Genomic DNA, 57,671 nt, shown 5'->3' on the forward strand with positions numbered 1-57,671 from the left:
TCACGCCCGAGATTTGGATGTCAAACGATTCAAAGACTTATGCTGGCGGCATTGTTTATTAGCGCTGGATGACTGGATTTTCTTGCCGATCGCCTACCTCTCGATCAAAGATGAGCCCCAGCGCTGTCAGCAGCTCGTGCTCTCGTTCATCGGCAAATTCATTTCGAAGGAACTGCCTTCCGAATGGTCCTGGTTGGAGGCAGAAGCGGTCCGCTTTGCTCGGCGCCTGCTTCGTCCGTTCGCCCCATCTGAGCTTGCAGGCCATTTGCGTATTACGGACCGCCATGCACGGAGGCTGCTGCACAAACTTGTTCATCTGGGCGTATTGATTGCGACGAGCGGGAAAACGAGGTATCGCCTTTACCGTTTGCGTCTGGATTAGCTGCAACGGCGCGTTTCGCGGGAAATAGAGCTCTGCGGTCCGTTAGAAATGCGACTACTGGCTTTCCCCAGTTGTCGGGCGGTATCTATTCAATCAATCCGAGCATGGACGGGGATTCTAACGGACCGAGGAGGCCTTATTCGGCTCAAATCGGGCACTTTTTTGCTGTAACGGACTCAGGAGACCTTATTGGGCCAAAATTGCCCCTTCGCAGCCCAGAATGTGCTAAATAAAGGCTGTGAGGTCCGTTACAGTTGCAATCGGCGCGTTTCGCGGGGGTTAGCGGCTCTGGAGTCCGTTAGAACGTTCTAATGTTAGAAAACCGCCTCCCCCGAAGGGAGAGGCGGTTCAAAGAGATCACACATGTGCGGTACTTTGCCACATTGTCCCACGATACGGTAGGGATGCCTTTCCGTATCATACTCTCGCATTACGTCGTACAACACTGCCATGCACAGCCGTACTCTGTCATGCAACCGTGCGTGCCAAGCGAGACATCCATACTACCCCGCCGCTGCTACTACATCAAATAAACGCGCGCCTCATATGGCCTTAGCGTACAATGCTCCAGCGCATTCGCACTCGCATTCGCATCCGCATCCGAGCCCTCGACCGGGTAGTTATGCAGCGCAAGCCGCACATTGCCGTCGACTACTCCAGCAGGAAGATGCAGCTCCGCGGCATGCGGCGAGAAGTTGCATATGACCAACGCCTTGCCGCCCTCGCCGGAGCGCGTATAAGCGAAAATCTGCTCATGCTCTGCCAGCAGCAGCTCATACGTGCCATAGACAAACAACGAATGCTCCTTGCGCAGGCGCGCCATCGCTTTATAGAAGTTCAGAACAGAATCCGGGTCCGCCAGCTCGCGCTCCACGTTAATGTTACTGTAGTTCGGGTTAACGCCCATCCAAGGCGTTCCTGTCGTAAACCCGGCGTTCGGCGCGTCGGACCATTGCATCGGCGTTCGCGAATTGTCGCGGCCGCGGTTCCAAATGATTTCCATCACTTCTTCATGCGGACGCCCATTCTCGGTTTCAATGCGATAGTAGTTTTTCATGCCGACATCGTCGTAATCGTCGATGGACTCGAATCGAACGTTCGTCATGCCCAGCTCTTGACCTTGATAAATGTACGGCGTGCCCTGCATGAAGAAGTAGCACACGCCCAGCATTTTGGCGCTCTGCACCCGATATTCGCGATCGTTGCCCCATGTGGATACCGAACGAGCCTGATCATGATTCTCGAAGAATAAAGCGTTCCAGCCGCGATTCTCAAGCCCCTTCTGCCATTTGGTAAGCGTATGCTTGAGTGCAGGCACATCTACCGAGCTGTCGGCACCTCTATCCCAAAGCCCCAGATGCTCAAACTGGAAAATCATATTAAACTTGCCGTTTTCCTCGCCTACCCAATCGTCAGCCTGCTCGATGCTAACGCCGTTCGCTTCGCCAACGGTCATGATGTTGTACTTGTCGAAGGTGCGTTCCTTCAGCTCCTTCAAATGCGTCTGAATGCCTTCGCGATTCATATGGCCATCGAACGATGACACATACTCCCGGCCATCCGGGTTCGGCATATCCGGCAAGCCCGGCAGCTTTTTGATATGACTGATCGCATCCACGCGGAAGCCGTCGATCCCTTTGTCCAGCCACCAATTGACCGTGTCGTACAACGCTTCGCGCACCTCAGCATTTTCCCAGTTCAAATCCGGCTGCTTCACCGAGAAAATATGCAAGTAATATTGCCCCGTCCGATCGTCAAATTCCCAAGCCGAGCCGCTGAATATGCTCTCCCAATTGTTCGGCTCTCTGCCATCTCGGCCATCCCGCCAAATGTACCAATCTCGCTTCGGACTATCGACAGAGGACCGGGATTCAATAAACCACGGATGCTCGTCGCTCGTATGGTTAATGACTAGATCGAGAATGAGCTTCATGCCTCGCGCATGGGTCTCCTTCAACAACTCGTCAAAGTCCGCCATCGTGCCGAACTCATCCATAATGTCTTGATAATCGGAAATATCATAGCCGTTATCGTCATTCGGCGATTTGAAAAACGGGCATATCCACAGCACGTCAACGCCAAGCTCCTTCAAATAATCCAGCTTCGCGATAATGCCCTGCAAATCCCCGATGCCGTCTCCGTTGCTATCCATGAAGCTTCGTGGATAAATCTGATAGACCACAGCTTCCTTCCACCACACCTGATTCATTATGCTTCCGCCTCCCATTGCTAATCCATGCCTACTTCAACAATTTCCCACAATTGTCCGCTCTCCATACCTTTTCTATATAAAAAAACCCTTGATGCTCAAGGGTTCCTCTCGTCTATTTCCACAATATTCGTTTAGCGGCCCGTTCGTTCCGCTACAGCCACAGAACCAGCGCCAAAGCAATCAATGCAGGAAGCCCCTGAACGAGAAGGATCGAACGTTTCGCGCTAAAGCCCCCATATAGAGCCGCAATGAGCACACACGTTAGGAAAAAGATTTCGACTTCCTTTCCCGTCGCCGCATTCGGATGAATGAGCCCCCACACGAGCCCTGCGGCAAGAAATCCATTATATAGCCCTTGATTCGCCGCCAACGGCTTCGTGATCTCGGCTTGCTCGATGCTCGTCCCGAAAGCCTTCCGAGCGCGCGGTGTCGTCCATAGAAACATCTCCAATATTAAAATATAAACATGCTCAACTGCCACTAGCCCTACGAAAAATTGTGCTAACATATCCGTTCTCCTTCTCTTGGCCTCTACCGCTTCATCCCATCACGATTTTGGCGAATTTTCTTTTTCCTGCCTGAACAATGTCACCGCTTTGAATGACGACGCTCTCGTTAGGGTCAAGAAGCTTAACCTCATTGATTTTTACCGCTCCTTGCGCAACACTGCGCCTCGCTTCGCTAGTGGAAGCTGCGAATCCGAGTGTTACCAAAAGCTTGCTGATCGAAATGCGCCCCTCCTCCAGCAGCTCTCCCCCCACATGCGCTTCGTCGATTTGATCAGGAAGCGCTCGCTTCTGGAATACAAGGTTAAAATGCTGCTCCGCTTGTTCAGCAGCCTGCTCCCCATGATACATGCGAACCAGATGCTTGGCGAGCTGAACCTTAACATCGCGCGGATGAACGTCTCCTGCTTGCAAGTCTTGCTTCAGCTGTTGAAGCTCCTCAATGGTAATGCTCGTGCTCAGCTCATAATATTTTAGCATCAGCTCGTCCGGAATCGACATCGTCTTCCCGAATATTTCATTCGGTTCTTCATTAATCCCGATGTAGTTGCCTAAGCTTTTGCTCATTTTCTGAACGCCGTCCAGCCCTTCCAGCAAAGGCATCAGAATAGCGACTTGACCGTCTTTGGAACCAAATGCGCCTTGCAGCGTTCTGCCCATCAAAATATTAAAGGTTTGATCCGTACCGCCAATCTCTATATCGCTCTCCAGCGAAACCGAATCATATGCCTGCATAAGCGGATAGAAAAACTCATGTATGTGGATAGGCTGACTGTTTCCATATCGCTTGGCAAAATCATCGCGTTCAAGCATGCGGGCAACCGTAAGCTTCGATGCTAGCTCCAATACATCTTGGAAATTCATTGTTTCGAGCCATGCCGAGTTAAAATGAAACTTGGTCTTCTGCGGGTCAAGAATCTTATACAGCTGCTGCTCGTAGGTTGCCGCATTTCGTCTGACATCCTAAGCTCAGCTGATCCAAAATCAAAAGGCGGCGCCGAGGATCAACCTCTGCACCGCCTATCTATTTCAGTCCACAATTAATCGTGGAAGTTCATGCCGTTCGTTACCGCTTGAACGTAGCCCGTGCGAACAACGAAGTCGCCAAAATGCTCGCCTTTGTTGCGCTCAGCAGCGTAACGGTTGATGATCGGCTGAAGCGTACCGATAATTTCATCTTCTCCAATGTTTTCACGGTACAGCTTGCTCAGGCGGTCGCCGGAGAAGCCTGCGCCCATGTACATGTTGTACTTGCCTGGCGATTTGCCGATGAACGCGATTTCGCCCAGTGCTGGACGCGCGCAGCCGTTCGGGCAGCCTGTCATGCGGATGTTGATTTCTTCATCGCGCAAGCCAGCTTGCTCTAGGATCGGCTCCAGCTTCTCGATCAGCGTCGGCAGGTAACGCTCAGCCTCAGCCATTGCAAGACCGCAAGTTGGCAGGGCTACGCAGGACAGCGCGCTGCGGCGCAGCGCCGAATATTGCGTGCCTTCCGCAATGCCGTACTCGTTCAGAAGCGCGACGATTTTCGTTTTCTTCTGTGCGGTTACGTTCGCAATGACCAAGTTTTGGTTAGCTGTCAGGCGGAAATCGCCTGTGTGGATTTTCGCGATTTCACGAAGCGCCGTTCTCAGCTTGTACCCTTCGATGTCTGCGATACGTCCGCTCTGGATGTACAAGGTAAGATTCCATTTGCCGTCTTTGCCTTTGATCCAGCCATAACGGTCGCCCGTATGCTCGAACTTGAATTCGCGAGCCGGCTGAAGCTCCCATCCCAAACGGTCTTGCAGCTCATCGACGAACCAATCCAAGCCGTGGCGGTCAACGGTATATTTGAAACGTGCGTATTTACGTACGGAACGATTGCCATAATCGCGTTGAATCATAACGGTTTTCTCTGCCACGTCCAGCACTTGGTCAGGCGTGATGAAGCCGATAACGCGAGCAAGCTGCGGATACGTTGCCGTATCGCCGTGCGTCATGCCCATGCCGCCGCCAACGCTAACGTTGAAACCGACAAGCTTGTCGTTTTCTACAACAGCGATGTAGCCAAGATCCTGCGAGTACACGTCAACGTCATTGGACGGCGGTACTGCGATACCGATCTTGAATTTACGCGGCAGGTAAACAGGGCCATAGATTGGCTCGACTTCTGCCGTCTCGCCATTTTGCTCCAGGCTGTCTACAACCTTCTCGCCGTCGAGCCAAATCTCATGGTAAGCAGGCGTTTTCGGCGCAAGATGCGACGTCAGCTGCTGCGACCAGTAGAATACTTCGCTATGCACTTCCGACTGGTATGGATTCGGATTACACATGACGTTACGGCTTACGTCGCCGCAAGCTGCCAGCGTCGTTAGCAGCGCATCGTTGATTTCTTGAATCGTGCTTTTCAGATTCCATTTCAATACGCCATGCAGCTGGAAAGCTTGACGCGTCGTCAGACGCAGCGTACCTGTACCGTATTTGTCAGCCAATTCGTCCATAACGAGCCATTGTGCAGGTGTCGATAAGCCGCCTGGCGTAACGACGCGAAGCATGAACTGGTAGTACGGCTCCAGCTTTTGCTTCTCCCGCTCGTTGCGGTAGTCGCGGTCATCCTGCATGTAGCTGCCGTGGAATTTCAGAAGGCGGTTGTCCAGCTCAGGCAGTCCGCCCGTTACGCGGTTATTCAGCGATTGCGTCATCGATCCGCGGAGATAATTACTCTCCAGCTTGAGAAGTTCTACGTCACTCGGCGGTCCGCCGATCGGCTCGACCTTATGGTTTTTTGCCATGATTGTTATTAGCTCCTTTGCCCGCATCCGTCGGATGGGTTCATGCTTATTGCATCTATGTCACGATACGCTTCCGAACAAGCGCTTAATATACGTCGCGTTGGTAACGTCCTTGATCCTGCAGCTCCGACACGTATGCCGCTGCCGCTTCAGGCGATTTGCCGCCATATTGGCCGATAATCGAGAGCAGCGCTGCATGGACGTCATGCGCCATATGCTTCTCGTCTCCGCAAACATATACATGCGCGCCGTTTTGCAGCCATTTGTACAGCTCTTCGCCATTTTCAAGCATCCGCTGCTGAACGTATACTTTCTCTTTCGAGTCGCGCGAGAATGCTACGTCCAGATTCGTCAGCACGCCGTCCTTCAGCATGCGCTGCCAGTCGGTTTGGTACAGGAAGTCCGTTACGAAATGGCGGTCGCCGTAGAACAGCCACGTTTGGCCGCCTGCGCCCAGCTCTTCGCGCTCTTCAAGGAATGCACGGAACGGCGCTACGCCTGTGCCCGGCCCAACCATGATCACCGGCGTATCCGGATTAACTGGCAGCTTGAAGTTCGGGTTCTGCTGGATGAAAATCGGCAGCTTGTCGCCCGCTTCAAGACGCTCGGATGCGAACACCGAGCAAACGCCTTTGCGCTCGCGGCCATGCGCTTCGTACTCCACTTTGCGGATCGTCAGATGCACTTCCTCCGGATGGGAGTTGATGCTGCTCGCGATCGAATACAGGCGCGGCGGGAGCTTGCGAAGCAGTGTCGCTACGTCAGCCGCTGCAAGCGTCCAAGGACCGTGGTCGCGAAGCAGATCAAGCAGATCGCGGCCAGTCGTGTAGGCTTTCAGCTCTTCTTTATTTTCTGGCTTCACCAGGTCTGCCAGCTTGCTGCTGCCCGAGAAGGCAACCGCTTTTTCCAGCAGGGGCTTAGTCAATACCGTAATTTCAAAGTGGTGCAAAAGCGCCGTGCGCAGCGAAGACGTCTCGCCTGCTTTGCCTGTTACTACTGCATCCTCCGAATTCCACTTCAGCTCCGCGATGATCGCATCAACCAAAGCCGGATCATTCGTCGGGTATACGCCAACTGCATCGCCAGGCGCATACGTCAGGCCGGAGCCTTCGAGCGAAAGCTCAACGTGGCGCGTCTCGCGGTCCGAGCCTCTGCCGTTCAGGTTCAAGTTGTCGAGCACTTCCGCCATGAACGGGTTGTTGCGGGAATATTCGGATTCCGTTGCTGCTGCAGACGCGGAAACAGCTGCGCCTGCCGTGCTTTGAACTGCTGCTGCAGGAGCCGCAGTTACGGCACTCGTTACAGCTGCGAGCCAGCCAGCTGCCGAATCTTCGAAGTCTACGTCGCAATCGACGCGGTCAACGATCCGCTGTGCGCCAAGCTCTGCGAGCTTCGCGTCGAAATCTTGGCCTGTTTTGCAGAAAAATTCATACGACGTGTCACCCAGTGCAAGCACGGAGAATTTCACTTCGTCCAGCTTCGGCGCACGCTTGCTGTGCAAGAACTCATGGAACGACATCGCGTTATCCGGCGGATCTCCCTCGCCGTGCGTGCTTGCCACGATGAAGAGATATCCCGCTTTTTTCAAATTGTTCGTTTTGTACTTATTCATCGCCGACAGCGTAACCTCGAAGCCCTCGCCCTTCAGCTTCTCTGCCAGACGTCCTGCCAATCGCTGCGAATTGCCCGTCTGCGATCCGAACAAAATCGTCGCTTCGCGTGGACCTTGCGGCACAGCCGGCGCTGCTGGCGCCTCCGCAATCGCGCTTGCCGCCGCTACCGATGCTGCTGCGCTTACGTCCCCTGCGCGATAAAAGGCTAAATAGCCGCCTAACCAATTAATTTGAGCTTCCGTCAACGTCGGGAGCAGCTTGTTGAGTACTTCTGCTTGCTCGCTCGTAAACGGACTATTCGTCACTTGAAGTTGCAACTCCATCCACCTCACATCATTCTCTGAAAATTCAAAATTCCGACCATGTTACTAAGTTTTAACCTGTGTTAATACTACCGCAGACTACGATTTGGTTCAATGATTTCGTCGACATTTGTCTATAAGATATTCTGTAGTATTTATTATTTTTAGTTATAAAGGCAGTGGCTAGTCAAATAATGGGGAAATGCGGTGTCGAAAACGTGAAAAAAGCCACTTTGGATGAAGTGGCTTGGGTTAGTTATGGTTGAAGGAGCCCAAGTAGTCCTGATCGACAACTAGTACACCTCTGTTGTGTAGCTTTGAAACGTAGTTAGCAGGAAGCGAGCTTTTCATTTTATTAAACAATTCCCGTCCCATCATACAAAAAGGCTCTATCGATGGTTGGGCTCCTTTGTTAAGCTTCCTTAGTCGGACCGGTTCCCCTAGTTCAAGATAGGTCTGAACAACACTTGCTGGTTGGGAAGTCCATAGATCAACGGAAAGATTAATAAAAGGCTGTAATTTAGACAAATCAAATCTTAATGGAGGATAAGCTAACAGCACATCATCCTCAGAGGTAATGAAATGTAATGTAATTTCATTAGCACCATACATCCAAAACAAGCGAAGTTCGTGATGCATAGCTGAATCTAACAATAATTGTTTATAATCATGTGTATAATGTTGGTCATAACCTAGTATGAATTTTTTAGACAGTAATCTATCATTCCACTTCACGATTTCCTCAAACGAATCATGCTCGGCATGCCAATATCCCGATTTAAAAGGAAAGTACTTAAAAATAATCGTATAAATATCTTCTACGAATGTAGGAGAATAAGAAGAATAAGGAAATGAGAAGTGAATGCTATAATAGGGGGGCATTCATTCAACTCCCGACGAATGATAATTACAAAGTTTATAACGTTGAGAGCCTAAAACTAATTCGCTATAGAGATACATGTATTGAAGTATGTAATCGGAATCAAACTTATTATTTTTATGATATTTCAACAGAAGTTCTACGTATTCCCTATAAAATGCTAACGTTTGAGCTGACTTCTTATTCAACTTTATTGATTTTAAATAGGCGTCTAGACGGGCTAGCTTATCAAAGGTAAATGTTGAAACTTTTTGAATCTCACATTCACTCATGATTTCAGAATGATTACCCGTTCTAATCGAATGCCATAAATCATCTAACCATTGCTGATCTTCGGCTAGCATTTCATAAACAGGCTTAATTAATGCTTGGTCTGACTTCAGTTTTCTAGATTTCACAAAATCCACTTTTGATCGCCTCCCTCACTGATGGGTTGCAAAATGCTATGAAATACCTTCGCACTGCTCCCTAAACTCACGTATTGACTCCAAATAACCTACTTGTGTCTCGTATTTAGATTTCATCTTCAATATCTCATTCTTTTCTTGAACGTACTCAACGATTAATCTCGGATCATTCAGCAATACCTCTATTCGATACCGTTCAAGCTCCTCGAAGTGTTCAATTTGCTCAGCAGAATACACCGATAATTGAGCAACAACTTGTTCCTCTTTTGCCACAATCACTTCCGATACGTCTGACCATTTCATTAAGCCACTGTCGAGCAATATACACGCAGCCTTCAAATCGTTCTCTTCATATGGATCTAACCGATTAAGAAGAATGATTAATTCAGCCTGTACTGCTTTAACTAAATGGAGAGGCCAATTTGGAATTAATCGCTCCAAAATCCAATAAACCCACATCGTATCATCAGACAACAAAATCCCCTTCACATGCGGCATTACTTCCTCAGGATGAGCACTCAGTATTTCAACAATTGAACAGGCGTTCGGCCAGTTCATATCCTGTATGCCCTCGAGCAATTCCGGAATGAATGGCTGTATATCTTTCGATTGAACGATAAATGCTAATCGAACATCATCTACCAATCGTGTGTTCCCCTCACCTAATGTCCCTCACTGTTACTATGCTCTGATCGCGTTAAGCCATATGTAATTTAACATTCAACATGTCCCCTATTGAATTGTTGTAGGAAACCTACACAATTGCAATAATTCAAGCAATGTCATTACTTCTAACGGACTCAGCGGGCGTTATTTGGCCGAAAAGCAAGCTTTTCTGATTCTAACGGACCCAGGAGACGTTATTTGCTCAAATTGACTCCTGCGAGCATGTAAATCCTCCAAATAACGGCACTGGGGTCCGTTGCAGAGGAAAACTAGGCATTTTACTCGAAATAAGGGCTGTGGAGTCCGTTAGCCGTGTGGCGTAGTGACGACACAATGACAACAGTGACGCTATAGTAGTAGTCGGGCAGCAGGGGGAGGGACAACAGCAGCCAGAAGCGTGAGAAAGATCTGACGGTTGAACAGCTGCTTGGCGAGTTTAAGCAAATTAGCGACCGACAATGTGCAATTACGGCGGTGCGACTGGTGCAGCAGTGCGACACTCGCGGCTTTAGCCGCAATAGCGTCCATGACGGCATTTGCAGTAATTCCACCGGCCGCACACTTGCAGCTTTAGCCGCAATAGCGCGTCCCGGCATGACCACAGCGATCTCTCGCAGCTCGCCAAATACACCAGCACCGGAGCACTCAAGGAGCAGCAGCAGCAGCAATAATCACCATCCACGGCGATTATACCATGCCCTGCCAACAACGATGCTGCCCAAAAACAAACCAAAAACCGGCACGCCCCATCGGGCGTACCGGTTGCTTCTAAACCACGCGATGCTTGGATTGGTATCGGTGTCGCTAGTCGCTGCGCTAAGCCGACTCGCTCCCAATCGCCGCGACGAAGCGCTCTGTAATCTCAAGCGGCCTCGTAATCGCTCCGCCGACGACGGCGGAAGCTGCGCCCAGCGTCAGGCAGCGCGCCAGCATGTCCGGCGTGCGCACATTTCCTTCCGCTATAACCGGAATCGAGACGGCTGACAGCACAGCCTTGAGAAACGCGAAGTCATTATCATACAGCTTGGAAGCCGATGTCCCAGCCGTATAGCCGTGAAGCGTAGTCGAGACGCAGTCAAACCCCAGCGCCGCGGCGGCTACCGCTTCCTCGACCGTGGAGATGTCGGCCATAAGCTCTACAGATGGGCTGCACCTCCTGCAATAGTCGACGAGCTCGGCGGTCGTTACTCCGCCCGGCCGCACCCGGCTCGTTGCGTCCATTGCGATCATTTCGCACCCGCTTTCCAGCAGCTCGTCTATTTCCTGCATGGTCGCGGTAATGAAGACATCGCTGCCTTCATAATCCCGCTTGACGATACCGATGACAGGCAAGGAAACTTCGGATTTAATCGCGCGAATATCTGCCAAGGTGTTCGCGCGAATGCCGACCGCCCCGCCCTGCATGGCGGCCAACGCCAGCTTGGCCATGATCGAGGGACTATGCAGCGGTTCATGCGGCAGCGCTTGGCAGGAAACGACGAGACCGCCGACGATTTCCTTAAGCATCGCGTCCATCTCCTTCGGCTCGCTCAGCCCCTTTAGCTCCCTCGGCTCCCTCGGCTCCCTCGGCTCCTTCAGCCCGTTCAGCTCCCTTAGCTCCCTCAGCCCCTCCCGCCGCCATTCCATAACGAGCAATCGCAGCGATGATTTCCTCATTCAGCACAGCAAGCGAAGCGTGGTCCTCCTCGCGCACCGGGAGCAGCGGGAGCCGCGGCTGTCCGGTCTGAATGCCGCGCAGGCCAAGCACATATTTGCATGCGCCATACAGCGAAGGGTAGCCGAGCAGCTTTTTGATCAAGCCGTTAATGGTCGTCTGCAGCGCTTGCGCCTCCTGAATATGACCGTCCTTGAACAGCTGGTTCAAGGCGCAGAACAACTCCGGCATTACGCCGTACGTACCGCCAATACCGCCATCGGCTCCCATAATTCGTCCAGCCAGAAACTGCTCGTCAGGTCCGTTGAAAACAAGGAAGTCGTCCCCGCCGGCAACCTTAAATTGCTGCAGATCGAAGGTGCTTTCACCGGACATTTTGACCCCGATCACCTTCTCCTGCGCAGCCATTCTCGACAGCAGGTTTAAGGAAAGGTTAAAGCCAGTCGTCTGCGGGATGTTATAAATGATGAACGGCAGCGACGTGCTGTCGATCATTTGCTGCCAGTGGTTCTCGACCGCAGCCTCTGACAGCCGATAATATATGGACGGCACCGCCGATATCGCATCCGCGCCCCATTGCTCGGCATGCCGCGACAGCTCCACGCTGTCACGGGTAGCGTTGGCGCCTACATGCACGATAACGGTCAATTCGCCTTTCACTTCTTCCATGACCGCCTCCAGCATCCGCTTGCGTTCTTCCACGCTTTGCAACATCCCCTCGCCCGAGCTGCCGCATACATACAAGCCCTTCACGCCTGTCGAAGCATAATAACGGGCAAGCTGTCGCGCACGCTCCCGATCGACCTCACCGTTCTCGTCGTAAGCCGAATACAGGGCGATATAAATCCCTTCAAATTGATTGATCAATGCGGTTGCCATAGCTGTCACGCTCCGTTTCTTCTGTATAAAAAAATGGATAGATTGCGCCATACAAGGCGGCCCGATTGCCCAGCTGGGCTGCCACCAGCGGTGCATGCCCGAACTGGGCGGGCACATAACGATTCAAATGTGCTCGGATAAAGTCCAGCAGGAATTCCTTCTGCTCCGAAACGGCCCCGCCGATTACGATCATGGCTGGATCGGCAACGAGCGTAATTTCGGCTAAGCCTCGCGCGACTTCTTCCGTCCAGCGAGCGATCAGAGCCGCGCACGCTGCATCGCCGCTGCGCGCGAGGTCGAACAGCTCGCGCCCGCCTCCGTGAAAGTCCGGCAGCTCGGCCGCTGCCATTTGCATTAAAGCCGTCATCGATGCCCGCTGCTCGTAGGTCGTTCCTGATCGTTTATCGTACAGCGCATGCCCGACTTCACCCGCCCGGAATCGCCGTCCGTGAACGAGCTGGCCGCCGCTGAAGAGCGCGCCGCCGATGCCTGTGCCGATCGTCACGCAGAAGAAATGCCCATAGCCGCGTGCCGCTCCCTTCCACCATTCGCCGCATGCTGCCGCATTCACATCGTTCGCGACAGCGACAGGCAAGCCGTACCGCTGCTGAAGAAGCGCCTTCAGCTTCGTGCCCGCATATCCCGGTAGCGTGTCTCCCGCGAACAAGATTGCTCCGCTCAACGGGTTCACCACGCCTGCCGTACTGATGCCAACTCCCTGCACGCCGTCATACACCGACATCAATTGATCGATAATGCCGTATAACGCCTTCGGTATCTGATCGCCTGCATTCCCGATAGGCGTCAACACTGCATGATGGAAGAGGATCGTCGCCTTCTCGTCGAAAACAGCATATTTGATCGAAGTGCCGCCGATATCAATCCCGATATAATGCTTCATGCTACATCCCCGCCATTTTCGTTATTCCTTCACGGCCCCAATGGATATTCCACGGGTAAAATACCCTTGGAACAAAATGAAAATGAGGAGCATTGGGACTGCCGCGACGGTTGCGCCAGCCATTTTATAAGCGAAGTTCGGGTTCAAATCCTGCATCAGCGTCGCGATGCCGACCATAAGCGTCTTGCTTTCCTTCTCTTGGCCAACCACGAGCTGCCATAGGTAGTCGTTCCAAACCTGCACGAAATTCAAAATAAACAATGCGCCAATACCCGGTTTGACGATCGGGAGCAAAATCTGGAGAAACGTTCGGACTTCGCCCGCTCCATCGATCCGCGCCGCCTCGCGCAGCGCATCCGGCGCGCTGTCGAAGAAGCCCTTCAGCAGAAACACGCCGAAAGCGATTGCGACATTGGGCCATATCATGCCGTATACGCTGTTCACCAGTCCCAAATCCTGCGTAATCCGGAACAATGGAACGATCATAACTTCCTTCGGCACCATCATGCTGGAGACAAACACGATGAAAATAACGTTTCTCCCCTTGAACCGCAGCTTCGAGAATGCATAAGCCGCCATAGCGCTTGCGATGACGACCAGCAAGGTTGTTAACCCCGCGACATACAAGCTGTTGAAGGTCCAGCGAAGCGCAGGCTGATTGCGAAACACTTCGGTATAATTGGCGAACGTGAATGTCCGTGGCCACCAGTCCGGCGGCATCTTGATCACATCCGAGCTGTTCTTGAGTGAGCTTGTAAACAGCCAATAGAGCGGAAACAGGTTAGCGACCGCGAATACGCAAACCAAAATGTTAGCGAAAACATCGTACAGCTCCCGCTTTTTCGGAAGATTAACTGGTTGCATGGATATCCCTCACCTCTCTTTGAACATCGCTCTTAGCTGAGGCACAGAGAGCAGCAGCGTAATGATAAACATGATGACCCCTACCGCGGATGCGACGCCAAGCTGGTTATACTTGAACGCATTATTGTAAAGGTAGTACATCATCGTGACGGTCGCATTGTTCGGTCCGCCGCCGGTCAGCATCTGAATGACCACGAAGATTTTCAAGACGGCGATAATGTTAATGATCGTAATGTAGATCGTTGTCGGCTTGACGAGCGGAATGAGGATTTGGAAAATGACCTGTACTCGGCTTGCGCCGTCCACCTCGGCCGCTTCGAACAAATCCTTGGGAACGCCGATCATGGAAGCAATATATAAGATGATCGCCTGACCGACATTCGTAGCGAAAGTGACGAAGATGACGACCGGCAATACCGTATTTTTGTTCCCTAGCAAATTAAAAGTAGAGAGGTTCATCTCCCGCGCGGCATACGAAATAAGCCCATTAGCGGGATTGAGCAAAAATCCCCATACCATACTCATGACGACCATCGAGACCATAACCGGAATGTAGTAGCTTCCTCTAATGAACGAGACATACTTCGCGTTCTTGTCAAAGACGGCTGAGGATACGAATAAAGCAAAGCCTACGGTCAAAATGACGATAAAGACGACGAAAATGATCGTGTTGACAATCGATTTGAAAAATACCGGATCATGGAACAGCGTGCTGTAATTTTGAAAGCCGACGAACGTTTCTTGCTGATATTGCACCTTGTACAGGCTCAAGCGAATCCCCTCAATAATGGGGTACACGATAAAGATCAAAAACAGTACGAGCTGTGGCATGATGAACAGATAGCCCGTTACGTTTTCCTTCCAAGTCTGATTGCGTAATAATTTCATGGACATCCGTTCCCTTTCTTATCCGGCGCTCCATCGCCACCAGCGGCGATGGAGCGCCGAGCATGAATTGATAACCTAATGCGATTACTTCAGAACGGAGCTTTCTCTCGCCTTTTGAATGACGCTGTTGCCCTTGGTTTGATAATCCTTCATGGCCTGCTCCGGCGTTTTCTCGCCGACATAGATCGCTTGCAGCTCTGGATAGAGCACTTGTCTGAGCTCGCTATAGCCAGGCACGTTGCCCGTGAAGCTGAACATGTGCGGAGCGTTGGCATCGTAAGCCGAGAACAATGGGTATTGCGACTTCAGCTCTGCAACGACGGAGCTTCTGACCGGAATGCTGTTTTTGGAAGCCTTGACGAGCTCCGGATCGCTGGAGAAGAACTTCACAAAGTCCTTGGCAACCTCGGTTTTCGTCGCGTCGCTCGATTTGAATACGCTGGCGCCTACAACGTATGTGAATGTAAGCGGATCGCCGCTTATCGATGGAATGTTAGCCAATCGGATATCGAACTTCGGCGATTTGCCAGCGTTCATATCCGCCTTCGCATTGTTGAATAGAATCGCGTTCGTGAAGCTGATCGCCAGCTGCTGGTTCTGGAACATCGCGTTCGCATCATTGGACGATACGGACTCCGCGCCCGGGTTCGTATAGCCTGCTTTATAAATATCCTTCAGCCATTGCGCAGCCTGAATGCCCTTCTCGTCAGCGATGGCGATGTTGCCTTGGTCGTCGAAGAATTTGCTGCCGAACATCCGGAGATAAGCAAGGTTCCAGGTATCGCCTTGATTGTTAAGCGCATAGAGCGCCATCGGGTAAGCGTTCGGATATTTGTCCTTCGGCAGGTTCTCCTTCAGCCCCTTCAAAATTTGGTTATACTCGTCCATTGTCCATGTTTTGATCTCGTTGTCGCCGCCGACGAACGATTCAAGGCCCGCCGCCTTCAGCATATCTGCGTTGTATGCGAACGTTCCCGGGTTATGCGAGAACGGGTAGAAGTAAATATCCTTACCGTACGTGACGTTGTCCCAATAGCCTTGGTCGATATCCTTCTTGGCTGCATCGTCCACGATATCGTTGAGCGGCACCAATGCGCCGCGATGCGCATAATCGCCCATTGCAAAAGCGCTTTCAAAGAACACGTCCGGAGGTGTTCCGCCGTTGAGATTGACGTTGAGCAGCTCATCGCGCTGGTCGCCTGCTACGACTTGAACGTTTACTTTTACATCGTACTTGTCATACTGCTTGGCAAACTTGTCCGCCGCATACTTGAAGAAACTGTCATAATCGGCATCCGCTTCCGTTGCGTCGAAGACGCCTTTCCACTGCGGCGTAAGCCATAACGCGATTTCGACCTTTTTCTTGCCGCTTGCTGCAGTATCGGCGCCCTTATCGGTACCGGAGCTTGCGGAATTGCTGGAGCAGCCCGCCAGAAGGGCAATGATAAGCAGGAATGAAGCCACTGTCGACAAACGTTTGTTGCGCATCGTTCTTTTTCCCCCTCGATTATCGTGTTGATTTCTGCTGCCAATCTTCGAGATTAAAACAATCCGACATGAACCTTCATCACGACTTTCCGCACCTTGGAGACGGCTGACTCCGTTAACCCCGGCCGATGAATGTCATCCGGGAACAGCACCATGTACATGCCCGGCTTCAGCGTCATCATCCTCTCGCCTTGCAGGTCGCCGTATAACGCAAAATCATTCACTGCATCATAAGGCTGCGTTGGCTCGTTTAACCCGTCATCCTGTTTCCAGCCGATGATCTCTTCGCCCTCAATCACATAATGAATGTCAAGATATCGTTCATGCTTCTCGGCTGGCTGCTCGCTCTTAAGCTTGGTCTCATAGCGCATCACCCTTGCAGACAGCTCCCCGCCCCAGACAGGGTACACACCTTCTTCCAGTGTGCCCATATCCTGCTGAGCCAAATAATCGATCGCCTTGCGAAGCACGGGATGCATTCGTTGCCGCTGGGTTTCCCACTGGCTGATGGAGCCTACAATCATCTGTGTCTGTCCCCCTCTTCTCATCGTCCGAGCCTTCCTGAACTTCGGTTGCGAAAGGTTCTACGCTCATTATAGGGCCCGCAAGACGGGTCCCAACAGGAACGGAATTATCGGGATTTGTTCACTATTATTCGAATTTCCGATACTATTCACTTTCTTGCGATCGACTGTTCACAAATTTATGAATACGCTTACACAAAAAGAGCCCCCCGATCATCGGGGAGCAGAATGCGCGCTATTTTTTCTGATGCAACGCTCGATATTTCTGGGGGCTGACGCCTTTTATTTTTTTGAAAATGCGGCCGAAATAATTGATGTTCTCATATCCGACCTGCTCTGCAATCCAATAGCTCGGGTGGTTCGTCTGTTCAAGATAAGCAGCCGCTTGCTCGATGCGCATGGCGTTAATCCAATCCGTGAACCCAAGGCCCGTCTCCTTCTTAAAAATCGTACTCAAGTAGCTTTCGCTCATATTAATCATGGCTGCCGCCTGCTTGAGCGATAGCTCCATCGTATAATTGGCGCCCATATAATCCAGCAATCGCTTGATATCCTCGCGCGACGGCTCGCGCCTGCCCTGACCGGCCACCGATGCGATTGCAGCCGCATAGAAATCGGCAATCTCCTCCCAGCCGGTTAACACGCCGCTCCATTCCGCCGATAGCGTTATGCCGAGCAGCTGCTGCGATGCGCTGACAAGATGGCTTACGGTCCGCTCCAGCTCTCCCTCGTCATAGGCTGGCAGAGCTAGCAGAGCAACCAGCCCTGCGCTTTCTATGGCGATAGGCGATGCGCCCAGCACCTCCCCCAGCTCCGCCAAGACCAAATGCTCCAGCAGCCGAATCGCCGATTGCGCCATTGCGCCGTCCCGGATCTGCTTCACCGACAATACAAGAAGAACGCTTGTCGCTGGCAGCTCCTCTTCGCCTGCAGCATCCGGCTTCTCGCCTGAAATCCAAGCCCCCAATCGCCGCGTTAAGCCCTCTTTATCGTTCTCCTTCAAGCTCGTCCCCTGTTGTTCGGGAGCACTTGTCTGCGTAACGCTATCGGCTAATTTGGCTGAGGCTTCAATCAGCAGCTCCAGCAGCTCCGAAGGCTTCATCGATGTCTTCAGCAAATAGTCCTCCACGCCGAGCTTCATCGCCTTGCGGACATAGTCGAATTCATTGTGGCTGCTCAGTACGATGGCTAACGTCTGTGGATATCGCTTCTTCACGATCTCGATCAGCTCCAAGCCATCCATGCGCGGCATGACGATATCGGTCAGCAAAATATCCGGGATTTGCCGCTCCATCAGCTCAAGCGCCTTCTCTCCGTCCGGCGCGTCACCGATAAACTCGAAGCCATGCTTCTCCCAGTCGATCAGCGATTTGATCCCCAACCGCACCAGCAGCTCATCGTCGACCAGCATCACCTTCATCTTCATCGTTTATCCCTCCCGTCTCTTTAGAGGCAAAATGCATTGCACCCGCGTACCGTTATCCTTCATGCTTTCGATTCGAATGCCAAAATCATCCCCATATTGCAGCCGAATCCGGTCATGCACATTTTTAATGCCGATCCGCTCCGGCGGAGCAGCGGTTGCATCAGCAGCCAGCCGCTCGCGAATAAGCTTCAACCGCTCCTCGTCCATGCCAACCCCGTTGTCCCGCACTTCCAGCATAAATTGCCCGCTATCGCCTTGCGCCTGCAGCATGATCCGTCCTGCTTCGTTCGAAGGCTCGATGCCATGCATCAGACTATTTTCGATAATAGGCTGCAGCATAATCTGGATCACCTCTTGCTCCATCCACTCCTCAGCGATATCGAATTCCAGCGTCAGATCAGGAAACTTCATCTTCATCAAGCCAACGTAATTCTCGATGTAGCTTAGCTCTTGGCGCAATGGAATAAGGCTGCTTCCCCTGCCGACGCTGCCTTCCAGAATGCCGCCCAGATTGGAAAGCATATCGCCGACCTCGCCGTCGTTGCGAATGTAAGCCATCCATTTGATATTGTTCAGCGTGTTCAGAATGAAATGAGGATTAATCTGCGCTTGCAGCGCACGGAAGCGCATGTCCTCCTTCTGCTCGTACTCCTCCTTCACCCGAATCAGCAGTCCCCGAATCTCCTTCACCATCTTGTTGTAGGTTTCGATAAGCGAAGCGATTTCCTGCGGACCCGATACCGATAAGGTCGAATGGAATCCCTTGTCCTCCAGCTCGCGCATCCGTTTCCTAAGCAGCTTAAGCGGCTTCGATATCCCGTAAGCAATCGACATCGTAATAAGCAGGAATACGATAAGAATAAGAATGAACAAAATAATATTCGTATGGCGGATGTCGTAAATTTCTTTGAAAACCGTATCGTACGGAACTACCTGGACAATCTTCCAGCCATTCATCTGTACCGTATCGTAATTGACGATCCACTTTCGCCCGTTTTTCTCGATAATTTCTTGCCCGTTCCGGCCCGCGCTTACGCTATGCATGTAGCTTTCCTTCGATAGGCTTTGGCCTACCATCGCCTTCGTCGGGCTCGACACGACCGTTCCCGCCTGATCGACGAGATACACTTCGCCCTTCAGGCCCTTCAAATAGCCGCGAATGTCTGTCTCGTTCACGCTAAAGGCGACCATGCCAATATTTTGGGAGCTCTGAAGCTCCGTTATCGTCTTCACAAGCGTGATGATCGGCTTACGATCCAAGTAGAGCCGCTCTTTATGATTGAAAAACCATTTTTGCTGATATGGCTTGCTCATCATTTGCCGATACCAGGTGGCGCCTATGTATTCTTGAAGCAGGTTTTCCGTCAGGTAGCTCGTGCTTAGCCAATTGCCCTTGCGGTCGAATAACGTCACATCCGTATTCGTAAAATAGGAGCTATGCAGCCGGTTAAGCACCGCATCGTTCAACCGCAGCTTTTCATAAGGACTGAATGCTTCCGGCTCCTTCAGCAGCTTCGTGATCGTCGGATTCGTCGCGATGCTGAGAGAGGATTGCAGCATGTCCTCCAGAAACAGCTCGATGTTGAAATTGACCAAATACAACGAGTCCTGCGCGGCACTGCCGATCTTCTGCTCAATCACGTTTTCCAGCTTTTTATTCATCCAATTGAAGGTTAGAATAAATGGAATTATAAGGAATACTAATGTTGAAAAGAAGATTTTGTAACGGATTGAGTTCATGATTTCCTCACTCCTTTCGGCCGATTACTCATCATTATCTAGATATTATACTTTATCGTTTCCAATCGCCAATTGATTTAATGATAGCAAAAACACCTTAATCAGCAAGGCAGCCGATTAAGGTGTTCGGAGAAGCGGAGGCGCCGGATGAGGCGATCCGCAGATGAAGTTTTTATGCGGCTCCTACGTCCGTCGCATATAAGCGCGTACTGTGAGCGGCGCGAATACCGCTACGATAACAATAGCGCCGATGAGCGCGATCACGAGATCTGAGCCGGCAGTGCCTGCGTTCGTCAGATCACGGACAGCCGTAACGAGATGCGAGATTGGATTGATGTTAACAAACCATTGCAGCCATTTCGGCATCGTTTCAACAGGCACGAATGCATTCGAGAGGAACGTGAGCGGGAATAATACCAGCATGGAAATGCCTTGCACGCTCGAAGCTGTACGTGCAATGACGCCGAAGAAAGCGAAGATCCAGCTAATAGCCCATGAGCAGAAAATGACGAGCAGTGCAGCGATCGCAACATAGCCGAACCCGCCGTCAGGACGGTAACCCATAATATAGCCCATGCCGAACGTAAGCACGGTAGCGATCGTGTACCGAATCGTATCCGCCAACAACGCCCCCGCTAATGGGGCTATGCGCGCAATAGGCAGCGATTTGAATCGATCGAATACGCCTTTATCCATGTCCTCGCGCAGCTGAACGCCGGTCACGATTGAGGTTGTAATAACCGTCTGGACGAGAATGCCGGGAATAATAACAGGCAAGTAGCTTTGCACATCACCGGAGATCGCACCGCCGAAAATGTACGTAAACATGAGCGTAAAAATGATCGGCTGAAGCGTTACGTCGAATAGCTGCTCTGGCGTGCGGCGGAGCTTCAGCAAGCCGCGATAAGCCATCGTTAACGAATGTCGGACCGACTGGCCAAAGCTCGTGTGGTTTTTCAGCTTGCGGCCTGCGCCTGGTTTAATCGTTGTCGTATTCATACTCTTGCCACCTCTTGTTTATTCGATTCATTGGACGCTTGCGATGCGCCTTCGCCTGTAATCGTTAAGAATACTTCATCGAGCGTAGGCTTTTGCACGCTCATCTCTGCCAATTGAATGCCCGCCGAGCGCAGCTCGATCAACAGGTCGGTCACGAGATCGACATTCGCCATCGGAGCCGTAATTCGGCCAGCTTCCGACGACACGCTGGATTGGACGCTCAGCACCTGCTCGATCTTCCTGCGTGCAATCTCGATATCCTGCGGATCTTGGACTCTCAGATGCAAAGACGAGTTGCCGACAGATGCTTTCAGCTCATCAACCGTGCCTTCCGCCACAACATGGCCGCGATCAATCACCGCGATCCGATCCGCCAACTGGTCTGCCTCATCGAGATACTGCGTTGTCAGCAAGACCGTCGAGCCTGTTTTCACCAATCGGCGAATCGTTTCCCACATCTGCGCTCTTGTGCGCGGGTCTAAGCCTGTCGTCGGTTCGTCGAGGAAAATAAGCGGCGGCTGTGCGATCAGGCTCGCTGCAAGATCCAGACGGCGACGCATGCCGCCGGAGAAATTTTTGAGCGGGCGCTTCGCGGCTTCGGTCAATCCGAACTCCTCCAGCAGCTCCTCTGATTTGCGGCGTGCTTCCTTGCCTCCGAGCCCAAGCAGCCGGGAAAAAATAATGAGGTTCTCCGTTGCGCTCAGCGACTCGTCGACCGATGCATACTGACCGGTCACGCCAATCAATTGACGGACGATTTGCGACTCCTTCACGACATCGTGACCGAAAATTTTAGCCGATCCCGCATCCGGTCTTAGCAAGGTTGCCAGCATACGAATCGTCGTTGTTTTGCCTGCGCCGTTCGGGCCAAGCACGCCGTAGATCGAACCGGTCTTAACCTTCAAATTTACGCCATCCACCGCGCGGTTATCGCCGAACGTTTTGACGAGTCCGTGCGCTTCGACTGCCCAATCGTTATGTTCTTGTTTCATTGTTAATTCCTCCAATTCAACTGTTGATAATGTGATCATACCGCTCGTTTATAAACTGAATTTAAACAGCGTTAAAATAACGGCCTGCATCATGAGATTTACTTATCCGACCCACGCAAAGCACAGCCTGATCAATTAGAAACGATTAATCGGCTGCCCGTTAAGGCGCAGGAATCGAAATGCGCCAGCGTAACCAATGGTACTATAACGGGGAAGCCCCTAACAGGCACTCCGGAATGAATGAAGCTCCGCCTCGCGAAGGAGAACAAATGCCAAATGCCCCGAAGGTCCATTAGAGGCCCTCGGGGCATTTCGTTCATTTTTTCAGTTCGCTAAACCAACGTTTCTCAGCAGCTTCATGACGAGCACTGTCGCTTGCGACTTCGTTACTTTCGCCTGCGGAGCGAGCTTGTCGGCCGAAACGCCGTTCAATATTCCCTGCTCCACGAGAATCGCGAGCGACGCTTGCGCATAGGTGGAGACGGCCGCTTTATCCGTGAACCGATCCAAAACTGCGGAATCTGCAACTGTCTTCTCGCCCGCATACGCCAGTGCTTTCGCGAGAATGACCGCGAAGTCCTCGCGCGTGACGGCGGCATTCGGATCGAAGAAGCCGTTCCCTCTGCCGTTCACGAGGCCCGCCTGCTTAGCTGCTGCGATGTCCGCTGCGAATGCTGAACCAGCGTCAACGTCCTTGAAAGCTGTTTCAGCTGCCGTTGCCGACTTCTCCGGCAAAATGCCGAGCGCTCTGACGATAAGCGACGCGACTTCCGCGCGCGTAAGCTCGCGTGAGCCCCCGAACAAGCCTACTGAATCAGCTTCGACGACTAGCCTTGAAGCAGCGGCTTCAACATCCTTTTTCGCCCATACCGGCAATGCATCCGTGTAGGAAACAGACGTTTTCACAATGCCGTAGACGCTATTGCCCTGCCGCTTCAGCTCTGCGGAAACCGTACCATCGCTGTTGTCGGCGAACAGAACGGGCACGGGACGCAGCTCATTCGACTCTGGCACATAAACGACTCCGGCCGCATGGCTCTGATCGAGGCCAGACGCCTTCAGCTTGAACAGGTGCGAGAGGAACCGATTGTTGAAGTTCTCGATTTCGGCGTACGAGCCGTCTGACTGCTTGCTTTCAATCTGGAAGGCAACTGGCGATGCGATGGATGAATACCCGCCTAGCTCCAACAGCTTCTTCCATGCTTCCAAGGTCTTCTGGTCCGGCTCCCCAATCGTGATGCGGATATCCTTATCCGTAGGAAGCGAAAGGATCGGAATGTCGAAGGATATATCATTCCAACGGATGACTAGCGCTGCATCGTTACCTTTGGCAGCGATTGCGGCTACAATCTCCTTCGATACGGCGATTTGAATTTGCTTCGCTTCACCGTCAATGATGACAGGAATCTCAGATGACGAGGAAGCTTGAATCGCCCTCAGGGCAGCGTCCGTCGGCAAGCTAATTGCCAGCCTTTCTCCTTCCTTCACGCTCCGCGTCTCCAGCCCTACCTTCACAGAAGACTGGAACGTTATCCCCGATGGCACGACCGGCGGCTGGATCGTCTTCACAGCCAAAACGCTGCTGAACATCGAAACATTGCGCAGGACGCCGCCAGCCTTTTCGACCGCAAGCACTTCAATGCTGTAATTCGTCTCCGGCGCAAGACCTGTCAATGTGAATGACGTACCGGAGGTCGTCCCCGCCAGCACTTTGCCGACATAGACCTCATAAGCGGTCGCTCTCGTCGATGCATGCCACTTCACTTCAATCGTATTGCTTCCAACCGTGGCAGCTTTCAGCTCCGTCGGAGCAGCTAGCGCATCGGCATTCGGCTGCCCATTGATCGGCAAATCCTTCGCCAATCGCGTCGTTAGCGTCCGATTGCGGTCGCCGCTAATTTCCCAGCTCATGACGCCTGGCAAATCAAGCGACTTCGCGAGCGAAGCGATGTACATCATCGACGCTTCGTCGTTATAGGTGAGGAAGACGCCGTTCGCCGGATTGAACAGCGAGGCCGCTTTAGACGCTTCGTTCCATTGCTTGGCATAGCCCTCATGATTCAAATAATTTTCCTCGATATCGGTGAAGTCGAACGCGCCGTTCTCCCAGGTGCCGAATGGCGCCGAGCTCTGGCAGGTTTGATACTCGCCGGCTGCCGGACATCCTATCCAACCTTTTCCATAAAACGGAATGCCGATTTGCACCTTGTAATGCGGTACGCCGCCGTTCAGCTCGCCCAACACACCGCCAAGCGTATTGTTGCGTGGCGCGTAATCTTTGGGATGCTTTGTGTCGTAATAAAGCGGTGAATTATGGTGAGCAAACGGCTCCCAGCTTCCGCTGTAGTCATACGTCATGATGTTTATAAAATCGAGATAACGCGACGAATCGGCCAGCTTCGCATTCGTGACGAAGTTGTCGCCTTGCGATGCAGCAATCGTCTGCAAATAATATTTGCCATCCTCCGAGCCGGCAGCGTCAAGCGCTTCACGCACGGTCTGGACCATCAGAGCAAAATTGTCCCGATCCTCCGGACCTCGCGCGTTGTCGTCCTCGCCGCCCTCCACCGGGTATTCCCAGTCGATATCTAACCCGTCCAGCATATAAGCTCGCAGGAAATCCACGACGGAATTCGCGAACGCGCGCCGCGTCTCCTCGGTCCGCGCCATGTTCGAGAAATTGTTCGACCAGGACCAGCCGCCGACGGAAATGAGCAGCTTCAGATGAGGATTCGCATCCCGAATCGCCGCCCACTCTGCGAAGAGCGGCAGATCTGTCGTCGGATCGCCGACGATCATTTCGCCGTCAAAGACGTAATCCTTCTGCAGCGGCACGTTATCGTTCTGGCAAGCGGCCGCGCCTGAGCCGAAGCCCTTCCAGCACAAATCCGCAAAAGCGAAATTCAAATGCGTAAGCTGCGAAACATCGACGTCCGCAGGCTTGAAGTTGCGCGCTGTTTCGCTTGCGGACCACAGGGTATAGTACGACACAAGGTTATAATCAGCGCCGGGGACGACTCTCGCCGTCTCGCTGTCAGGCGACCGCCAGAGCGCGTTTTTGGCGACAACCTTAAATGAGTAAGCATGCCCTTCCTGCAACCCCGATGCAACGTAACGATTCTCATTGCTTGAACCGATCAGCGCGCCGTCCGCAAAAATATCGTAGCCTGTCGCGCCCGGCGACTCTGCCCATCCGAGCGACACAGCCGTACGCGTTGCGGTCACCGCTTGCACATCCCGAGGCGCAGCAAGCTCTCCCCATTTGATCGTTACCGCATTGCTTGTCTTCGATGTTTTGGGCAGGTTTTGCGCCGCTACCTCGAATGTATAAACAGCGCCCGTGACGGTAACATCCGCGGGCAGCGAATAGGTAACGGTATTGGAGCCGTCCCATACTCCCTGCTTCCATGCGCCATTGACGTAGAAATCATAGCCATTCGCGCCGGGACTGCCTGTCCATTGCAGCGTTATGCCCGTCTCGGTAACCGCCGTTGTGCGGAGGTGCGAAGGCGCTGCGAGCGGCGGCTCGGGATAAGCGCTCGTGTCCGGCGCGGTCGTAAACTCGAGCACATTGCTCTTATACGCAAGGGACGGCCGATCAGCGTACCATGTAATGTAAATGCGGTACGTCGTATTCGGCGTCAGCCCGCCAATCGTCTGGTTGCCGCGATCCCCCCAGGTAAGCCAAGCGTTCGTATCCGCATTCCAAATATCGATATCGTTGTTGTTGGAAGCATCGCCAACCAGATCCCAAGCGATTTTCGCCGTGTTATGCGTAATCAAGTCGTTGCCGTTGTCATCCTTGGCGATGTGAAGATTCGCAGGCCCGATTTTTCCAGCATCACTGCCCCCTGCTTCTGCATGGACATGCGGCGGCGTGAAAGCAAGAAGACCTACCAGCAAAACAAACACGAGGTAGACTTCGAGGGACAGCGCATATTTTTTTATCATGGATAATTTCAATAGAATCACCTCTATCGGATGAAGTAGGTGGAGCATGATACAAGGCACATTTGTTGCGGACATAAGGGAAAGTCACAGAGATGCGAATGCAGAGGAATGCTGGGGCACAAAACGAGGTCAAGCTGCGTAACGCGCATGAATCACCACCAAGTAATTTATGTAATTAATGTAATTTACTTCTTATTTATATTTTGGAGCATAAAGGAGTACGGGGTAAGGTGCACAATTCTATTATTAGGGGATAATTTAATACGAGCGAGAGGAAAAATGCAGAATGTGAGGTGCGGAAGGGTAAGCGATGTGCAGGCGCGAGGCTTAACTCGGACGAGATTCTCTTTGTTTTCTGTGCGGGTCGCTCGTTCTCCTTTGGCGAGAAATGAGAGGTTTCGTCGAACGGGGGACGCGGAGGCATTGGGGTACGGGCAGAAGGATGCAAAAGGCGCGCGAGGACCATGCTGGGCATATATTCCACAAGCAGCATACCACATGCCCCCGGCTTCGGCGGCTAACGGACTCAGATGACGCTATTAAGCTAAAATGAGCAGGTTTCAGACTCTAACGGACACCAGGGACGTTATTGCTTGCATTTTGGCTCAATTATGCTCTTTTTCGGTCCATTAACGGCGCTGGTGTCCGTTAGATTCGAGAAACATCCGTTTTCCTCGAAATAACGGCTCCTCGGTCCGTTAGCACTCGCGGGTGGGGGTGCTTGCGGCGGCACGGGATTTCATTGCGACATCTGACGGGTTACCTGCACATCTGACGGGTTACCTTCGACGTCTCGCGTTATCTATGACAACTCGCAGAATGCTCACGGCGTCTCGCGAATGACCCGCGGCATCCCCACGTAGGCAGCGTAAACCAATCAAAAAAGCAGTACAGCACACGCGCTGCACCGCTTTTTCCACCCACCGTTGCGAATAAGCGCTCGATGTGCCGGTCAACCGACGACCTTCAAGCCTCAGTCTTGCGCGACCGTCACGACCACATTCCCCTTCTTGTGCCCTTGCTCCACATACGTGTGCGCTTCAACAATTTGTTCCAGCGTATAGCGTCGATCAATGATGGCTTGCATTTTCCCTTCTATAATGAGGCTGTGAAGCTGAGCGAGATGTTCATGCTTGAACGTAATCGAGGATCGAACGGAGACGTACTTGCCTTGTTTCTTAAGCATGGACTTACAGCGTGAAGACGATAATTTGCCTACTGCGTCGAAAATCAAATCATACGACTCGCCGAGCTTCGTTACATCCTCTTTCGTATAGTCGACGACCCGATCGGCGCCGAGCGATTTCACCATCTCTACATTCGCGGTGCTGCATACCCCTGTGACATCTGCCCCGCAGCATTTGGCAATCTGCACAGCAAACGTGCCTACGCTTCCAGAAGCGCCGTAGATGAGCACCTTCTGTCCTTGCGCAATGCCGCCTTGCCGAAGAAAGCCCATTGCGGTTAACCCTCCGACAGGGACGGCGGCGGCTTCCTCATCCGTCATATTGACGGGCTTCATCGCCACTATGCCCTCTTTTGCCCTCGTGCCATCTTCCAACAAGCAAATATAATCGGCATAAGCGCCGAAGCCCAGACCCGTATAGGCAAAAATAGCGTCGCCTCGCTTGAAGCGCGTCACGTCTTCACCCACCGCATCGACGACACCAGCCAGCTCGAACCCTAGCGTCTTCACGCGTTTGGGACGAAAAAGACCGTTAAATAGCCTGGCTAGAAACGGGTCAGCCTTCCTTATGCGCCAATCCGCCGCCGATACGGTCGTCGCATGAACTTTTACACGGATTTCGTTGCGCTTCGGCACGGGGACAGCCACCTCTTTCAACGAAAGCACTTGCGGCGGTCCATACCGTTCATACACGATTGCTCTCATGAAACTCCACCTCGCTTCTAATTATCCCTCATCCCCATAGGTGAACACTTCCTCAAGCGAAAGCTTAAAAACGCGCGCGATCCGAAACGCCAACTCCAGCGAAGGCGAGTACTTCCCCTTCTCAATCGCGACAATGGTCTGCCTGGTCACCCCAACGAGGTCGGCGAGCTGCTGTTGGGTCATTTCGCCATGATTGAATCGTAAGCTGCGGATGTTGCTAGTAATGTGACTTTGGACCATCTTAGACTCCTTTTCGATAGAGATAAAGCCGCAATCCGATGCCGGCTACCTCGGACAGAAACCCCGAGAGAATCAAAATGATGAACATTACGGATATTTTCATCTCCAGCACCAATGAGCCCATCGCAAGCAAAAAACCAAAAACGAACACGAGGTAGGAAAATCGCATCGCTCTCAGCTCGATTTGCTTATCCAATTCATCGGCAAAAGCGGGCGCTGCCTCGTTCGTTGCGATCCGGTTAATGATGACAAAGATGATTTCAATGATGATTTTGGCCACGATCGTAACCGGAATGAGAATCAGAATGACGGCGCCCCAAAACCGGAACAGCTCCGTCCCTTCCATGACGGCATCATGATACCGCAAATAAACATAGAAACAATATGACCCGAAAATCAAGATCGAGCTAAATAGCGAAACGATATGTTTCTTCTCCTGATAGGACATGGCACGGCTCCTTTGCGTCGGTGCCCCCGCGAGCGGAAGCGGCCTGATCTGCTCAGAATGTAACATTTACCATACCTTATGTCAAATATTTTATACATCTAATCCGCATGAAGCAGCCTCATGCCCGCTTCGACTTGCTGCGCTTCCCGGGAAGCAAGGAACCCCTCCCTTTCTTCGACGATTCAACAGAATAAATCGTTTTTCGCATAATCGCTTACATTCGAAAATGCTTTTCCCTCATCTGAAACCCGGTATAAATACACATACATTCATTAGAGTTGAACATTTTTTCAACGCGCCATTTGCACTAATCTTGACTGTGTACTGTTTCTAATCGCACTGAAGGAGTGGATAGGCGTGGCAAAAATAGCAGATAAGTATCTCGTCGTAGATACATGGAAGGTCATCGAGAACGGCTTTGATCCGGCGCGAAACCGCGTATCGGAATCGATCTTTTCCCTCGGCAACGAATATATGGGCGTTCGCGCATACCCGGAAGAGGGCTATAGCGGCGACTCCTTGATCGGCAGCTACTTCAATGGCCTATTCGAGGAAAGCAAAGTTTCCGCCCATTATAAAGGCATCATTCGCTTCCTCCGCTTCATGGTGAACGCGGTGGACTGGCTGCATACCCGCATTAGCATTGACGGCGAAACGCTTGACCTGGCGAAGAGCGAATTCAGCGAATTCACCCGTGAGCTCGACTTCAAGCGCGGCACCTACCTGCGCAGCTTTATCTGGCAGCTGTCGGATGGCAAACGCGTGAAATTGACGTTCGAGCGTTTCGTCAGCATGAACGTTTCCAATCTAGGCTGCCAGCGCATCGTCTTCGAACCGGTGAACTTCTCCGGCGAAGTCGTCGTACGCACAGGGCTTGACTTCTCCGTTATTCACGAGGATCAAGGCCGCAGCTTCTGGCAAAGCGTACAGCATGGCCAAGCGAATGGCGTAACGGCGATGCTCGGCGAAACGGTCAACACGAAAAACCGTCTCTTCTCCGGCTTCTCGACTCATGTACCGAACGCGCTGAACAGCACGCTGGTCGAAGGCGACCGCTTCATCGGACAAGATATGACGATCAAGCTGGTGCAAAGCGAAGCGTCGACGTTCGATAAGTTCGTTTACAACTATGCCGAGAAGGATCTGGCAGTTACGAACGAGCAGCTGTGGAGCACAGGTCAGCAAAACGCGCAAGCATACGTCGGCGCAAGCTATGACGAGCTGGCGCAGCAGCAAGCGAACTATTGGGCTAACGTATGGAAAGAGTCGGACATCGTCATCGAAGGCGACCCGGACAACCAGCAGGGCATTCGCTTCTGTATTTTCAACCTGTATCAAACGTATCACGGCGACAATCCGGGCTTCAATATCGGCGCCAAAGGGCTCACGGGCGAAGCATACCGCGGCCTTGCCTTCTGGGATACCGAGTCCTATTGCTTGCCGTTCTATATTTTCAACAACCCGAAAGCAGCCAAAAGCTTGCTCGAATTCCGCTACAAATCGCTGGATTACGCCCTTGATCGCGCGAAGGATCTGGACTGCGAAGGCGCCTTCTATCCGATCGCAACGATCGACGGCACGGAAAGCTGCGACCTGTGGCAGCACTCGAACCTTCAGCTCCATGTCGGCACGGCGGTCGCTTACGGCATTCGCCACTACGTGACCATCTCGGGAGATACCGAATTCCTGTATGACAAAGGGCTCGAAATGCTCATTCAAATTAGCCGCTTCTACGCGACGCGCGGTCAATACGGCCAACAAACCGGCCTGTACGGCTACTTCGGCGTTATGGGACCAGACGAATTCCAGCTCATGGTCAACAACAACTGCTACATCAACCTAATGGCGAAGAAGCTGTTCGAATATACGCTCGAAGTGATCGGCAGCATGTCCGAGCAATCGAGCGAAGCGTTCCAAGCATTGGCTGAACGCCTTGCCCTCACAGCGGAGGAGCAAGCGGACTGGAAGAAAAAGGCGGAGCTCATGAAAATTCCGAAGGACGAGAAAACAGGCATCTATGAGGAGCATGACGGCTTCTTCGACATGCCGCATCTCGATATCCACTCGATCCCGGTAACGGAATTCCCGCTGTACTCGCACTGGTCGTATGACCGCCTGTACCGCTACGACATGATCAAGCAGCCGGACGTGCTCATGTTCATGTTCCTGTACAGCGGCGACTACTCGTTGGCAGAGAAAGCAGCCAACTACGAGTATTACGAATCGCGCTGCATTCACGAATCGTCGCTCTCGCCTTCCGTTCACTCCATCTTCGCAGCGGAGATCGGCAAGGATGAGGAAGCGTACCAATTTTTCGAATTCGCGACGCGTTTGGACTTGGACAACTACAACCGCAACACGCGCGAAGGCTTGCACACGACCTCGATTGCAGCGGCATGGCTGAATATCGTGTACGGCTTCGGCGGCATGCGCTCCGACGGCGACAAGCTCGTCCTGCAGCCAACGATTCCAGCGCGCTGGGACAGCTACAGCTTCCCGATCTCTTACAAAGAATCGAAGCTGCATGTTGAAGTCAACAAGCAGAGCGCTTCTATTAAAGTCGTATCCGGCGCAGCGATCGAGCTTACGATCTACGGTCAAGCGTACACGGTAGATGCAGCTGGCGTTACGATCGACCTCGTGAAGGTCGGCATGCCCGTTTAGCTTTGACATTTTGAAACGATGAAGGAGAATACCGCATGTTAGAGCATATGAAGGGCGCCATCTTCGATCTGGACGGCGTTATCGTCGATACGGCAAAATACCATTACCTCGCTTGGAAAGCGTTGGCTAACCGGCTAGGCTTCGAGTTCACAGAGGCCCATAATGAACGTCTCAAAGGCGTTAGTCGCGTGGAATCGCTTCGCATTCTTCTTGAAATTGGCGGAATCGAGGTCGACGAGCAGACGTTTAACGAAATGGCAGAAAGCAAGAACAAGGAATACGTGGCGTCTATTGCGAAGCTTCAGCCTGAGGAGATTTTGCCTGGGGCGAAAGCCTATTTGCAGCAGCTTAGAAGCCAAGGGGTCAAAATCGCGCTCGGCTCCGCGAGCAAAAATGCCGAATTTATTTTATCCAAATTGGAAATTGCCGATCTATTCGATGCCGTAATCGACGGCAACAAGGTGTCGAAGGCAAAGCCGGATCCCGAAGTGTTCGTGTCGGCAAGCGTCGCGCTCGGCCTCGATCCGAAGGACTGCGTCGTATTCGAGGACGCGGAGGCAGGCGTGCAGGCAGGCAAAGCTGCTGGATCGAAGGTCGTCGGCATCGGCAGCCCGGAGATTTTGAGAGAGGCCGATCTCGTTATCGCAGGTCTTGCTGAGCTGGCCGGATAAATCGTCGCAGCAAAGCGCCCACACTCGCTTTTACAGGAGTTTGGGCGCTTTTTTTGTTCCTCCAATCGATTGAAGGACAGCAGTGGGTTAGCCCCTATCCTAACGGACCCAGCAGCCCTTATATGCTCAAATTCAGGCAATTTTCTGTTGTAACGGACCGAGCAGCCGCTATTCTACCAATATCGTCCTCTCACGCCAATAAAATCGCTAAATAACGGCCGTGGTGTCCGTTACATGTGCAGTTGGCGCTTTTTTGGAGTTATAGCGGCTCTGCGGTCCGTTAAAAAAAGGGTGTCCCTAAAGCAAGCACTGCGGTGCAGCATCCTGCTTACGAGACACCTTCTTTTATCGCTCATACTACAACAATCACGCTACCAGCTCATCCAATCCGCGCACGACGCGGTTGGCCGCGCCCAGAATAGCCTCGCTTCCGATGCCGACGACGTACATGCCCGCGGCAATCGCCGCCTGCACGCCAGCCTCCGCATCCTCGAACACGACGCAATCCTGCGGCGTTAAGCCCAGCTCATGGCAGCCGAGCGTGAACACTTCCGGGTCCGGCTTCGCCTTGGACACCTTCGTGCCGTCGACGATGCTGTCGAACAGCTCCAGGATGCCGACCTTCTCCAAAATGAACACTGCGTTTTTGCTAGCCGAGCCAAGCGCGATTCGAACGCCTTGCTCCTTCAGCTGGAGCAAATAGGCCTTCGCACCTGGCAGCAGCTCCGATTCGTCCATGTTCCGAATATATTGCAGATACCGCTCGTTCTTCTCCTCAGCCAACCGGTGCTTCTCCGCCTCGGACAATGAAACCCCGCCAACCTCAAGCACGATTTCCAGCGATCTCGTCCGGCTTACGCCTTTCAATCGCTCATTGTCAGCCTCGGTGAATGCAAAGCCTAATTCCTCCGCAAGCTGCTTCCAAGCGAGATAATGGTATTTGGCCGTATCGACGAGCACGCCGTCCAAATCAAACAAAGCGCCTTTTACATTATCCAGCAAGGCCGCCACCGCTTCCCGCTCCATCCAATCGAATCGTCAGTTGGCTGCCAGACTCCGCTTGTACCCGTTCTTCGCCGATCTTGAACGTCTGCACCGTGCTGTTGCTGCTGTTCGAATCAATAACTACTTCGTTAGCCGTAATATGCAATCGGAACTGCTGGCCCTTGATGAGGACAGGAACCGTGATGGACTTCCAGCCTTGCGGCAGCGACGGCTTCACGACGATCTCTCCGCCTGTCAGGCGAACGCCTGCGAAGCCGAGAATGGCCGCCATCCAAGCGCCGCCGTTCGCGGCCGGATGCGTTCCGCCAATATAGAGCGTTCCCACGTACTGCTTGGATTCGCCAGTCAAATCGATTGTCGCCGTCTTCATGAAATACTTGTACGCCCAATCCGGCGATCCGATATCCGAAGCAACCAGCGCGTAGATACAGGAGCTCAAGCTGGAGCCATGCTCCGTACGCGGCTCATAATAACGCCAGTTCGCCTTCTTCACTTCCTCCGAATAACGATCCTTCAGCAGGTGGAGCATCAGCACAACATCGGCTTGCTTGAGAATGCGCGTCGTCGTCGCAAGGCCGTTGCCGCCGCCCAAATACTCGTTTTTGTTCAAAATTCGTGATTTCAACGTTGGCAGATCCACATCCTCAAGCTTCATGTAGCCATCGAATTGCTCGATGAGCAGCGTCTCCGGATCAGGCTGCGGCACATACAGCTCCCGATGCATATCGCGCAGATGCTCCAAGTCACCAGCAAATTCCAGCTTCGCAAGCAGCTCGTTGCAGAACGCAGGATGCTTCTCCTTCAGCAGCTCTACCGTTTCCAATGCGATCTCCAGCGTCATGCTGACCATGGCGTTCGTAAACGCATTGTTGTTGACGCGCTCGTGGTATTCATCCGGTCCCGTTACGTCCAGCAATTCATAACGATTCTTATCAACTTTATAGTAGGAGTAGGAATGAAGGAATCTCGCGCACTCCAAAATCACCTCAGCACCGCCCTCCAGCAGCGCGCTCTCGTCCCCTGTAAACCGGTAATATTCCCAAATGCCATGCGCCGCGTCCGCGCTGATATGAATCTGCTTGTCGCGGAAATACGTCCGCATCGGACGATTCGTGAAGACGTCCGTCACGTTGAACAGCGTGCACGCGTCGTCGCCCGTTTCTTGACTCTCCCATGCGAAATAAGCGCCGCGATAGCCATATTCCGCCGCTTTCCTGCGCGCGCCTTCCAGCGTATGTACGCGGTACATGACGAGATTTCTGGCGATTTCCGGCTGGCTGTACAGGAAGAACGGCAGCATGAACATTTCCGTATCCCAGAAAACGGCGCCTTTGTACACCTGACCGGACAATCCCCGTGCCGGAATCGATACCTTCTCGGAATGGCTTGGCGCAATGATATGCAGCTGATAGAGGCTGTAACGCAGGGCAAACTGCGCTTCATCGTCGCCGTCGATCTGCACGTCAGAAGCTGCCCATTTGCGCTCCCATTCCCGCTCATGCTCGCTCAGCAAGCGCTCGTAGCCCGCTCCCATCGCTTCCTTCACGCTATTCATCGCAGCTTGGGTCGTCTCCGACTGATCCTCGCCGAACTGGACGGAAACGTACTTCGTAAACGAATACGTTTGGCCCGCTTTGCACGCGAACGCCGCTTTGCGATAAGCGCTATTCGCGGAACGAACGGACATCTCTGCGCCGTCGATTCCCGACCATACGATGCCTTCCGCCACGCATACCGTTTGGCGAAGCTCATGCGTGAGCGCCGACAAGCCAACGATGCCTGCCTGTTCCGCGATTGCAAAATCCTCAAGATGTGGACCGTTGATATCCCAAACGTCACCGTCGATGCCCGTCTCTACCGTCAGCTCGCCGTCTTCCGAGCAGCGTACTTCCACCTGCATGACGATCAGATCAAGCTTGCGCATGCTGATAAACCGGCTGGAGCGAACCTCTACTTGTTTCCCGCCAGAGGTTACAAACGTTGTTGCACGCTGGAAAACCGCATTGCGCATATTCAGCGACTGCATATGCGATTCATGGCGCGACGTCAGCAGGCCCAGCGGCTCCCCGTCGCCAAACCAGCGCGTCGACAGCCCGTTCGGCGCATTGATCGGCTCCCGCCACTGATCGCCAACTTTATCGTACAGTCCTGCCGGCGTACATGCCGTCAGCTGCTCCTTAGTGAATTCCTCCAACGTCCCTCGGTAGCCGAGAGCACCGTTGCCCTGCATAAATTTGTTCCCGTTAATCGTAATCTTGTCCGGATCGAACCCGGATTGTTCCACGATCCAACTCATTGTCATTCCCCACCTTCGGCATCGAATATCCTTCCATTGTAAGGCGGGGCAAGTGGGGCCGACAGGCGCGATCTTATTGAAATGATGGTTGATTTTAAGGTGTTGCCGCATTTTATATTTGAACTATCGTTCCAAAATAGCTATACTACTGTCAAGGAGGCTGGAGGCAATGGTTCGTACCAAAGAATTTGAACCTTCCGCCGCTTTGGAGAAAGCGCTTCGGCTGTTCTGGCGCAAAGGCTATGAACGGACGTCGATTAACGATCTCGTGTTGGAAATGGGAATAAACCGAGGCAGCATCTATGACACTTTCGGAGATAAGCATTCCTTGTACCTCCAATGCCTTGCACGTTATTCGGATACTTACATCTCGCAGACGCTTGGCGTGCTTGCCCGCCAATTGCCAGTTATTGCGACGCTGGAACGCTTATTCTCCAACGTAGCGGAGCTCGTTCACGAAGATGGATGCAATTGGGGATGCTTCATGACGAATACCTCAACCGAGCTAGCCCTGCATGACGCGAAGGTCGCCGATCTGGTGACCCAAAATTTCGAACGGCTAGAGCAAGCCTTCGCCCAATTTATCGAACAAGGGATTCATTCCGGCGAGCTTCGATCAGACCTTGACCCGCAAGCGCTGGGCCGATACTTTACGAACGCTTTCTCAGGCCTTGCTACACTTGCCAAAACAAACCTGCCTGCCCCCTTCTTCAAGGATGTTGTGCAAAGCACGTTATCCATTCTGAAATAGATGGCCTGTCTGACGAGACAGGTCCCTATTTTACGATATATTTGAACGATCATTCCAATAAGGAGGTGATGAGATCGATCAAGAAGCATTGCCGCTATTTTGTCCCATATAAACTGAAAGGAAGGGATAACCATGTCAAACGATAAACCAAAAACAGCTGTAATTACGGCATCCTACTCTGGGCTAGGCACGGAGTTATGCAAACTGCTTGCCCAGGATGGCTATCATCTCGTGCTCATGAATAGGGATAGACTTCGAACGGAGCTGCAATTGCATGACTTGCGCCAATCATTTCCGGGACTTGCAGCTGTACCGATCATTGCCGATCTGTCTAATCATGATGCGGTTCGCGAGGCAGCAATGAAGATTGCTGAACAACATCCTCATATTGACAGACTGTTTCACAATGCAGGCATCCTCCAGAACCGTTTGGCCTTCTCCCCGCAAGGAAACGAAATCCATTTTGAAGTCAACACCGTCGCTCCCGTTCTGCTGACACATCTGCTCAAACCTCAGCTCGCTGCATCAGGAGGCGCAATTGTAACCGTAGTCGGATCAAGCGCGATGAGAATGGCACGCCAGCTCCATCCGGGCAAGCTGCGGAAGCCAACGACATTTAAAAAATTCACACCTTACGCCCAAAGCAAGCTCGCCGCGGCAGCTGCATTCATCGCATTATCCGAACCGTTCGCCCGAGACCATATTCTGCTGTGCATCGTCGATCCCGGACCGAATAAAACAGCAATGTCAGAAAGCAGCGGACTGCCTGGCTGGTTTAAGCTATTTCGTCCTTTCTTCTCCTCCCCTGCTGTCGGAGCCAAACGAATTTATGAGGCCGCGCATGACGCTGCGTTCGACGGTCAAACAGGCATTTATATCGAAAAAGGCAAAGTCGCTCGGCCTCCCCACATTGCCCTGAACGGCAAGCTCCAAAACGAGCTTCTGCTGCAATTGCGGGAAATCGCCCATATTTCAGCATAAGGCACTCGAAAGCAGGCTGCCGATAGACGTTCGGCAGCCTGCGATACGACGAATGGATAGGGATTCTACTGCTCCACAGCCTTTGCAGCAACTACCGCTTGCTTTTGGCGGCGAGCTACTGAAGCCAGCAGGGCAAAAGCGACCACAGCGGCGAAGAAGCAAGCGATAGCAGCTAGGAGAAACGTGTCGTACATGCCGTCCGTAAACAAGCTGGCTACGCGACTATCCTTAAATCCCGTCGCCATCGTGGCAGTTGAATGACGCAGCCGCTCCGACACGAAGGTTCCTGATAGCGCGACGCCGAGTACAGCGCTGACTTGGCGGGACGTATTCGATACGCCGGATGCCGTGCCTGCCCATTGCAGCGGGACAGACGACATGAGCGCAACCGTAGCCGAGGAACCAGCAAACGAGATGCCCACGCCAATGCCCGCCAGCGCCCCTACATATTGGACATAAGGCGTATCAGGCGCGATCATCATAAGCCAGAACAAGCAAGCCCCCATGATCACCAGCCCGGCAGGGATCATAACGATTGGTCTTACGCGACTCGCAAGCGAGCTGCCAATGACGGATGCGAGCATGATGCTGACATTCAAGGATAAGAACCGAACGCCAGCCTCCATCGGCGATAGCCCATTCACATTTTGAAAATAAAGCGTCATTAGAAAGACGACCGCGAAGAAGCCGAAGAAACCAAGGAAATTAACGAGACAAGCGACAGCGAAAGCAGGAATTCGGAACAATTGCAGCGGCAGCAGCGGCTCCTTAACCCGCGATTCCCATAGCAAGAAGAGGACAAGCAGCAGGCCGGACGTGAGGAAGCAGCCGACTATCGCGTAGGAGCCCCATCCGAAGGAATGGCCTTGAATAAGCGCATAGGCCAGCGTGCCGATCGTCGCAATAAACAGCAGCTGCCCGGGAGCATCCAGCTTTCGTTTCGCGTTTCGGACCGTTTCCCTGTTTGCCAGCAGCATGACGATGACGACGACAGCGCCGATCGGAACGTTGATCCAGAAAACGCTCTCCCACTCAAAGGCTTCCACCAGCCACCCTCCAGCCAATGGCCCGACAGCCAGCGCAAGCCCGCCAAGACCGGCCCAAATGCCAATCGCTCTGGCTCTGGCAGATGCATCCTCGTACATATGGCGAATGAATGCCAGCGAGGATGGAATGAGCAGCGCTCCGAACGTTCCTTGGAGAAATCTGCTGACAATTAACCACTCGATCGTCTCGGATAACCCGCAACAAATGGAGAAAACCGTAAAACCGATCATGCCGATCGTAAACACTCGCTTATGGCCGACGATGTCGCCGATCGTCCCAGCTGAAAGCAGCAGGCAGGCGAACGCAATCGCATACCCGTCTACGACCCATTGCAAGCCCTCCATGCCGATTCCGAACGACCGCTGCAGCTCCGGAAGCGCAACGTTGACGATCGTCGAATCCAAATACACAACAAACACGCCGAGGCATAATAGGGCAAAAAACCACCCGTTATTCCGTTTCCCTTTGGGAACTGATTCTATTGTATTCACTCCACTCCGCCCTCTCTGTTCGCTAACTGATCGGATATCCGTTCCGCATCCCAATTGTATAATTGACAATACATAACGTCTAATTTATTGTTTTCATATATATCATGAATAAGGTTTATGATTTAAACGTGCGAGAAGAGAGGGAAGCGGCATGGAGATCAACCAACTGGAATATTTTTTGACCGTGGCAAACCTGCAGCATGTCACCCGAGCGGCCGAATCGTTATCGATTACCCAACCGGCGTTAAGCCATTCGCTCGCGAAGCTGGAGGAGGAATTAGGGGTTCCGTTGTTCGAACGAACCGGACGAACGGTTCAGTTGAACCGTTACGGCCGCCTCTTCGCCTCACGGGTTACGGACGCGCTTCGGGAGATTCGCGTTGCCAAGGAAGAATTAGCGGAATTGACCGCACCCGAATCGGGTATCGTATCGCTCGCCTTCGGCACTATTCTGGGTACGCAATTTGTCCCTGAGCTCATCCAAAAGTTTCATGTCATCTATCCGAACATCCGCTTCGAATTGTATCAGGGTTCGTGCTCCCACACGCTGCAAGCATTAGAAAACGGTCAGTGCGATCTCTCGATCACATCGCCTCGCAGCGGGAAGCCCGGCATTGCATGGGAGACGCTAGTCACGGCAGACTTATACGTTGTCGTTCCCGCTTCGCATCGTTACGCCCAGCTGGAATCAATCACGCTGGAGCAATTGGCCGATGAGCCATTCATTGAAGTGAATAAAACGTGCGGGCTTCGAGCAACGATCGACTCTGTGTTCCAGCTGCACAGCTTCCAGCCGAAGGTCGCGTACACGACGGAGGATTTGCACACGGTTGCCGGGTTCGTCGCAGCTGGTCTAGGCGTATCCCTCCTGCCCCAATCCCGCGGGCTGCGGCTTGAAGGGACGCACTGGCTTAAAGTAAATAACCCTGGCTGCGTGTGCGAGGTCGGGATCGAATGGAAAGAGAAGCGCTACCTCTCCCCCTCTGCTCGGCTGTTCCGAGCGTTTGCGCAGGAGCACTATCGGCAGCGGGTTGAGATGTAGGAAAGGGGAGGAGAGCGGGTTGTCCATTCGCTTGTATAACAAACAAACGGCACAGGACTTTTTCCCATGCCGTTCCCGATTCCATTAATGACATTGCTCAATCGCGCAGTCTTTTCGCCTCATTAACCATTAATCTCCACTAGCAGCTCGGACAAAGCCTCTAGCGTCGAATCTGCTGTGGAGCAGGCAAGCACGCGGGTCGCTTCGACCGGCAGCAGCGGTTCGTCGTAAGGGTTGCGCATCACCAGTGTGACTAGCGGCTTAACAGCCGCGGCAGCCTGCGCCAGCTCGATCTGCCCTTCGTGCAGATGCGCATTCACCGTGCACAGCAGCACCGCGTCGCATGCCGCAGCCTGCGCCAGCGCTTCCGCAATCTCGGAGGCGCTCGGATTGATAGGCACCAGAATCCGCATAACGCTTAATCCGCGTGCCGATAGCCTCTCCGTCAAGCCAATCTCATTCTCTCCGGAAATATCAGCCTTCGTGAACGCCTCCTGTTTCGTCTGGATCAAGGCGTATGTCCGCGTCCGGTCTAGCGGCAATAGTCCCCTTGGATCGGCGGCTACCCGGATCGTGCTCCGGGCGAGCTCAAGCGCTCGCGCCGCCCATTGCTCGCGGGGTACCGGTCTAGCCTCCCGCCGATATACCTCCATTGTCTCGTGCATGCGGTCGATTCGCGCCACGGAAGCGTCTATTTGGGCCATCGGGATATCGCCCCGTTCTACGGCGGCGACGATCCCGGCGACGACTTCGTCTTGGAACTCCCGCGTATGGCACATGAGAATCATATCGTTGCCCGCCATTACGGCCAGCTCGCCGATCCTTCTCGGCTCGAAATTGTCCATAATCGCTCCCATCTCGACGTCGTCCGTGCAAATGACGCCTTCGTAACAGAGGCGATTACGCAGCAGCTCGGTCACGAAGAAGGGACTCAGCGAAGACGGCAAGCCATTCGATTCCGGAATACGCGGGAATAGGATATGCGCCATCATAATGGCGTCAGTCCCAGCATTGATTGCCCGGACGAACGGCACGATGGGACCTGCAAGCAGCTCCTCCAGCGTTAAATCGCAGGACGGCAGCACATAGTGCGAATCGCCTTCAACTTGGCCATGCCCTGGAAAGTGCTTCGCCGTTGCGGCGACGCCCACTTCGTGTAACCCCCGAATGAACGCTGCGCCGAAGCTCGCGACTTGCTCCGGCGACTCCCCGTACGCCCGAATGCCAACTACGGGATTCGCGATATTCGTGTTCACGTCCAATACCGGCGCCCAATTCATAGGAACCCCGAGCTCGATTAGCTGGCTGCCGATTAGCTTCCCCTGCAAGTATGCCGCTTCCGAATCGCCCGATAATCCCACTGCCCGGTTGCCAGGCAAGTACGGGTAAAACCTGCGAAAATTCGATAGGCTTCCGCCTTCCTCGTCGATCGAGATGTAGTACGGCTTCGGTAGCGCCAAATGCTCCGCTGCCGCGGCAACCCCTTTAATAAACTGTCGCGCCTGCGACTCCGATTCAATATTGTGGGGGAACATGCCAATCCCTCCGAAAGGCAGCCGCCGCAATCGTTCTCCGAATGACACTCCCGGCTCGTAGCCCGCGATGCCGACTACGCACATCCGCGCTGCCTTCTGTTCCAAACTTAGCTCTGTTGTCTGGGCGGATACCATGCGTAACCCTCACTTTCCTGCCGCTCACGCGGCCATTTTACTTGATCGCTCCCGCTATGATTCCCTCGGCGATACGCCGCTGGAAGAAAATATAGACGAAGACGACCGGTACCATCGAGATGAGAAGCCCAGCGAACAACGGTCCCCATTCGACGCGGTACTGCATTTCCGCCTGCATGATCGAGATGCCTACGGGAAGCGTGTATTTGCTCGGATCATTAACGAAAATCGTTCCCATCACGTACTCGTTCCAGTTATTGAGCGCATTCATGATCGCGATCGAAACGATACCCGAACGCGCCATAGGGATCATAATCTGGAACAACGTCCGAAAATACCCCGAACCGTCGACATAAGCCGCTTCCTCTAGTTCTTTGGGCAATGACCGGAAGAAACCGCCTAGCACGAACACCCCAAAAGGAAGCGACCAAGCTGTGTATACGATGATCAGGCCAGTCAGCTTGTTAATCAGCCCGAGATCGTCGAGAAGGAAGAATAACGGTACGAGACCGAGAATCATCGGAATCATCATCGCCGCCATATAGACGCCGTACATGAGCCTTCTGCCTCGAAACTCGAAACGCGAGAACACATAGGCCGTAGTCGCGGATAGCAGAATCGCGAGGACGGAGCTGACTGTCGTGACATAAACCGAATTAAGAAAATAATCGTTGAAATGATACGTCCGCCACACATAAGAGAAATGCTCCCAATGTAATGGCGATTTCGGGAGCGCCCACGGTCTTCCCGCGAGAAACTGGGAATTGTCCTTGAGCGTGCTAAGCAGCGTCCAAAGGAGTGGATAAAGAACGGCTAACGCCCATAGCACGAGGGCTAGTTGCGCAGCTGTTTTCGTGAATTTCGATGGTTGACTGAGCATTCGGCACCTCCTTAGGACAATTCGACCGGGTCGCGGCGGAGCAATAACTGCAGGACCAACGTCGTCAGCATCGACAGTGCAAGTATGACAACGCCCAACGCTGCAGCAGCACCCATATGAAATTGCTTAAAGCCCATTTGGTACAAATACGAGCCGAGCACCTGCGTCGCGTTGTCCGGTCCGCCTTCGGTCATGAGCAGCACCATGACGAATGAACCGTTCAGCGTCGTCATGACGATGTGCAGAATACTCACTTTCACTTGCTCCCAGATAAGCGGCAGCGTGATACGCCGAAACTGAGTAGCTTGCGAGGCTCCATCGATTTCCGCCGCTTCGTAGAGCGAAGCCGGAATCCCGAGAATCGCCGCGACAAGCAGCAGGAAATAGAAGCCAACGCCTGCCCAGATCGATGGCCACAAAATCGACCAAAGAGCCGTGCCCGTATCACCAAGCCATGGCGTCTTCACCGGCGTATCCGAAAACAACGAAAGGAACGCATTCAGAAACCCGATGGACGGGTTATACACGAATCTCCATAGTACGCCGATAACGACGATGGAGATAATGTTCGGGATGAAAAAGACGAGCCGGTAGAACGCGGCTCCGCGAATACGAAGCCGCGTCACCGATATCGCGAACAAAGTCGCGAGCAGGACAATGCCGATCACTTTGCCAACGACGAGAAAGTAATCGTTACCGATTGCTTTCCAGACGATCGGATCCTCGTATAATGCCTTGAAATTGTTCAATCCAATGAACGTCATATGCTCAGAGCTTCCGGACCAATCGAACAGCGAAATATACATGCCTCTTACGATCGGGTAGATGGTGAACAAGCAGAAGAACAAGAACGCAGGGACCAAACATACGAAAATAAACAGCTTACGTTGCGCGTTATGGGTCATCCATGTTCCTCCCGTGCCAGATGTCGATAATAACCGGGATAAGCCGGCCGGCCCGATGCTTGGCGTCCGCGGCCGACCGGCGATTCAAGGTGCGCCCGGCTTACTTTCTAACTTTGGCAGCCGCTTTCTCTACACGGTCCGCCCATTCTTCCGGCGTGATCTTCTTCATGGTCAGCGCGATCGTCGCGTCTCCCATGACCTTGAATACGTCGGCATTAAAAACGACGACTGGCGCGACGATCGTGTTGTCGCTGTTGTAGTACTTCATGGCGTTCTTCGCGGTATCGCCCGCGCTGGACGACTCGAGATCAACCTTGACGTTCATGAGCGCGCCGGTTTTCTCCGCCCAGCTTAGGGATGCTTGTTTCGTGAAAATAAATTGGATAAAGGCTTTGGCAGTTTCCGGGTTTTTCGCTTTCTTGGCGACTGCCATCGTGCTGGTGTATGGCAGCGCCACGAACTTGCCGCCTTTCGCTTGCGTGATCGAAGGGACGAAGCCGTATTTGAAGTCGGCCGGAGCGTCCTTCTTCATCTCGCTCTCGAGCCATAACCCGTTAGGGATGAAAGCCGCTTTATGCTGCAGGAACATCATTTGGGAATCCGTATGGTTGATCGCGACGGCACCTGGATCAATGTAGCCTTTATCCGTAATCTCCTTTAATTGATTAAGCGCTTTCATGACCGGTTCGCTTTTGAACACGCCCTCTTTCATATCGCCCATGTCCTTGAGGATTTGACCGTCGTCACCATTAGCGGAGATGATCGCCGGATACAAGAAGCCGCCGAGAATATAATCCGGATAGATGCCGGCGTGAACATATGGGCTTATGCCGGATGCTTTGATTTTATCGCTGAGGGCCAGGAAGCTTTCATAGTCTTGCGGAACTTCCCAGCCGTTCTTCTCGAACAGCGCTTGATCGTAGAACGTCCCGTACGAGCCAAACACGAGCGGAATATTGTAGATACTGCCGTTGTATTCGTCCGGCTTCGCAATCATCACATCGAGCAGCTTCTCGCCGTCAATGTTTTTGGCGTCGGCAATCCAATCAGTTAGATCGAGCAACTGGTCGTCTTCGACCATCTGGCGCGGGTTGCTCCCCGATCCATCGATGTATACGACGTCCGGCGGATTGCCCTGGATCCATCTCGGTTTCATTTGGTCGTTAATCTTCGGTCCGGCAGACTGCTTGATGTTGAGCTCTGGATTGAGCTTCTGAAACTGGTCGATGACGTCCTTCCACCACGCATCTCCATAGCCGCCGACGAAGTATTGGATTTCAAAGTCGCCTTTCAGGCCGGTCGGGATTGCTTCTGGGGAATTCGACGCCGAAGTCGATCCGTCAGGGGAGCCGCTTGCTGATTCGCTCGTGCCGGGCGACTTGTTGTTATCGTTGCCGTTGGTGCCACAGGCGGCGAGCAGGAATACGAGAGCCGTAACGAGCATAACGAGAATGCCTTTTTTCATCGTCAAACTTGACCTCTCCTTTGTGTTCCTTAATTATTTTGTCCACTGAACTAATTATATAGTAAACGGACTTATAAGTGCCTGTCAACGGGTTAAAACGAAAAAAATCCCAATCTCGCCAAGAGGCAGAATGGGACTGAATTGCTCCTATTATTTTAAAACCGATGCACTGAAAATTTTTTGCAGCATTAACGTCGCCGACCCATACAGGGCGCCCTTCTCCCCGAAAGTCGCCGGTTGAATCCGATCCCCCGAAAATGGGAACGGGAACGGAAACGCCTCAAGGGCCGCTCGCAGCTTGTCTGTCAACTTCTCGGATTTATTGAGCCAACCTTCGACGATGACGATCTCCGGGCTAATAAAATTAATCATGCTAGCAAGCATGAGACGAACGACATTCAGGATCTGATCGAACACCGGATCGAGCCACGCCTCTCCGTTCTCGTACCTGGCGATAATCTCTTCGATCGTCTGGGGAACGGACAGTTTCATCTCTTCGGCTAGCCTGCGGCACTTCATAAGCACATAAGGACTTGTTAGAACCGTCTCCACGCAGCCTTGCTGACCACATGTGCACAGCTCCCCGTTTAGGTCGACGGGAATATGGCCGATTTCGCCTGCGCCGCCCTTATAGCCCGAATGAATATCGGAACCTAGAATGATGCCGGAGCCGATACCTTCGTTAATCGTCAAATAGATGAGGCTGCTCTTGCTCTTGGCTGCACCGAAGTAATGCTCCGCGAACGCGGCCGCGTTCGAGTCGTTGACGATCTTGATCGGTATATTCGGGAAGAACGCGCCGATTTGCTTCCTAAGGTTGAAATTATTGAGCTTGAGCAAGCTCGAATACAGAACGGTCTCCTCTTGCTCGTCGATGATGCCCGGCGTCGAAATGCCGATGCCGAGGATCAGGTCCACGTTCAGGTTCTCGACTTGGTCCATGCAGGCTTTCAGCGCCGAGTTAATTCGCTCGGCTAACGAATCATTGCCTATGGCGATCTTCGTCTTATATTCGGTGACGCATTCGCCGTGCAGGTTCATGACCGCGCAGATAAGCGAGTTATTGCCAAGCGAAATGCCGATGACATATCCCCCATCTTTGTTGATCTGCAAGGAGATCGCCCGTCTTCCGGCGCCCGGCGTGATTTTCTCCCCGATCTCTTCGACGAAGTTTTTAGCGATCAGCTCTTCGATAAGCACAGAGACCGTCGTCGCGCTCAGCTTCGTCATCTTCGTCAATTCCGCGCGCGTAATTTTGCCTTCTCGATGAAGGAGATTCATAATCATGGCCGTATTGATTTCTTTCATTAGTTGTAGGTTACCCTTTACTTGCACGCCGTCAACCCTCCCGGCTTCTCTATCGAAAGTATATTACTCCATTCATTGGATTAATTATAGCATAGTTGATCCTTCGCGTGGAGTAAATCGAATTGCTTGTCTGAATGAAAGAAAATCACTAGCAGCTCTGATTAAGCATAACCATTGATCATCAAATCAAAGTATCGTTCCTTCTGGACATTAAAATGAATGGAGAAGTAGTTCGGCCCTCCGTCGAACATTACAACCAACTCGTTCTTCCAGTCACCAGCAGAGCCCCGTATCAGGTTGCAATAAACAACCTTTTTCCCCGACTCGATTATCCCGACATACTGCCGTTTGTATTCGTTGAAATGATCGAGCACATAGGTGATCCTTTTGGCTTCGTTATTTGAAGTTTCGTCCAGCTCCCCTGCATCCTTCAATTGGGAAACCAGATAGTCCCGAAAGCCGTTTTCAAACTGTTCTATATTCTCCTTGCTGGGCGTCCATTCGCTCATAGAGGTATCCGGCAAAATCACGCCTTCATATGCATCAGTCTTGATCAGAATTGGCGGTGTTGTGCTAGGTTTCTTGGTAACAGCATCTTCATTTATCTTGCTATCGACTTGCGTTGTGCTGGGTTGCTCGGTAATAACTTCTTCTGGATGTGCTGGTTGACTTGAACAACTCGCGGATACTACGGCTATTGCAACCATGCCTGCTATTAAAATGCTTCTGCCTATGAAAATGCCATCATCTCCAAATCAAATTAAAAATCTACTCCACATAACCAAACCCCAAAATCGTAAACCGCTTGTCCGCGTCACCGACCGCCATGCTAATTTCCACCGTATGCGCCTTCGACTGCTGCTCATGCAACAACAACACCGCATTGCAGTGCGTCCAATTGTTCACATGGGGATCGGCAAGCTTCATATACTGCCCATCCACTCGGATTTCTGCTCGACCGAATTCGCTGCTGCCCGAATCCTTAAATACCAGTATAAGGGACTTGCACACTATCGTCATCCTAAAGCTATCTATCCCGGATGCAGCTGTATGCATCCAATTGTTCGGAAATTGCGGCGTTCCATGCGGATCGCCATCCATCTCGACCATTTGCAGATCGGCATCCATTTCTTGAAAACTGCCTGCTTCTATGGCGGCTGCACCTTTACCGTTGCTTCGATCCAGCAAAAGCATGCCGACGAAGTCGTTGCCGATGACCGGCGGCTTGGCGATCATAATGTCCTCCTGATCAGGCGCAGCATGATCGGTCGCAATGAACAGATTGCGAAGGCAATCCGCCATAACCGCATGTCCCGCATTGGTCGGATGATAGATGTCGTAGAAATATTGCCTTTTGGAAATCACATTCCCTTCATCCTTCGTTAAGCGAAACTGTTCCACTACCGCATCCTTGACGCTGACCATCGGCAAATCATAATGTACGCCAACAGGAGACAGCCGGTCCTGAAGGTTCCAATCATTCACAAACACGCTAAATAGCAAAATGACGGCAGGCTCATTGCGTGCGGCCAGCGCCTTCAATACAAGGCTCTCGTAGCAGTTTCCTCTCGTTTCGTCGCCCTCGTCGTTCACGGCAAATTCCACGATCACGACATCCGGCTCTACTGTCCCATCACGCAGGACATCGCGGTCATATCGCACGATTCCGAGCTCCGACGGCGTGCCTCCCACACCCGCCTTGATGAGATGAATATAGTCACCGCCGTCTTGGCCGAACAACTGCTTGAACATGGTATACGACTGATGGGCGTAGCAGGCTGTATGGATGGGCTTCGCGCCCGCACCTTGCGTAATGGAGCCGCCGATATAGGCGATCGTGACATCCTCGCCCCTCTTCGCTTTGGCTATCGCCGCTTTCAGTCGTTTATTGTTCCCCATGCTAAGGAGAGATCGGGCGATCATCTCTCGATAGGCATCCGACTTGAAGTCCACTGGTGGCTCAATCACAGGCTCAGGCGCTTCATACCCTTCATGCAGATATAAAATAACGCTTGCCGTCGCTAATGCTCCCGCTTGCTCGAATTCGAATGCGAATTTGCCCGGCACATCGTCATCCTCGGACCATTCGTAATCCTCCAACGTCAGGATCATTTCCGATCCGTCGGTCGGGCATGCCATGCTCAGCCGAGTACCCGATTCGTATTTGCTCGTTTTTCCCCAATTTTCAAAAGTGAACAGGATGCTCGCACCCGCTTGCTCATGCATCTCTACGGCTATTCCGATGCTGTGCACCAGCTGCCGAAATCCGCTGCTTCTCCGCAGAAGCGCTAGCATTTCCTCGTCCGTGACGCCGCCTGTGAATTTGGCTTTATCGGCGAGCCGCTGCCCTTCTAGGTAAATCTCTTGCGAAAATCTGCCGTCAGGACGGGCAGTCGCTTCGATTATCGATTCGAACATGACAAAAAACCCGCTGCGTTGTTCAACGGGGTCATGCGGTGCAGATGGGCCTTGCTTGATGGGTTTATCAGTCATGAGGATCAGCCTCTTTCGCTCTGTTTTCGCGTAGATGCTCTGATTGTAGAAAACAACCCGCGAAATTGCGTTAGAGAAAGTATAGGGGTTATGGGAGATAGTAAAGTCCTACGGATGGCTAAAGCTAAAGCTTAACCCTACTCTTATAGTACCTCGTCGCCATCTCATACAGCACAGCATCTATCGCTTCCGCAAGGTCGATCTCCTCGCCGGACTCCACTTCATAGTTCTCGCAAAGGGCTCGCAACGGGTTATCCTCGGCAAGCGTGCTGGACTCCATCCATTCCATTTCACCCTCATAGGCGGCACAAAGCTCCTTATCCGTCAACTTCGCGAAAAAATCTAAATTCATTGCTTCCTTCCTCCTTTGCTATCCTTCAGCAGCTTACTTTATGATTATGCTAATAGGCAGTTATACATTTCATGCTATGAAGGAGGCGAATTGTATGCTCTATATCTTTAGCGGGTTGCCAGGCACCGGAAAGTCCACGTTATCAGCAGCATTGGCCCAAGAGCTCCGGGCCACCTATCTTCGGGTCGACGTCGTGGAGCAGGCTATGCGGACTGCTGACGTCTGGATGGATGGACCTGCGGGATATATGGTGTGTTACGAGATCGCGTCGCAAAATCTCCGATTAGGCCTCGACGTTATTGCGGACACGGTCAATCCTATTCATGAAACGCGCCAAGCATGGCGTGACGTGGCGGGGTCTCTTGCTGTTCCGTTTGTGGAGATCGAAGTAGTCTGCTCAGATGAGCATGAACATAGGCACCGAGTTGCTACTCGCGTAGTCGACATTCCTGGCTTCGCTCCGCCCACGTGGGAAGAGGTCATCACTCGAACATACCAAGCTTGGGATCGCGATCACATCGTGATCGACACGGCTCATCAGACGGTTGCCGAAAGCCTGTTGACGTTGCGTGAGCAAATCGACCGGACGCGCAAAACAGGCTAATGTCCTGTTCCTAGATCCATATTATCTGCTGCAAGATATTTATTCATATGATAAGGCGGCTTCGTGTACGTCTGTTTGTTGTCGCTCACTATGAAATAACAAAAAGGCAGAGTACTCACTCTGCCTAACTCATGATGGGATATGTAGTTTCAAGAAACAGCTAGTGCACAAACGTCATTTTCACCCGTTTCGACCTTACAAAATAATCGATCCATATGATTTTGACGATGATGCCGACAATCAGCCAGGAATCCGGCACTTGGGCTTCACTGCCTGAAAGCTTCATATACTCGTAAATTAAAACTACCAAATAAATTATTTCAAATGCGATGATCATTTTCGGAACATGGCGTTTTCTTGAATAAATCAGCTTCACTGAAATAATCGACAGGATCAGAACCACTAAGCCAAGAAGCTCGATGATCAACGCATCGTTAGTTGGCAGCCCCCAAGAGGCTGCGGCCTCCCCTAATCCACCATTCATGACACTGACCACGCTTTTGATGGATTGAATAATGCTAAACACAACAAAAATAATATACAGGAATAGCCAGCCTGCGATTCTGTTAACATTCAATTGATGTACACTCCATCTTTTCAATTTTATTGCTCCAACAGTATATTCAAAAACGATTGTGCAGTCAATTCATCTAATCGAAGGCTCAAACTTCATATACCCCTAACCCCCCTGCTTGTGGCAATGAGTGTTAGGGGTGAATCGCCCGCTCCAAATTTTCTCACCTATGAATACCGTATCCCCTAGCGATCGCAGCTATTTTCTTTCGTTAGTCATTGGAAGAAGCCCCACGCATAGAGATAAGCAACATCGATCACCGAAGCGGCCGTGAACAAATATTGCAGCCAGGTCACCTTCCGTTTGTAAACCAACATGATGCCGATTCCGGCCACTTGAGCGAATACAATTAAAAATGGCAGATGCATGGCCCAGTCCGCCCACCATGGGATGGCATTGATGAACAATTCTACCGTAGACGCAATAAAAATGAAGTACCCGATAAATGAAAGCGATGCGAGCGCGTCAAGCCAATGGAATTCATTCGGTTTATGCCGAATCCTTCGGATCACCCAACCCATCACTGCTGTTAATAGCCTTGCAGGATAAATGAACGTCAGCGCTAAGAAAAGAACAAGATGCAAGATAGGGCTGTAAAAGGGCGAGTTTTGGCGTTCATACATCATCGTAGGGATGGCGCTGTGTGCAAAAGTATGATGAACGGAATCGATAAATAGCCGTTGATCCGTATCCTCCTCTTTATAAAAGTAATTAGGAGCTATCGCCTTATACCGCTCGTTATCCAGCATAAGGACCCCGTCCGCTATGGCCTTCAAACGAACGGTTGACAGGTTTTGGGCGAAGTTAAGCGGCCCCTTCATATGTGCGCGATTCGGGATATAATAGCCCTGCCATTTTGTAAGCTCCTCCAGAGAGGGAATGGTCCCCGTGGATGCTGTTTCTGGCTGTTTGGGATAAAATCGAATCAAATATTCGTTAATCAATTGCTCGGTCGCATCCGTCCCCCCGCCAGCGTTCGTTGCGATGAAAATCCCTGTTTTTTCCGAAGGAATGAGATACATATAAGCAGCAAAATCATCAATGCCGCCATCGTGCTCGATCAGCCTCAACCCATTCTGATAACGCTCAAAAAAACCATAGGTCATTCCCGGCATCCGCTTGTCGATCGTAAATTGCGTCGCGTGCATCCATTCCGCTGTCTTCTCTGATAAAATGCGGCCGCCTTCGAAAAGGCCCTGTTGAAGATGGGCGATCATATAATGCGACATATCCGCTGCCGTTGCATTCATTGCGCCAGCGGGCAAATGATGAATGTAGGAATATGGCGTAGCCGTATATTTTCCTTTTGCATAGGAATAGTTCTTGGCTAGGAAGGGATCTGTCTCTACCAAACGAAAGCTTGCATGCGTCATCTTGAGCGGCTTAAAAATGTTGTCTCTTACATAATCCTCATAAGGGCGATCCGAAACCCGCTCCACCAGATAACCCGCCAATGACATCCCTTGATTGCTGTATGCAATTTGCTCGCCCGGTTGTCGACAGAGAGCAGGCAAATGGCTGCTTATCGCTTCTGCGAGGGACACTTGTTTGCTTTTATCTCGCCCAACCCCATAGACCGATTCACAAAACCCGGCCGTGTGGGTCAGTAAATCATGCGCCGTTATCGGCTGATCGTTCCGACCGCCCAAGTCAAGCTCTGGGATATATCGTTTGATATCCGCGTGCAAATCAAGCTTGCCTGCTTCTTGAAGCTGCATGACAGCCGTAGCTGTTATCGACTTCGAAATCGAGCCAAGCCGAAAAATGGTACGATCAGGATCAGCAGCGATTTTCCGTTCAAGATCCGCATATCCATATCCGCTTAACACCTCAGTCCTCCCGTCACGTACAATCGCAACGACCGCCCCCGGAATATGATCCTCTTTCATTTTGCGCGACATAAATTCATCGATAAATATCTTTGCCTCATCGGCATTCGGCGCACTTGCGTGCACCAACTCTGGCATTAACATACACGCCAACAATGCCAAGACAATCATGCGAACCCACTTGGACATGACGTATTCCCTCCACTCCTATTCATTAATTGCAGTTTACCAGCCCCTCCTTTCTCTTCGCTGTCTGCAATCTTACTTTTACCTTAAATGGAAGGAATCAAATGAAATCGAGCGAAATGTAATGCTAAGATCTAGCAGAAAGGACTACACAGCATGGATATGACCATTCTGATCACAGATGACGAAATTGAAATCGCGGAGCTGCTTCAGCTTTTTTTGGAGAAAGAAGGCTATCAGGTTGTGGTGGCTTATAACGGTACCGAAGCTTGGGAACTGCTCCAGCATCGTACAATCGATCTTGCCATTCTCGATATCAACATGCCGCTGATGGACGGCTTTGCATTGCTCAAGCACATTCGAACGATTCACACCTTTCCCGTGATTGTCATTTCCGCACGCAACAGCGACTATGACAAAATACTAGGTTTGGGGCTGGGAGCCGATGATTTCATTGCAAAACCATTTAACCCTCTCGAGGTTGTAGCACGTGTACAGGCACAGCTGCGGCGCGCGAACGAATTTAATAAACCAAGCGTTCCGGAGCAACCCGCGGATACGACAACGTTGGGCCGCTTAGTGCTGGATCATTCATCATGCACCTTACTTCGAGGGGATGAGCCTATTCCTCTTACTGCTTTGGAATACCGATTGCTAAAAACATTCATGCTGTCTCCCGGCAAAATTTTCACGAAGCGGCACTTGTTTGAGCTGGTTTGGTCCGATCTGTACCTAGGAGACGACAATGCGATTATGGTGCAAATCTCGCGTCTGCGGGAGAAGATCGAGGAGCAGCCTAAGCAGCCGAGATATATTCAGACGGTCAGGGGACTCGGTTACAAATTTCAAGAAAAGGAGCATTAGCTTGAAGCGCGAACGACGGCTATTTACCACCTTGACCAAATCCTACGTCCTATTCGGCATCACGATTATGATCTTATATTCGACGCTGGGCTTTCTAATCCGCGAGGGCTTGGATTTAGGCAGGAGCCATGAGATTACGGCCGGAACGCTGGTTCGCCCCGATTATGAGCATATTCCTTACGACAAAGTGGAAGGTGCCGGAGGCGCTATTCAAGTATTGGATGAACGTAAACACGTGGTTTATGCGAGAGGTGAATTTGACGGGACGATTACGGATCGTTATTCCTCAGAGGAGCTGCTTCATTTGCTCGAGGATGGGACCCCTCGCTCCTATAAAACAACATTGGCAGCCTTTCCAAGCGAGTCCGGCCAGACCTATTATCTTCTTGCGATGATGCCTAAGAGTGGCAGCTATGTCCATCTCTATATCAATTTTTCCCTGCTGCTATCGTTTCTAGTAACCGTATATATGTTCAGCAGGTGGACTGCCAATCGGATTACAGGGCCCCTTGAGAAAATTGTGCATGGCATTCGGAGAATGCGAGACGGCAAATATCAAGAGCGCCTCTCTTACGAATCCAATTATGAATTCGCACAGATCCAAGAGCATTTCAACCGAATGGCTGCAGCCTTAGAACATGCCGAGCGAGACAAGAAAGAGCTGGAATCTATTAAACAAAGAATGATGCTGGACTTGTCGCATGACCTGAAAACGCCGATCACCACCATCCAAGGATACGCCAAGGCGCTGCAGCTGGGGATGGCGAACAATCAGGAGCAGCAACAGCAATATTTGGACATTATTTATCGTAAATCCCAAACGGTTACCTTGCTCATTGAAGATATGTTTCAGCTAGCTGTACTGGAGAGCCCCGATTATCCCTTCGCATCAGTATTGTGCGATCTCGCTGAGCTGCTGCGAAATCTGACGATTGAATTTTATGATATTTTCGAGAATAAGGGCTTTCTAATCGAAATCCACATCCCCGATACACAGCTGCTAGTTCCCATGAACGACAAGCTGCTGTATCGTGCGCTTTCCAATCTGCTTGCCAACACCTTGCAGCATAATCCCGAAGGGACGCAAGTTTCGATTCGATTGGAAGAAACAACGTATGCTGCGCGCATCCTGATCTGCGATAATGGCGTTGGCATCCCCGCAGAGCTGAAGGAGACATTGTTTCAACCCTTTGCGAGAGGAACCACGGTTCGAAGGTCCGGCGGCACAGGGCTTGGCTTAGCCATCGCTCACCGGACGGCGGAACTGCATAAGGGTACCTTGCGGTTATTGGACGATGCAGCACAAACCGTTTTTGAAATGAACTTGCCAAAGCGCGTGAATGACTAATTGACATTGATGAATAAAAAAACCCAAGCAGTTAAGCTGCTTGGGTTTTTCAAGTCATTCAAGTATGCCTCTCATCGCCTACTATCTGCCAATTCGTGCAAACGGAACCGTCAAAAGATCAATATCTGCCCATTCCAGCGGCGAATTGGATTCCGATACGCCTGGCGTATTCGAGGTTGCTGGATCGTTAGGCAGCGTATCCATCGGCGAGAATTCGCCCTGATGCAGCATAACCCCGATGCCATTCGCCTCAATGTTCGGATTGCCGATCGCGCTCAACGGAATTTTCGCCTCATAGAACGTATCGCGATTCACATTATGGCCTAATGCAATAAAATCAACCAATGCGCTCGGCTTTGCCACATCATCAGCATCCTTCACGCCCCATAGCGTGCTGGACCCGTTCCCTGCCGCGAACTTCACTTCGATTCCGGCTTGCGTACCTGTCTTGTAGTTAATGCCGCCGTCATCAACAGGGAACACGCCGTTAATCGCTTTGGAGAGATATCCGCTATGATACATTTTCGAAGCGATGTTAAACTGGTAATCCGGCAGGTTTGTGCCTCCCCAAATCGGCTTACCGCCGTTCTTCTTCCACATATCAATGGATGCGCCCGCGCCTGCGATCGTATCGATCGCGATCGTTTGCGGCAAATCCATGGAGCGGATTGGCGTTCCGCCCGATGAACCCGCATTCGCTGGGTCAATAATATCGGTAACATCCACATACTGCCATGCCAAATAGAGATTCTGGTCATCCCATGCAGCCCATAGATGCGTCATATCCATCGGTGTCTCATGCATCGTCCAGTTGCTGCCGAGGGAACGCGGGTCGTCGCCAGCCATGTCTATCGCGATGAGCATATCGTTGGTCCATTGCCCGCCGTTCACGCCGTCAATAACCATCGGCGTAGATACGCGTTTGCCAAAGGTAGGGTTCGTCGAGTATGGCAGCGTGCCGCCAGACTGAACGACCGGCTGCTTCGGCGTTACGACCGTGATGGCGTCGCTTGCTTCTGAGACATTACCAGCCAAATCATAAGCTTTGACCGTATAGCTGTAAGTCGTTTCCGGCGTAAGCCCGGTGTCTGTGAATGACACTGTAGCGGACGTCCCCTTCTTCACACCGTTTCTGTAAATCTCGTACCCGGTTACGCCGACAGCATCCGTGGAAGCCGTCCAGTTCAAGGCCACCGAAGTTGGAGAAGGCGTGCCCGCTACGCCTGTAGGTTTCGTAGGCGCGATCGTATCCACGCCGTTATCCGCAGCAATGATGGCCGTTGCCGCTGCGCTGTACGCCGAGAGGTTGCCAGCAGCATCGAAAGCGCGAACCTGATACTGGTACGTTTTCCCCGCAACAACTGTACTGTCCGTATACGTCAGTACGTTCCCGACGGTGAATTTAACGGGAGCATCCGTACCCGAAGTGCGGAGGATTTCATATCCTACCACTGCTAGGTTGTCGCTAGCTGCGCTCCAAGTCAGCGTTACGGACTTAGGCGTGCCCGTATTCACGACAACATTTACGCTTCCCGGCACGGTAGGCGCTGAAGTATCTCCAGGCGCGACCCCGAGATCCACTTTCCCAGGCGTATTGTTCGCGCCCGGCGTGTAGGTGTTGTTGCCTACATTGAAGAAGTAGTTTTTCGTTGCATTGTTGTCCCAAGTACCGCTGCCGTTATTGAAGCAAGCTTCCAGCCTTGTCGCGGTTCCGATATCGATCGTAATCTTGCTGTAGCCCGGGTTTGCCGGGTCATTCTCCATCTTCACGCCCGGGACCGCTGTCCACGTGCCCCCTTCAGGACGATAGTGGATGTTTACCGGATTAAATCCTTGCTTATAGTACACCGTCACTTTATTGCCTACAGGCGGAAGGCCAGGCTTACCTGCCGTCACCGTGCCTGCAGCACCGTTCGCACCCGGAACGAACGTGTTGTCTCCTACAGTAAAGAAATAGTTTTTCGATGAATTGCTGTCCCAGCTGCCGCTGCCGTTATTAAAGCAAGCTTCCAGCCTTGTCGCGGTTCCGATATCGATCGTAATTTTACTATAGCCGGGGTTGGCCGGATCGCTCTCCATCTTCACGCCTGGCGATGTCGTCCAAGCGCCACCTTCAGGACGATAGTGAATATACCCTGGATTGAACCCTTGCTTATAATAAACCGTTACTTTATTACCTTCAGGCGGAAGGCCAGGTTTGCCTGGCGTTACCGTACCAGCGGCGCCATTCGCGCCAGGCGTGTACGTGTTGTCCCCTTGATTGAAGAAATAGTTTTTCGTCGCATTGCTGTCCCAGCTTCCGCTGCCGTTATTGAACGCCGCTTCCACTCGGAGCGAAGTGTTAATGACGAATTTGGCATATCCCGCAATTTCGGAATCGGCCATTTTGACGCCAGGCGATGTCGTCCACGTGCCGCCCTCCACGCGATAATGGATATAAGGCGTTGCAAAGCCTTTTTTGTAATAAATCGTTACGGCGCTATCCGTCGTTCCACCCTGCATTGTTGTTACACTCAGCTCGTTGCTAGCATCAGAGGATGCCCCCGACGAGCTCTTCGCGATTACTTTATACAGGTATTGCGTTGCCTGCGTTAAACCAGTATCCGTATAGGTCGTGCCACTGGACGTTCCTACCTTCACTTGATTCCGATAGATGTCATAACCCGTGATTGGAACGCTATCCGTAGATGCTGTCCATGACAAGGCTACTGTCGTAGCGGTCTTGGTAGAAGCAGCCAAGTTAGCAGGAGTTGTCGGCTTCGTTATCTGTCCGCGCGGATCCGTATCACTCCATGTGCTGCCATCGAACCAGCCGGTTGCTGTCCGCGTGAAGCCCGCCAGGTTTTTAGTTGGAAGCTGTTTGTTCGAGCTGTCCTTGAAAATAAGTGTAGCTTTCTCTGCGGTGTCGAACGTGTAAACATACCAGTCGCCGCCAGCGCTCTCCATCGCAGGGGAGGAAGCCCACAGCGGCTCGGTTTGTTTCGGCAAGGTATCGTAGAAGTACAGTTGCGGCGCGCTCCAGTCAGCCGGTTTCTTGAAATAAACCTGCAGCTTGGCGTTCGGATCGGCTTTCGTGAACGTGTAAGACGTTTTGTTCGTGCCCTTGTCATTCTCAGCATACAAGCGCAGCGTGACCGTATCGTTAAACGCCATATTGGCGCCGATAACGATGGAAGCGCCATTAACAAATGACGTTCCCGCGGCAGGGTCGCTGCCGTCGAGCGTATATTTGCCGCTCGCAGCGCCTGTCACCTGCAGCGTAATCGACTGCGTTTCCGTCTTGAACTTGCCGCCGGCTGGCGTTGCGCTAATTTGCGGCAAGCCGACGATCATGCCCTTCACGCTTTCAATCAGGATGAGTCCGTTCGTGCCTGCCGTGAATCTTGCTTTGCCGCCGGCTACGACGGTTTCCGCACCGGTATACGCATCACGAACCGCTTCACCGTCTTCGAAAATCCCCGCTACCGTTACATCGACGGTGCCAGATGCTCCTGCAGCGACGACTACTTTATCCAGCAGCCCATCCTTCTCGTACGTACGAGCGAAGGTGTATGGGCCATCCGCCAGCTTCTTATGCGCTCCTGCACCTACAGCAATATGATTGCTTCTGAATTTACC

Annotated in this window: 44 protein-coding genes and 2 pseudogenes (1 of these 46 running past the window's edge); 9 read left to right on the top strand and 37 right to left on the bottom strand. The window is 52.2% G+C overall.

From position 1 onward, the window contains the following. Positions 1-382, top strand: a pseudogene (locus PAECUDRAFT_RS21185) (transcriptional regulator); the annotation flags it as partial. A 520-nt stretch (positions 383-902) separates the two neighbouring features. Here the strand turns inward: PAECUDRAFT_RS21185 and PAECUDRAFT_RS21190 are convergent. The 23 genes and pseudogenes from PAECUDRAFT_RS21190 to PAECUDRAFT_RS21300 all read right to left on the bottom strand — a co-directional run bounded on the left by PAECUDRAFT_RS21190 (position 903) and on the right by PAECUDRAFT_RS21300 (position 28,627). Further along, positions 903-2,591 carry a glycoside hydrolase family 13 protein gene (locus PAECUDRAFT_RS21190; RefSeq protein WP_006040201.1) on the bottom strand — a complete coding sequence of 563 codons (1,689 nt, stop codon included), beginning with the start codon at positions 2,589-2,591 and terminating at the stop codon, positions 903-905. Between the two features lie 154 nt (positions 2,592-2,745). Further along, positions 2,746-3,102, bottom strand: coding sequence for a DUF1304 domain-containing protein (locus PAECUDRAFT_RS21195; protein WP_006040202.1), 357 nt, complete (start codon positions 3,100-3,102; stop codon positions 2,746-2,748). Between the two features lie 31 nt (positions 3,103-3,133). After that, a pseudogene (gene tyrS, locus PAECUDRAFT_RS21200) lies at positions 3,134-4,063 on the bottom strand (tyrosine--tRNA ligase); the annotation flags it as partial. Between the two features lie 77 nt (positions 4,064-4,140). After that, a complete protein-coding gene (gene cysI, locus PAECUDRAFT_RS21205; RefSeq protein WP_006040204.1) occupies positions 4,141-5,874 on the bottom strand; it encodes an assimilatory sulfite reductase (NADPH) hemoprotein subunit in 1,734 nt (577 codons plus the stop codon). Positions 5,875-5,959: 85 nt separating this feature from the next. After that, complete coding sequence (locus PAECUDRAFT_RS21210; RefSeq protein WP_006040205.1) at positions 5,960-7,804, bottom strand: assimilatory sulfite reductase (NADPH) flavoprotein subunit; 1,845 nt, start codon at positions 7,802-7,804, stop codon at positions 5,960-5,962. A gap of 237 nt (positions 7,805-8,041) precedes the next feature. Then, on the bottom strand, positions 8,042-8,671 hold the full coding sequence (locus PAECUDRAFT_RS21215) for a hypothetical protein (protein WP_006040206.1): 630 nt from the start codon (positions 8,669-8,671) through the stop codon (positions 8,042-8,044). Then, entirely contained in the window at positions 8,672-9,076 is a 405-nt protein-coding gene (locus PAECUDRAFT_RS21220) for a hypothetical protein (protein ID WP_006040207.1), read from the bottom strand. It lies immediately after the preceding gene. Between the two features lie 36 nt (positions 9,077-9,112). Next, positions 9,113-9,721: a DUF5071 domain-containing protein gene (locus tag PAECUDRAFT_RS24975; RefSeq protein WP_006040208.1), complete on the bottom strand. Its 609-nt coding sequence runs from the start codon at positions 9,719-9,721 to the stop codon at positions 9,113-9,115. 837 nt (positions 9,722-10,558) lie between these two features. Continuing rightward, positions 10,559-11,248 (bottom strand): N-acetylmannosamine-6-phosphate 2-epimerase, encoded by a 690-nt coding sequence (locus PAECUDRAFT_RS21230; RefSeq protein WP_006040210.1) that lies wholly within the window; start codon positions 11,246-11,248, stop codon positions 10,559-10,561. Next, positions 11,241-12,275 carry a dihydrodipicolinate synthase family protein gene (locus PAECUDRAFT_RS21235; protein WP_006040211.1) on the bottom strand — a complete coding sequence of 345 codons (1,035 nt, stop codon included), beginning with the start codon at positions 12,273-12,275 and terminating at the stop codon, positions 11,241-11,243. Before PAECUDRAFT_RS21235 ends, PAECUDRAFT_RS21230 begins: the two co-directional genes overlap by 8 nt. After that, the gene (locus PAECUDRAFT_RS21240; RefSeq protein WP_006040212.1) at positions 12,247-13,176 is read right to left on the bottom strand and encodes an ROK family protein; all 930 of its coding nucleotides are present in this window, start codon (positions 13,174-13,176) and stop codon (positions 12,247-12,249) included. Before PAECUDRAFT_RS21240 ends, PAECUDRAFT_RS21235 begins: the two co-directional genes overlap by 29 nt. A gap of 21 nt (positions 13,177-13,197) precedes the next feature. Further along, positions 13,198-14,040 (bottom strand): carbohydrate ABC transporter permease, encoded by an 843-nt coding sequence (locus PAECUDRAFT_RS21245; protein WP_006040213.1) that lies wholly within the window; start codon positions 14,038-14,040, stop codon positions 13,198-13,200. A 9-nt stretch (positions 14,041-14,049) separates the two neighbouring features. Further along, positions 14,050-14,928: a carbohydrate ABC transporter permease gene (locus PAECUDRAFT_RS21250; RefSeq protein ID WP_006040214.1), complete on the bottom strand. Its 879-nt coding sequence runs from the start codon at positions 14,926-14,928 to the stop codon at positions 14,050-14,052. A gap of 84 nt (positions 14,929-15,012) precedes the next feature. Then, positions 15,013-16,416, bottom strand: a complete 1,404-nt coding sequence (locus PAECUDRAFT_RS21255) for an ABC transporter substrate-binding protein (protein ID WP_006040215.1) — start codon at positions 16,414-16,416, stop codon at positions 15,013-15,015. A 53-nt stretch (positions 16,417-16,469) separates the two neighbouring features. Continuing rightward, entirely contained in the window at positions 16,470-16,964 is a 495-nt protein-coding gene (locus PAECUDRAFT_RS21260) for a YhcH/YjgK/YiaL family protein (protein WP_083814236.1), read from the bottom strand. Positions 16,965-17,175: 211 nt separating this feature from the next. Then, on the bottom strand, positions 17,176-18,366 hold the full coding sequence (locus tag PAECUDRAFT_RS21265; protein ID WP_006040217.1) for a response regulator transcription factor: 1,191 nt from the start codon (positions 18,364-18,366) through the stop codon (positions 17,176-17,178). 3 nt (positions 18,367-18,369) lie between these two features. Next, positions 18,370-20,106: a sensor histidine kinase gene (locus PAECUDRAFT_RS21270; protein ID WP_006040218.1), complete on the bottom strand. Its 1,737-nt coding sequence runs from the start codon at positions 20,104-20,106 to the stop codon at positions 18,370-18,372. A 183-nt stretch (positions 20,107-20,289) separates the two neighbouring features. Then, complete coding sequence (locus PAECUDRAFT_RS21275) at positions 20,290-21,105, bottom strand: ABC transporter permease (protein WP_006040219.1); 816 nt, start codon at positions 21,103-21,105, stop codon at positions 20,290-20,292. After that, positions 21,102-22,097, bottom strand: coding sequence for a daunorubicin resistance protein DrrA family ABC transporter ATP-binding protein (locus tag PAECUDRAFT_RS21280; RefSeq protein WP_006040220.1), 996 nt, complete (start codon positions 22,095-22,097; stop codon positions 21,102-21,104). The genes PAECUDRAFT_RS21275 and PAECUDRAFT_RS21280 overlap by 4 nt, the downstream gene beginning before the upstream one ends. Positions 22,098-22,421: 324 nt before the next feature. Then, positions 22,422-26,060 carry a glycosyl hydrolase family 18 protein gene (locus tag PAECUDRAFT_RS21285; protein WP_006040222.1) on the bottom strand — a complete coding sequence of 1,213 codons (3,639 nt, stop codon included), beginning with the start codon at positions 26,058-26,060 and terminating at the stop codon, positions 22,422-22,424. Positions 26,061-27,021: 961 nt separating this feature from the next. Continuing rightward, a complete protein-coding gene (locus PAECUDRAFT_RS21290) occupies positions 27,022-27,939 on the bottom strand; it encodes an NAD(P)-dependent alcohol dehydrogenase (RefSeq protein ID WP_006040224.1) in 918 nt (305 codons plus the stop codon). A gap of 21 nt (positions 27,940-27,960) precedes the next feature. After that, positions 27,961-28,179 carry a helix-turn-helix transcriptional regulator gene (locus PAECUDRAFT_RS21295; RefSeq protein WP_006040225.1) on the bottom strand — a complete coding sequence of 73 codons (219 nt, stop codon included), beginning with the start codon at positions 28,177-28,179 and terminating at the stop codon, positions 27,961-27,963. Position 28,180: 1 nt separating this feature from the next. Next, the gene (locus PAECUDRAFT_RS21300) at positions 28,181-28,627 is read right to left on the bottom strand and encodes a hypothetical protein (protein ID WP_006040226.1); all 447 of its coding nucleotides are present in this window, start codon (positions 28,625-28,627) and stop codon (positions 28,181-28,183) included. A 357-nt stretch (positions 28,628-28,984) separates the two neighbouring features. On the opposite strand from PAECUDRAFT_RS21300, the gene PAECUDRAFT_RS21305 reads away from it, so the two are divergent. Together PAECUDRAFT_RS21305 and pgmB (PAECUDRAFT_RS21310) are read left to right on the top strand one after the other, a co-directional pair. Then, positions 28,985-31,291 (top strand): glycoside hydrolase family 65 protein, encoded by a 2,307-nt coding sequence (locus tag PAECUDRAFT_RS21305; RefSeq protein WP_006040227.1) that lies wholly within the window; start codon positions 28,985-28,987, stop codon positions 31,289-31,291. 35 nt (positions 31,292-31,326) lie between these two features. Continuing rightward, positions 31,327-31,962: a beta-phosphoglucomutase gene (pgmB, locus tag PAECUDRAFT_RS21310; protein ID WP_006040228.1), complete on the top strand. Its 636-nt coding sequence runs from the start codon at positions 31,327-31,329 to the stop codon at positions 31,960-31,962. Positions 31,963-32,328: 366 nt separating this feature from the next. On the opposite strand, the gene pgmB (PAECUDRAFT_RS21315) is transcribed toward pgmB (PAECUDRAFT_RS21310), so the two are convergent. After that, a complete protein-coding gene (gene pgmB / locus PAECUDRAFT_RS21315; RefSeq protein ID WP_006040229.1) occupies positions 32,329-32,973 on the bottom strand; it encodes a beta-phosphoglucomutase in 645 nt (214 codons plus the stop codon). Next, positions 32,954-35,263, bottom strand: a complete 2,310-nt coding sequence (locus tag PAECUDRAFT_RS21320; protein WP_006040230.1) for a glycosyl hydrolase family 65 protein — start codon at positions 35,261-35,263, stop codon at positions 32,954-32,956. Before PAECUDRAFT_RS21320 ends, pgmB (PAECUDRAFT_RS21315) begins: the two co-directional genes overlap by 20 nt. A gap of 169 nt (positions 35,264-35,432) precedes the next feature. On the opposite strand from PAECUDRAFT_RS21320, the gene PAECUDRAFT_RS21325 reads away from it, so the two are divergent. Together PAECUDRAFT_RS21325 and PAECUDRAFT_RS21330 are read left to right on the top strand one after the other, a co-directional pair. Beyond that, positions 35,433-36,014, top strand: coding sequence for a TetR/AcrR family transcriptional regulator (locus PAECUDRAFT_RS21325; protein ID WP_006040231.1), 582 nt, complete (start codon positions 35,433-35,435; stop codon positions 36,012-36,014). A 132-nt stretch (positions 36,015-36,146) separates the two neighbouring features. Continuing rightward, on the top strand, positions 36,147-36,995 hold the full coding sequence (locus PAECUDRAFT_RS21330; protein WP_006040232.1) for an SDR family NAD(P)-dependent oxidoreductase: 849 nt from the start codon (positions 36,147-36,149) through the stop codon (positions 36,993-36,995). Positions 36,996-37,060: 65 nt separating this feature from the next. Here the strand turns inward: PAECUDRAFT_RS21330 and PAECUDRAFT_RS21335 are convergent, their stop codons facing one another. Then, on the bottom strand, positions 37,061-38,533 hold the full coding sequence (locus PAECUDRAFT_RS21335) for an MFS transporter (RefSeq protein WP_006040233.1): 1,473 nt from the start codon (positions 38,531-38,533) through the stop codon (positions 37,061-37,063). Between the two features lie 151 nt (positions 38,534-38,684). Here PAECUDRAFT_RS21335 and PAECUDRAFT_RS21340 point away from each other — a divergent pair, with 151 nt between their 5' ends. Then, a complete protein-coding gene (locus PAECUDRAFT_RS21340; RefSeq protein ID WP_006040234.1) occupies positions 38,685-39,575 on the top strand; it encodes a LysR family transcriptional regulator in 891 nt (296 codons plus the stop codon). A 122-nt stretch (positions 39,576-39,697) separates the two neighbouring features. Here PAECUDRAFT_RS21340 and PAECUDRAFT_RS21345 read toward each other — a convergent pair whose 3' ends face one another. From PAECUDRAFT_RS21345 to PAECUDRAFT_RS21380, 8 genes are all read right to left on the bottom strand, one after another. Further along, positions 39,698-41,245 (bottom strand): glycoside hydrolase family 3 protein, encoded by a 1,548-nt coding sequence (locus tag PAECUDRAFT_RS21345; protein ID WP_006040235.1) that lies wholly within the window; start codon positions 41,243-41,245, stop codon positions 39,698-39,700. Between the two features lie 37 nt (positions 41,246-41,282). Continuing rightward, positions 41,283-42,125, bottom strand: coding sequence for a carbohydrate ABC transporter permease (locus PAECUDRAFT_RS21350; RefSeq protein WP_006040236.1), 843 nt, complete (start codon positions 42,123-42,125; stop codon positions 41,283-41,285). Between the two features lie 11 nt (positions 42,126-42,136). Next, positions 42,137-43,030, bottom strand: a complete 894-nt coding sequence (locus tag PAECUDRAFT_RS21355) for a carbohydrate ABC transporter permease (RefSeq protein ID WP_006040237.1) — start codon at positions 43,028-43,030, stop codon at positions 42,137-42,139. A gap of 100 nt (positions 43,031-43,130) precedes the next feature. Further along, positions 43,131-44,495 (bottom strand): ABC transporter substrate-binding protein, encoded by a 1,365-nt coding sequence (locus tag PAECUDRAFT_RS21360; RefSeq protein WP_040713861.1) that lies wholly within the window; start codon positions 44,493-44,495, stop codon positions 43,131-43,133. Positions 44,496-44,645: 150 nt separating this feature from the next. Continuing rightward, positions 44,646-45,830 (bottom strand): ROK family transcriptional regulator, encoded by a 1,185-nt coding sequence (locus tag PAECUDRAFT_RS21365; RefSeq protein WP_006040239.1) that lies wholly within the window; start codon positions 45,828-45,830, stop codon positions 44,646-44,648. Between the two features lie 134 nt (positions 45,831-45,964). Beyond that, positions 45,965-46,510, bottom strand: a complete 546-nt coding sequence (locus PAECUDRAFT_RS24980; RefSeq protein ID WP_050794409.1) for a hypothetical protein — start codon at positions 46,508-46,510, stop codon at positions 45,965-45,967. A 61-nt stretch (positions 46,511-46,571) separates the two neighbouring features. Further along, a complete protein-coding gene (locus PAECUDRAFT_RS21375) occupies positions 46,572-48,296 on the bottom strand; it encodes an SGNH/GDSL hydrolase family protein (protein WP_006040241.1) in 1,725 nt (574 codons plus the stop codon). 124 nt (positions 48,297-48,420) lie between these two features. After that, entirely contained in the window at positions 48,421-48,648 is a 228-nt protein-coding gene (locus PAECUDRAFT_RS21380; protein WP_006040242.1) for a hypothetical protein, read from the bottom strand. Positions 48,649-48,742: 94 nt separating this feature from the next. Between PAECUDRAFT_RS21380 and PAECUDRAFT_RS21385 the strand changes: the two genes are divergently transcribed. Beyond that, entirely contained in the window at positions 48,743-49,252 is a 510-nt protein-coding gene (locus PAECUDRAFT_RS21385) for an AAA family ATPase (protein ID WP_006040243.1), read from the top strand. Between the two features lie 160 nt (positions 49,253-49,412). On the opposite strand, the gene PAECUDRAFT_RS21390 is transcribed toward PAECUDRAFT_RS21385, so the two are convergent. Together PAECUDRAFT_RS21390 and PAECUDRAFT_RS24985 are read right to left on the bottom strand one after the other, a co-directional pair. Beyond that, positions 49,413-49,853: a DUF2569 family protein gene (locus PAECUDRAFT_RS21390; protein ID WP_158306262.1), complete on the bottom strand. Its 441-nt coding sequence runs from the start codon at positions 49,851-49,853 to the stop codon at positions 49,413-49,415. Positions 49,854-50,041: 188 nt separating this feature from the next. Next, the gene (locus PAECUDRAFT_RS24985) at positions 50,042-51,844 is read right to left on the bottom strand and encodes a serine hydrolase domain-containing protein (RefSeq protein ID WP_006040245.1); all 1,803 of its coding nucleotides are present in this window, start codon (positions 51,842-51,844) and stop codon (positions 50,042-50,044) included. 153 nt (positions 51,845-51,997) lie between these two features. On the opposite strand from PAECUDRAFT_RS24985, the gene PAECUDRAFT_RS21400 reads away from it, so the two are divergent. After that, the gene (locus tag PAECUDRAFT_RS21400; protein ID WP_006040246.1) at positions 51,998-52,705 is read left to right on the top strand and encodes a response regulator transcription factor; all 708 of its coding nucleotides are present in this window, start codon (positions 51,998-52,000) and stop codon (positions 52,703-52,705) included. A 1-nt stretch (position 52,706) separates the two neighbouring features. Then, positions 52,707-54,053, top strand: coding sequence for a HAMP domain-containing sensor histidine kinase (locus PAECUDRAFT_RS21405; protein ID WP_006040247.1), 1,347 nt, complete (start codon positions 52,707-52,709; stop codon positions 54,051-54,053). An 81-nt stretch (positions 54,054-54,134) separates the two neighbouring features. On the opposite strand, the gene PAECUDRAFT_RS26490 is transcribed toward PAECUDRAFT_RS21405, so the two are convergent. Continuing rightward, positions 54,135-57,671: the 3' portion of a carbohydrate binding domain-containing protein gene (locus PAECUDRAFT_RS26490; protein ID WP_006040248.1), read on the bottom strand. It continues 1,497 nt past the right edge of the window; the window shows 3,537 of its 5,034 coding nt (coding positions 1,498-5,034); the start codon falls outside the window, past its right edge — the gene reads right to left on this strand; the stop codon is at positions 54,135-54,137.

It is taken from the genome of Paenibacillus curdlanolyticus YK9, assembly GCF_000179615.1.
GTDB lineage: Bacteria > Bacillota > Bacilli > Paenibacillales > Paenibacillaceae > Paenibacillus_T > Paenibacillus_T curdlanolyticus.

Bases quoted from the DNA above. Each gene is read 5' to 3' on its own strand.
- PAECUDRAFT_RS21190 (WP_006040201.1), bottom strand. From the start codon at position 2,591: ATGAATCAGGTGTGGTGGAAGGAAGCTGTGGTCTATCAGATTTATCCA.
- PAECUDRAFT_RS21195 (WP_006040202.1), bottom strand. From the start codon at position 3,102: ATGTTAGCACAATTTTTCGTAGGGCTAGTGGCAGTTGAGCATGTTTAT.
- cysI (WP_006040204.1), bottom strand. From the start codon at position 5,874: ATGGCAAAAAACCATAAGGTCGAGCCGATCGGCGGACCGCCGAGTGAC.
- PAECUDRAFT_RS21215 (WP_006040206.1), bottom strand. From the start codon at position 8,671: ATGCCCCCCTATTATAGCATTCACTTCTCATTTCCTTATTCTTCTTAT.
- PAECUDRAFT_RS21230 (WP_006040210.1), bottom strand. From the start codon at position 11,248: ATGCTTAAGGAAATCGTCGGCGGTCTCGTCGTTTCCTGCCAAGCGCTG.
- PAECUDRAFT_RS21235 (WP_006040211.1), bottom strand. From the start codon at position 12,275: ATGGCAACCGCATTGATCAATCAATTTGAAGGGATTTATATCGCCCTG.
- PAECUDRAFT_RS21240 (WP_006040212.1), bottom strand. From the start codon at position 13,176: ATGAAGCATTATATCGGGATTGATATCGGCGGCACTTCGATCAAATAT.
- PAECUDRAFT_RS21245 (WP_006040213.1), bottom strand. From the start codon at position 14,040: ATGCAACCAGTTAATCTTCCGAAAAAGCGGGAGCTGTACGATGTTTTC.
- PAECUDRAFT_RS21250 (WP_006040214.1), bottom strand. From the start codon at position 14,928: ATGAAATTATTACGCAATCAGACTTGGAAGGAAAACGTAACGGGCTAT.
- PAECUDRAFT_RS21255 (WP_006040215.1), bottom strand. From the start codon at position 16,416: ATGCGCAACAAACGTTTGTCGACAGTGGCTTCATTCCTGCTTATCATT.
- PAECUDRAFT_RS21260 (WP_083814236.1), bottom strand. From the start codon at position 16,964: ATGAGAAGAGGGGGACAGACACAGATGATTGTAGGCTCCATCAGCCAG.
- PAECUDRAFT_RS21265 (WP_006040217.1), bottom strand. From the start codon at position 18,366: ATGAAGATGAAGGTGATGCTGGTCGACGATGAGCTGCTGGTGCGGTTG.
- PAECUDRAFT_RS21270 (WP_006040218.1), bottom strand. From the start codon at position 20,106: ATGAACTCAATCCGTTACAAAATCTTCTTTTCAACATTAGTATTCCTT.
- PAECUDRAFT_RS21275 (WP_006040219.1), bottom strand. From the start codon at position 21,105: ATGAATACGACAACGATTAAACCAGGCGCAGGCCGCAAGCTGAAAAAC.
- PAECUDRAFT_RS21280 (WP_006040220.1), bottom strand. From the start codon at position 22,097: ATGAAACAAGAACATAACGATTGGGCAGTCGAAGCGCACGGACTCGTC.
- PAECUDRAFT_RS21290 (WP_006040224.1), bottom strand. From the start codon at position 27,939: ATGAGAGCAATCGTGTATGAACGGTATGGACCGCCGCAAGTGCTTTCG.
- PAECUDRAFT_RS21295 (WP_006040225.1), bottom strand. From the start codon at position 28,179: ATGGTCCAAAGTCACATTACTAGCAACATCCGCAGCTTACGATTCAAT.
- PAECUDRAFT_RS21300 (WP_006040226.1), bottom strand. From the start codon at position 28,627: ATGTCCTATCAGGAGAAGAAACATATCGTTTCGCTATTTAGCTCGATC.
- pgmB (WP_006040228.1), top strand. From the start codon at position 31,327: ATGTTAGAGCATATGAAGGGCGCCATCTTCGATCTGGACGGCGTTATC.
- PAECUDRAFT_RS21320 (WP_006040230.1), bottom strand. From the start codon at position 35,263: ATGAGTTGGATCGTGGAACAATCCGGGTTCGATCCGGACAAGATTACG.
- PAECUDRAFT_RS21325 (WP_006040231.1), top strand. From the start codon at position 35,433: ATGGTTCGTACCAAAGAATTTGAACCTTCCGCCGCTTTGGAGAAAGCG.
- PAECUDRAFT_RS21330 (WP_006040232.1), top strand. From the start codon at position 36,147: ATGTCAAACGATAAACCAAAAACAGCTGTAATTACGGCATCCTACTCT.
- PAECUDRAFT_RS21340 (WP_006040234.1), top strand. From the start codon at position 38,685: ATGGAGATCAACCAACTGGAATATTTTTTGACCGTGGCAAACCTGCAG.
- PAECUDRAFT_RS21345 (WP_006040235.1), bottom strand. From the start codon at position 41,245: ATGGTATCCGCCCAGACAACAGAGCTAAGTTTGGAACAGAAGGCAGCG.
- PAECUDRAFT_RS21350 (WP_006040236.1), bottom strand. From the start codon at position 42,125: ATGCTCAGTCAACCATCGAAATTCACGAAAACAGCTGCGCAACTAGCC.
- PAECUDRAFT_RS21355 (WP_006040237.1), bottom strand. From the start codon at position 43,030: ATGACCCATAACGCGCAACGTAAGCTGTTTATTTTCGTATGTTTGGTC.
- PAECUDRAFT_RS21360 (WP_040713861.1), bottom strand. From the start codon at position 44,495: ATGAAAAAAGGCATTCTCGTTATGCTCGTTACGGCTCTCGTATTCCTG.
- PAECUDRAFT_RS24980 (WP_050794409.1), bottom strand. From the start codon at position 46,510: ATGGTTGCAATAGCCGTAGTATCCGCGAGTTGTTCAAGTCAACCAGCA.
- PAECUDRAFT_RS21375 (WP_006040241.1), bottom strand. From the start codon at position 48,296: ATGACTGATAAACCCATCAAGCAAGGCCCATCTGCACCGCATGACCCC.
- PAECUDRAFT_RS21380 (WP_006040242.1), bottom strand. From the start codon at position 48,648: ATGAATTTAGATTTTTTCGCGAAGTTGACGGATAAGGAGCTTTGTGCC.
- PAECUDRAFT_RS21385 (WP_006040243.1), top strand. From the start codon at position 48,743: ATGCTCTATATCTTTAGCGGGTTGCCAGGCACCGGAAAGTCCACGTTA.
- PAECUDRAFT_RS24985 (WP_006040245.1), bottom strand. From the start codon at position 51,844: ATGTCCAAGTGGGTTCGCATGATTGTCTTGGCATTGTTGGCGTGTATG.
- PAECUDRAFT_RS21400 (WP_006040246.1), top strand. From the start codon at position 51,998: ATGGATATGACCATTCTGATCACAGATGACGAAATTGAAATCGCGGAG.